The organism is Variovorax sp. RA8, assembly GCF_901827175.1.
Lineage (GTDB): Bacteria > Pseudomonadota > Gammaproteobacteria > Burkholderiales > Burkholderiaceae_C > Variovorax.
Genome location: NZ_LR594662.1, coordinates 6,208,013 through 6,262,901 on the forward strand (window position 1 = coordinate 6,208,013; position 54,889 = coordinate 6,262,901).

Consider the following 54,889-nt stretch of genomic DNA (forward strand, 5'->3'; position numbering starts at 1 on the left):
GCGCGGCGGATTTGTTCGAGACCGGCTTCAATCACTTCTTCCATGCGCGCACCGAGCCGCGAAGGGCCGCCCCGAGCGGCGAGAGCCCCTCTCGGGGGGGCAGCGACCCACACGAAGTGGGGGAGCGTGGGGGGCAAGATGGGCATCGCGGCGACCTCGTGTTCTTCCAGCCGCACAGCGCGCCGGGCGTCTATGCGCGCGCCTACCTCGAGGGCCGGCTCACCGAGGAAGACCTCCAGCACTACCGCCAGGAGCTGAGCGCGCCGGCTTTCGCAGGCGGCAGCGGCGCGCGCGGCCTCAGCAGCTACCCGCACCCCTACCTCATGCCGGACTTCTGGCAGTTCCCCACCGGCTCGATGGGCATCGGGCCCATCAGCTCCATCTACCACGCGCGCTTCATGCGCTATCTCACCCATCGCCATCTCCTGGACTGCGAAGGCCGCAAGGTCTGGGGCGTGTTCGGCGACGGCGAGATGGACGAGCCCGAATCGATGAGCGCGCTCACGCTGGCCGCGCGCGAGAAGCTCGACAACCTCGTGTGGGTGGTCAACTGCAACCTGCAGCGCCTCGACGGTCCGGTGCGCGGCAACGGCCGCATCATCGACGAGCTGGAGAAGCTCTTCGCCGGCGCCGGCTGGAACGTGATCAAGCTGGTCTGGGGCAGCGACTGGGACGGCCTGTTCGCGCGCGATACCGGCGGCGCGCTGGTGCGCGCCTTCGCCAACACGGTCGACGGCCAGATGCAGACCTTCGCCGCCAAGGACGGCCGCTACAACCGCGACACCTTCTTCGGCCAGAACGAGCAGCTGGCGCGCCTGGTCGAGGGCCTGACCGACGAGCAGATCGACCGCCTCAAGCGCGGCGGCCACGACCTGGTGAAGATCCACGCCGCCTACGCGGCCGCCGCCGCGCACCGCGGCCAGCCCACCGTGATCCTGGCCCACACCAAGAAGGGCTACGGCATGGGCACCGCGGGCCAGGGCAAGATGACCACGCATTCGCAGAAGAAGCTGGGCGAGACCGACCTCATCGAATTCCGCAACCGCTTCAGCTTGCCGCTCACCGACGAGCAGGCCGCGCAGGCCGCCTTCTACAAGCCGGCCGAGGACAGCCCCGAGATGCGTTACCTGAAGGACAGGCGCGCCGCGCTCGGCGGCAGCATGCCGCGGCGCGAGACGGCGTGCGACCCGGTCGCCAAGCCCGACATCGCGGCCTATGCGCAGTTCGCGGTGGCCGCCGCCGGCAAGGAGATGAGCACCACCATGGCCTTCGTGCGCATGCTGGGCAACCTGATGAAGGACGCGGCGCTCGGACCGCGCATCGTGCCCATCGTGGCCGACGAGGCACGCACCTTCGGCATGGCCAACCTCTTCAAGCAGGTCGGCATCTATTCGAGCGTGGGACAGCGCTATGCGCCGGAGGACATCGGCTCGGTGCTCTCGTACCGCGAGGCGACCGATGGCCAGATCCTCGAGGAGGGCATCAGCGAGGCCGGTGCCATCGCCAGCTGGACGGCCGCCGCCACCAGCTACAGCGTGCACGGGCTGGCGATGCTGCCCTTCTACATCTACTACTCGATGTTCGGCTTCCAGCGCGTGGGCGACCAGATCTGGGCCGCCGCCGACCAGCGGCCGCGCGGCTTCCTGCTGGGCGCCACCTCGGGGCGCACCACGCTGGGCGGCGAAGGGCTGCAGCACCAGGACGGCACCAGCCACCTGATCGCCGCCACCATCCCCAACTGCAAGGCCTACGACCCGGCCTTCGCGGGCGAGATGGCGGTGATCGTCGATGCCGGCATCCGCGAGATGATGGTCGAGCAGAAGGACGCCTTCTACTACGTCACGCTGATGAACGAGAACTATGCCCAGCCGGACCTGCCGCCGGGTGTGGAAGCCGACGTGCTGCGCGGGTGCTATCGCTTCCGGGCCGCCGCGGGAGAGGGCCGCAGGATCGCGCTGCTGGGGTCGGGCGCGATCCTGACCGAGGTGCTCAAGGCCGCGCAGCAGCTGGCCGGGGAAGGCATCGATGCCGAGGTCTTCAGCATCACCAGCTGGAGCGAACTTGCGCGCGACGGCCACGCCTGCGAGGCGCGCGCGCTGGCGGGCGAGGCCGAGCCGGGCCAGCCCTTCATCGCGCAGCAGCTCGCCGGCGGCAGCGGGCCGGTGATCGCCGCCACGGACTACGTGCGCGCCGTGCCCGAAAGCATCCGCGCCTTCCTTCCGGCGAATCGGCGCTATGTCACGCTGGGCACCGATGGCTTCGGGCGCAGCGACACGCGTGCGCAGCTGCGGCGCTTCTTCGGTGTCGATGCAGCGAGCATCGTGCGTGCGGCGCGGTACGCGCTCGGGTCATAGCGCTCTCGTCCAGACGGCCGCACTCCAGCCTCTCTGCTTGCGCTAGGTGGGCTTCGTCCTGGCCTGCACTTTCGTACGGGCGACGGGCGCTGCCGCGATCGGCGGAAAAGGCGGCAGCGGGCGGTACGCCACCTCCTTGGCCGCCGCGGCCTCCATCCCCAGCCCGCGCAGCACGCAGGTTGCCACCTCGCGGCCATGGTTCGGAGGCGCCAGTCCCAGGGCCACGCTGCGCATGGCTTGCGCGATGGTGCCGTTGATCAGGTCCATGGCCGCCGCCTCGCTGGGAATGCGGAAGGCCTTCTGCTTCACACCCAGGCGCAGGTCGGCCAGCACGTAGTCGCGGATCTCCAGCAGCAGCTCGGGCGCGGCGGCCGCCACGTCCAGCGTCATCAGCGCCCATTGCGGGCTCTGCTCGGCCAGCCAGATGTAGCGCTGATTGCCGATCGCCATGCGCTGCGCGCCCTCGGCAATGCCTTGCTGGCTGTCGTCGATGCGGCGGCACAGCGTGTCGGCCAGCAGCAGCGCCACCGCGCGCGCCACCTCTTCCTTCGTCTTGAAATGGTTGTAGACCGTGCCGGTGGTCATGCCGGCGACGGCCGCCAGCTCCTGCATGGTCGCGGCAGCGAAGCCGCGCGCGGTGAACACGCGGATCGCCGCCTGCACCAGCTGGACCCGCGTCCGCTCCCGTTTGGCCAGCCCGGGCTGCGGCCGCCACACGCTTTCGGCCAGGGCATCTGGCAAAAGTGGTATTGACGGGACTCCAAAACTCAAAGCATCATCCATTTTTATACACAGAGACCATTTTTACTCTAACCATCCACGAAAGCGAGTTTGCCATGTCCCCCGATCTACGTCTCGGCTACCTGGTCTTCGAAGCACGACGGCCCGCGCGATGGGCGAGCTTCTGCCAGCACATGCTCGGCCTGTCCGCGCCTCTGGCCAATGCCGACGGCAGCCGCGGCTGGCAGCTCGACGATGCCTCGCAGCGGCTGATCGTGCGGGAGGGCCCGGCCGACGACCTGGCGGCGCTGGGCCTCGAATGTGCCGACGAGGCCGCACTGGAGCGGGTGCTCGCGCGCCTGCGGCGAGGCGGCATCGCGGTCGAGGCGGCGGGCGCCGCATTGCGCGATGCCCGCCGCGTACAGCGCCTGCATCGCTGCATCGATCCCGCCGGCAACGCCGTCGAGCTGTTCACCGGGCTCGCCCGCGCCGCCGGACCCTTCTCCTCGGAGGCCTTCCCAGCGGGCTTCCGCACCGGCGACCTGGGCCTGGGCCATGCGGTGCTCGTGTCGCACGAGCTGGAGGCGATGGAATCCTTCTACGCCCTGCTGGGCTTCGGCGTGACCGAGCGGCTCGCCACGCGGGTCGGCCCGATCGACGTCCGCGGCGTGTTCCTGCACTGCAACCGCCGCCATCACTCCATTGCGCTGTTCGACATGCCGCTCGCCAAGCGCATCCACCATTTCATGCTGCAGGCCGAGCGCCTGAGCGACATCGGCGTCGCCTTCGAGCGGGCGCAGCGACACAGGGTGCCGCTGTCGCTGGCGCTGGGCCAGCATCCCGACCCGGACGGCACCTTCTCCTTCTACGGCGCCACGCCCTCGGGCTTCGACTTCGAGATCGGCGCCGGCACGCAGACCATCGACCCCGCGGGCTGGCAGACCCACCACACCGGCGTCACCAGCGCCTGGGGCCACAAGCCCAGCCTGCGCCTGCAGCTGAAGATGGCCGCCGGCCTGATCGTGCGCAAGGTCTCCGGTGCGCCGCGCCGCGCGAAGGAGCTGGCATGACGACGACAACCCGACGCTGGTTGAAACGCGGCGCGCTGGCGCTGTTCGTGGTGGTCGCGATCGCCGCCGCCCTGCTCTTCGCGGGTAACCAGCTTGCGCGCCACAAGATGCAGCGCAAACTGGACATCGCAGTCACGGCCGTGCCCTATCGCGAGGATGCGGCGGCTGTCGAGCGCGGCCGTTATCTCTTTGCCTCGCGCGGCTGTGTCGATTGCCATGGCGCCCAGGGCAACGGCCGCATGTTCCTCGACGACGGCAAGGGCATGCGCATCGCCGGCCCCAACATCAGCCCCGGCCCCGGCAGCGTGGTGGCCGGCTATGCACCCGAGGACTGGGTGCGCGCCATCCGCCACGGCGTCGCCCCAGGCGGCCGGCCGCTGATGGTGATGCCCAGCGAGGACTACAACCGCTTCACCGACGAGGACCTGGCCTCGCTGGTCGCCTACATCCGCCAGCTTCCGCCCGCGACCGGCGGCGCTGCTGTGGTCGACCTGCCGCTGCCCGTGCGCGCCTTCTACGGCTTCGGCCTCATGCACGATGCCGCCGCCAAGATCGACCACGCGTTGCCGCCTGCGCAGCCCGTCCCCGACGGCGTGAGCGTGGCGCACGGCGCGTATGTCGCAAACATGTGCCTGGGCTGCCACGGCGCCAGGCTCGCCGGCGGCAAGATCCCCGGCGCGCCGCCCGACTGGCCGCCTGCGGCCCGGCTCGTGCCGGGCGAAGACAACGCGATGACGCGCTACGCCGATGCCGACGCCTTCGCGCGCATGTTCAAGACCGGCAAGCGGCCCGACGGCACGCCGATCAAGGTCATGCCTTTCGGGTCGCTCGGGCAGATGAACGACACCGACGTTCGGGCGCTCTTCCTCTACCTGAAGGGCCTGCCGGCGGGTTGAGGCAGATTTCCTGCGACTTGTCGCCAAACGGCAAAGCGGCCCCCGCCCTTTCCTGTGCCGGGCGGGCACGTCCCGCCGGTTTCGATTCGATGATCGGCCCGCCGGCCCATCGCGGCCCGGCTGCGTAGCAATTTAAGAAAGCGCCCCGCTCCCCTGTCCCACCGAATCTGACAAATTGTCTCACCGCAAAAAGGATCGCTCAATAGCTCCATAAGATCAGCGGCCCCGAAATCCTCAAGAGAAATAATGAGAGCCCTGATCTTGTTCGCCGCCTTCATGTTGGGGATGGCAGGCTTTGCACATTCTGCAAATCTTTATCCCGATCAAGCTATTTACAAAGGCCAGACACTGTCTTCGGATGACGGCCGATACCGGCTGGTCATGCAAGGCGACGGTAATCTCGTGTATTACAGAACGTCCGACTGGTCTGCCAGATGGTGGACCTCCACGCACGCCAACGGCGGCCACTTGGCCGTCATGCAAGGAGACGGCAATTTTGTCGTCTACGACGCTGCCTGGAGGGCGGTGTGGCAAACGCGCACCAATGGTCATCCAGGGGCCTTCATTGCCGCACAAGATGACGGCAACCTGGTGGTCTATCAGAATGGGCAGGCGCTCTGGGATATTGGAGCTGACATTCAGGTGGAAGATCCGAAATATCAAGGCGATGCAGTGGGCCGCAGTATAGAAAGCAACATGCCGTACTCAGCGCTGGGACACATTGGACTTTATGACGGTGCGGGTGGCGTTTATGAAGTTCTGAATGACGGGAAAACGAACGCCGTCGCATTCAACACACTCGAAAATTTCAAGCAAAGATCCTACAACGGATACTGGGGCGGCGCCTCCCCCAAGATTCCGGAATTCTTTGGTCGCGGATGCTTCAATGACTACTGTGGCACCAATAGCTACCAAACCGTACATGCAAGATGGGCGATGGTGTTACGCGCCTTTCAAATTCTGGCAATCGGTGCAGAATATACATATTTTGCCGGCTCAACCAAGACAGCGTACCCCAAGACGCCAAATTCTCCCTCTGAGCAAGGGCGCTATCGCTGCGACACCTATCTGCTGGATATTTACAAAGCTCTGTATCTCAATCCAACAAATGCCCAGGGTTATTACATCAATGTGCTGGCGCCGGAAAACGCATCCATATGGCGCTGGCTTACGTTCACGGGGGGAGATCTGCAGTCCCTGGTCACTCCCTTGACCATTTTCGAAAAATTGAAGAACTACAAGGGCTGAAGCAGCATGGCAAGAACATTCTGGGTCCTGGTTCCAGTCGCCATCCTGACGGCTGCATTTACGCTTTATCGCGCTGAAGTGCCGTCTGGCGCGTCCTCTCTATCTCCTACGGAAGAAAATGGCAAGCCAGATGCCTCGCAAAGGAGCGACGGCGCTGCCGGGTACAAGGCCAAAGTCGCCATTGCCTCCGCGAGGACGAACGAACAAAATCCGCTGCTTCACTACAGACCACACCCAGGACTGGAAGGCCGGAGGGCACTGGAGGAAATTGACGTCAAAGGCGTTCCCGCTACTGCTCAATCCGTGAGCCTCGCCCGCGCGCTCTTGCAGAGCGGAACTTTGAGCTCAGACGAAAAAATTCCGATGATCAGGATATTGGCCAGCCTCTATAACCGGGAAAATACAACAGGCGCCAACGATGACATCGCTCTCGATTTGAAAACCTTGGCAGCAGACCCCGACAAGAAGGTAGCTGGACAGGCAGCTGTCAAATATGCTCGAAGAGTCGAGTATCAGCCCGGAACTGAGCTTGTATTGAAAAACGCGCTCGAAAATGGGGCCCTCGATACCGATGCATATTTTCAGGAGTTGGCCCATCTGATCCCCAGTGCGCCCCTGGGGAAGAAAAAAGAATATCTCGCTGAAATCCGCTCGGCCGGCAGCTTGATCGGCCGCGATGTGCTGGTCATGGCCCTCAACAGCGGCGAGGAATTCAACGCCGTGTCGTTCCTCAAGTCATCAGAAGACATGGCTGAGTTGCTGCGCACAACGGAGCCGGAGTTTGGTCCCCGGGTCGGCTTCGGCCTCGGGGGTTCGGTTCGCTACACAGAATGGCCGCGCGCGAGCGCCGCGATCGAAAGCCACAAGACCGGGCGCGGCATGGACGAAGTCATCGTTGCGAGACTAAGCCAACCGAACACCGATGAACGCAAGATCATGAGCTTCCTGCTTTCACCGCAGGCGGGCCCCATGCTGGCGGCTGCCACGCCTGATTCGCCCGTTCAGAAGCTCGTCGCCATTTCGCAGGTCTACGCCTCACAACTCCCTGGCAATGCGGACATGGCCGCCATGGTCCAGGCGATCAGGGCGCAGATGAAGAACCCGCCACCTCTACCTCCGCCCGGGGTTGCCATGACGCACACGGGCCCAATAATCGGACCGAGCCCCGCCCCTCCGGGGTATCCCGTGTACGTCCCTCCACCGCGGCGATAGCCCCATCCTCTGGAAGCGCAATGCCCAGATTCACTGCTTGGCGGAGCGCCTCGTGCCCCTACGATCTCTCATCCGATTGATCGCCAATAGAGGAACATGATGAGCAACGAACTGCGCAGGAAGCTGCACGAGCTGCAGGAACTCTCGAACACGGCGCCCGACCCGGCTACGCGCGCCATCATCGAAGCGGTACGGCTTCAGACCGCGGTGCTCAACGAGCGCCTGTTCGCCGTCGAGCTGCATTTGGCGGAGCTGCTCAAGCGCGCCGGGGCCCAGCCCCTGCCCTGAGCATCCGCCTCGATCAATGGGCGGCGGCGTTTCGCTTGCGCGTGGCAGCCGCCTTCTTGGCCGAGGCCGAGCGCTGCGCGGCGGTGCGGCCCGCGGAGGCGGCGCCACCCTTGTGGCCGCCCTTGCGCGAGGGCGCATGGTTCTCCGCCTTGCCGCGGCCGGAGCCGCTCTTCTTGCCGCCGCCGGTCTCCGCGTTCACCGTGGCCCACGCGCGGCGTTCGGCTTCCTTCTCGCCAAGGCCGCGCTTCTCATAGCCTTCCTCGATGTGCTCGGCCTGACGTTTCTGCTTGTCCGTATAGGACGATTTGTCACCTCTGGGCATGGTCACTCCTTGAAGATGCGTTGAGGCCCCGCATGCTGCGCCGGCGCGCAGGCACTCGGGTAGGAACGCCGATGCACTGCGCGTCAGCGCCCTCCGTCGTGTGCACGTGCCGATGCAATTTCCGGATCGCGCAGCTCACCGCTTGCTGTCGCGCGCCATGCGCTTCGCTTCCTCGAGCTGGGCCGCGTCGGTGCCGATATCCGGGATGCCCGGCTGGCCGGTCCCGTCGTACAGCCGACGTCCCATGCGGCTGCCGTGCAAGGGGTCGTCCTGGCCCAGCGCACGGTTCTGTTCGATGTTGCGGCCCGAGGCATCGCCGCGATCGCCGAGCCGGGCTTCGTGCTCGCCCAGTGGGCCGGGCGGGGCGGGTTGTTCGGTCTTGGTGTCGGTCATGGAGTCTCCTTTCAATTCGATGCGATGAAGCAGCCGATGCGATGAAGCTCAAGCTGTAATTCAGGCTGCCGCCTGCGAATCGCGCCTGACGCAGTCCGGCACTCCCCGGCGGCGTAGGCCAATTCGCGCGCGCGGCCGCGGGACGAATGTCGGCAGGGCCTTGGCGCCGCTTCCTACAGCACCGTGCAGCCCAGGGTCCTAGCTTGGATTTCCACGATCACGAGGAGGCCTCATGGGCACGACATCGACCGAACCCTTCCCCTTCCCGACCTCGGAGAAGCACGACGCGCCACCCGAGCAGCACAAGCCGGTGGCCGAGGAGCCCAGCGAAGAGGCGCTGGACAACGGCGTCGAGGAATCCTTCCCGGCCAGCGACCCGGTGTCCGTCACCGTGGACAAGGTCATCACGCCGAAGCAGGAAGGCGCAAAGGACGACGCGAAGCGCTGAAGAGCGGCTGCACCCGCCACCAGGCGGGCAGCAGCGCGCGGATGTCCTCGCGCGCAAAGCGATCGTCCAGCAGGTAGAGCACGCCCGAGTCCTGTTCGGTGCGTATGACTCGCCCGGCTGCCTGCACCACCTTCTGCAGCCCCGGGTAGACATAGGTGTAGGCGTAGCCCTCGCCGAACAGCGCCTGCATGCGTTCACGCATGCGCTCGTTGGCCGGGTTGTGCTGCGGCAGGCCCAGGCTGGCCACGAAGGCGCCGACCAGCCGGTCGCCTGGCAGGTCGATGCCCTCGCCGAAGGCCCCGCCCAACACTGCGAAACCGACCCCCCGCCCGCCTGGCGCGAAGCGCGCCAGGAACGCCTCGCGCTCGGCCTCGCGCATGCCCCGGGCCTGGGCCCAGGCGGGCACCTCGGGATGGCGCGCGGCCAGGGCCTCGAAGGCGCTGGACAGGTAGTCGAAGCTGCTGAAGAACGCGAGATAGTTGCCGGGTTGCTGCGTGTACTGCGCGGCGATGAGGCCGACCAGGCGTTGCAGCGAACCGGCGCGGTCGCGAAAGCGGGTCGAGACATCCATCGCGATGCGCACCGTCAGCTGCTCGCTGCGAAAGGGCGAGCCCACGTCCAGCGTGGCGGTGTCGTCGGGCAGGCCGAGCATGTCGCGGTAGAAGGAAAAGGGCGCCAACGTCCCGGAGAAGCAGGCGCTGCTGAGGCTGCCGGCGAAGCGGCCGCGCAGGAAGGGCGCGGGCACCAGGTTGCGGATCGCCAGCGCCTCGCCGCCGCCGTCTTCTTCCAGCGTGGACTCGAAGACGGAGTGCTCGCCGAAGGAATCCGCCAGCCGCGCGAACTGCACCAGGTCGAAGAAGCACTGCTGCAGCGCGCCTTGTGCCTCCTGGGGCTGCGCGGCAAAGTGGTCGCCCATCGTGACCACCGTTTCCTGCAGCGCACGTGCCAAGGCGGGCGGAATGGTGTCCGAGGCGCGGTAGGGCTCCACTTGCGTCTGCTGGTGCCGCCGCCACTCGCGCTGCAGCTTGCCCAGCGCCTTCTTGACGAGCGGGGGCGCCTGGCGGCGAACCGCGCCCAGGGCCGCCGCATGGAGACGAGCGCTGTACATGCCGCGCGCCCGGTCCAGCAGGTTGTGCGCCTCGTCCACCAGGAGCGCGGCGCGCCAGCCTTCCTCCTGGCCCAGCGCCCACAGGAAGGCGCTGCCGTCGAAATAGTAGTTGTAGTCGCCGACGATGGCGTCGCACCAGCGCGCCAGTTCCTGCGCGAGGAAATAGGGGCAGACCGCATGCGCCAGCGCGATGCGCCGCAGCTCGGCGCGATCCAGCCAGCCCGCACCCACGGCCTCCGCGCGCGCGGCCGGCAGGCGGTCGTAGAAGCCGCGCGCCAGCGGGCAGGAGTCGCCGTGGCAGCTCTTGTCCGGGTGCTCGCAGACCTTCTCGCGCGCAGCCAGCTCCAGCACGCGCAGCGGGCGGCCGGCCTCGCCGCCCAGCAGGCGCAGGCCCTCCAGCGCAATCGCCCGGCCCGAGGTCTTGGCCGTGAGGAAGATGAACTTGTCGATGCGCTGCCTGGCCCCCGCCTTGAGCAGCGGGAAGAGGGTGGCAACCGTCTTGCCGATGCCGGTGGGCGCCTGTGCCAGCAGGCAGCGTTCGGCGACGGCGGTGCGGTAGACCGCCTGCGCCAATTCGCGCTGGCCGGGCCGGAAGCCCGCATGCGGGAAGGCCAGTGCGTCCATGGCCACATCGCGCGCGGCGCGATGCGCGGCTTCCTGCTCGGCCCAGGCGAGGTAGCGACGGCACAGCGCCTCGAAGTGCTCGCGCAGGGCCTGGCGCGTCATGGCCTCGGCGATCGCGTGCTCTTCGTCCGAGCCCAGGTCCAGGTAGACCAGCGCCACCTCGAGGCTTTCCAGGCCGCGCGCCTCGCACAGCATCCATGCGTAGCAGCGTGCCTGGGCCCAGTGCAGCGCGCGGTGGTTCGCGCGGATGGCCTCGAAGTCGCCGCGGAAGGTCTTGATCTCCTCCAGCCGGCGGCCCTGCGGATCGTAGCCATCGGCCCGGCCGCGCACCCGCAGGCGCCCGAAGCGCGCCGCGAGGCCCAGCTCGCTTTCGTATGCCGCGCCACGCCGCCCCTGCACCAGCCGATGGCCTGCCACGCCCTCCTGCGCGCTGGGCACCGGCACGAAGCGCAGGTCCAGGTCACCGGCCCGCGCGGCGAAGGCGCACAGGGCCTTGACCGAGACCACGAGCTCGGCGTCGGGCACCGGCTCGACGGCTGGCGGGGAGGAAGGAACGGTCGTCATGCGGCAATCTGGATGAATATACAGTGGCCCGCGCGCCAAGCCCCTACAGCCGTCCTCGCGCAGCACGGACACGCCATGCCCCCGCGGGTTCCTAGCCTGAAAGTCGCTTGGACCTTCCTGAAGGAGCTTCCCCATGGAGAACACCGACGGCAACGGCGCGGGCAACGCCGCGGCGCACTACCTGCAGGCGCACGGGCTGGTGCTGGTGACGGCCGAATCCTGCACCGCGGGACTGATCGCCTCGCGCCTGGCCTCGGCACCGGGCGCGGGCCAGGTGCTGGAGTCGGCCTTCGTGGTCTACGACCCCAAGGCGAAGCACCGCTGCCTGGGCGTGAAGAAGGCGACGCTGGAACGCTTCAACCTCACCAGCGAACCCGTGGCGGTGGAGATGGCGCGCGGCGCCCTCTCGCACAGCGACGCCAACCTGGCGATCGCCAACACCGGCGTGGCCGACGACACCGACGCCGCCGTTCCGGCCGGCACGCAGTGTTTCGCCTGGGCGTTCCGCGACGGCAGCCGCACGCAGATCTTCACCGAGACGAAGCGCTTTCCCGGCGAACGCAACGAGATCCGCGAAGCCGCGGCAGACTACGCGCTGCAGCGCATTGCCCACTACCACCGGCGCTTCAAGGCGTGACGCCGCAGCGGTCGGCTCAGCTTACCGAGACGAAGAGCAGCGCCAGCGAGGCCGCCGTCATCGCGGCGGTGGCGAGCCAACCCAGCACCTTCCACTTGAGAGGCAGCACCATCGGCCCCATCACCTTGGGGCTGCTGGCCGCGACCATCACGGCCACCATCACGGGCACCGCGATCACGCCGTTGATCACCGCCGACCAGTACAACGCCGAGATCGGGTTGATGCCCGAGAGCCCGATGGCCAGGCCGAGGATCATCGCTGCAGCCAGGATGCCGTAAAAGCTGCGGCCCTCGGCCAGCGACAGGTCCAGGCCCCTGCGCACTCGGAAGTAGCAGGCCACCGCGTCCGCGGCCGAGCCCGCGAGCACGGGCAGGGCCAACAGGCCCGTGCCGATGATGCCGAGTGCAAACAGCAGGAAGGCTGCCTCGCCCGCGATGGGGCGCAATGCCTGGGCGGCCTGTTCGGTGGTCTCGATGTCGGTGATGCCGTTGGCGTGCAGCGTGGCCGCGGTGGCGACGATCATGAAGAAGGCCACCAGGTTGGAGAAGCCCATGCCCACCGCGGTGTCGATGCGCAGCCTTCGCAGCTCGCGACGCGCCTGCTCGGGCGCCACGCGCAGGGGCTGGTCGCGCGGCACGCGCTTGATCTCCTCGACCTCCTGCGCCGCCTGCCAGAAGAAGAGGTAGGGGCTGATGGTGGTGCCCAGGATCGCGACCACGGTGGTCACATACGCCTTGTTCCATTCGAAGGAAGGCAAGAAGGTGCCCTTCAGCGCGGCGGGCCAGTCCACGTCCACCGCGAAGACCACCGCCACGTAGGCGAAGAGCGAGAGCGTGAGCCACTTGAGCACGCGCACATAGCGCCGGTAGGGCAGGAAGACCTGCAGCAGCAGCGACACCAGCCCGAAGCCCACCACATACCAGGCGGCGCGGCCCGGCAGCACCAGCGCGGCGGCAGCCCCCATCGCATTGAGGTCGGCACCGAGGTTGATGACATTGGCGGCCAGCAGCAGCAGCACCAGCGCGGCCACCAGCCAGCGCGGGCAGAAGTGTGCGAAGTTCGCGGTCAGGCTCCTGCCGGTGACGCGCCCGATGCGCGCGCTGGCGAGCTGGATGCCCACCATCAGCGGGTAGGTGAAGAGCAGCATCCAGCCCGCGCCGTAGCCCAGCTGCGCGCCGGCCTGCGAATAGGTGGCGATGCCGCTCGGGTCGTCATCGGCGGCGCCGGTGATGAGCCCTGGTCCCAGCCGCGTCCACCAACGTTGCCGGCTTTCGCTTGCACTGGGAGCGGCGCTGAGGGGAGGGGTGCTCATGGCGGGGGGCGAAACTGCTGAGTTCAGCTGACGGCGCAAGGTCGCCGGACGGAGGGCCAGGCCGGATAGGCGCCGGCCGCATCCCGCTGTGGGACGTCATCGAGTCTGCGCGGGCGATGCGGCATCGGACGACATGAGGCCTCCGGGGGGCTGTCTACGGTGGTTGCATTCCCTTCATCCAGCAGGAGCCTTTCCATGCCTTCCACCCAGGACACTTCGTCGGACACCAGCGAGACCGCCGAGCAGCAGCGCAAGGTGCAGCGCGAACAGGACGCCAAGGACCGCAAGTCCGGCGAAGCCAAGCCCAGCAAGAAGGCGGTGCAGGCCGGCCACCGACCCGAGCCCGAGAACCCGATGCCCGCCCAGCACCTCGAGAAGCCCGGCATCGAGGCCGAGATGGACCTGCAACCGCGCTTCCAGGCCTCCGGCTACCTCGGCAGCGGCAAGCTCGACGGCATGGTGGCGCTGGTGACCGGCGGCGACTCCGGAATCGGACGCGCAGTGGCGTTGCTCTACGCGCGCGAAGGCGCGGACGTGGCCATCGTCTACCTCGAGGACGAGCAGGTCGATGCCGAGGAAACAAGGCGGTGCATCCATGAAGAGGGCCGCCACTGCGTGCTGATCCCCGGCGACGTGCGCGATCCGGAGTTCTGCCGACGCGCGGTGAAGGAAACGCTCGAGGCCTTCGGCAAGCTCGACATCCTGGTCAACAACGCCGCCTTCCAGCTGCACGCGGCCAACATCGAGGACATCAGCGACGAGCGGCTGGACCTCACCTTCAAGACCAACATCTACGGCTATTTCCAGATGGCACGCGCCGCCGTGCCGCACCTGCCCCGCGGCGGCTCGATCATCAACACCGGGTCCGTCACCGGGCTGGAGGGCAGCGCGCACCTGCTCGACTATTCGACCACCAAGGGCGCAATCCACGCCTTCACGAAGTCGCTGGCCAGCAACCTGCTCGACAAGGGCATCCGCGTGAACGCGGTGGCGCCGGGCCCGGTGTGGACGCCGCTCAATCCCGCGGACCGTTCGGCCGACGAGGTGCAGAACTTCGGCAAGCAGACCGACATGAAGCGGCCGGCCCAGCCGGAAGAGCTGTCGCCGGCCTACGTGTTCCTGGCGGCGCCCGCGTGCGCGAGCTACATCACGGGCATCGTGCTGCCGATCACCGGGAGCGTCGGGGCGGTATAACGGCGCGGCGGCGTCCGGCCTTGCGCTGGCGCCGCGCCCAGTGCTCGGCCAGCACGTTGCCGAGGGTGAGCGCCCCCAGCAGCAGCACCTGTCGCAGCAGCGTGGCGCTCGCGCGGTCCACCCGGCGATCGATCTCCTCCTGCGTGCGCGCCGTGCGGCCGATGGCCGAGTAGTCCGGCGCTGCCTGGGCGAGCGCCGGCCGCAGTTCCGCGCCATCCACGCGGTCCGTCCCCGCCTCCGCTTCAGCCGCCGCGACCTTCGTGGCCTGGACCGCCTTCGTGCCCGACGTCGAGCCCTGCGAGTTGGCGTAGACCTTGGTGAACTCGGCCCCCAGCAGGAAGATCTGCACCGCGTAGTACACCCACGCCACCAGCAGCACCAGCGAGCCCGCCGCGGCAAAGGACTCGTTGACGCCGCTCTTGCCCAGGTACAGCCCGATGCCCAGCTTGCCGAGCTCGAAGAGGACCGCCGTCACCAGGGCACCGATCCAGACGTCCCGCCACGCAATACGCGCCGTCGGCATCAGCTTGTAGATCATCGCGAACAGCAGCGTGACGATGCCCAGCGAGATCAGCATGTTGAGTGCGTGCAGCAGCACTTCCCAGCCTGGCAGCAGCCCGCCGAACCAGTTGCCGAAGGCCGACAGTCCGGCGCTCACCACCAGCGACACCATCAGCAGGAAAGCCAGGCCCAGGATCAGCCCGAAGGACAGCAGCCGCGCGCGCAGTACCGCCCATAGGCCGGAGGGCTTCTCGCGCTCGGGGACGTGCCAGATGCGGTCGAGCGCGCTCTGCAGCTCTGCGAACACGGTCGTGGCGCCGACCAGCAGCACCACAGCGCTGATCAGGCCCGCGATCAGGCCCTTGTCGGGCTCGCTCACGCTGCGCAGCATCGCCTCGACCGCGGTCGCGCCCTCGCGCCCCACCAGGCCGGAAATCTGCTCGACGATGCGGCCCTGCGCTGCCTCGCGTCCGAACAGCGCACCCGCGATCGCGATCACGATCACCAGCAGCGGAGTGAGCGAGAAGATCGTGTAGTACGAGATCGCGGCGCCCATGCTCGGCGCGTAGTCGTCGACCCAGGCAGAGACGGACTGTCGGCAAAGGGCGTACAGGTGCTTGAGGTTCATGGCGGCGGGCCTCGCGGTTGGTGGGCTCAATGTCTTCCATGCCGCTGCCGGCGCCATGCGGCAAGCTTGCAAGATCGAGTAGGCGCCCGCCCATCCGCGCGTCAGCGCGTCGGCTTCGCGCCGCCAGCCCATGCGCGCACCAGCGTGTCGTACACCAGCCGCACGCGCGCGGGCACGGGCGCGCGCTGCGCGCGCCACACGTGCACGGGCCACGGCTCGGGCGCCTCGGCATCGAGCACCGAGACCAGCTGCCCGGTCTGCAGCCAGGGCTGCGCCAGCGGCGCCACCAGCTGCCCGAAGCCCAGGCCGGCCAGCACGGCGGTGCATTCGGCATCGGTGTCGTCGGTGACGAAGGCCGGCGCGGATACCGGCATCTGGCGCTTGCGGCTGAAGGCCCAGTACCAGGGCCGGCCCGACCTGGGATCGATCAAGGCCGTGAGGGGCAGGCGCTGGAGGTCCTCGATGCTGCGCGGTACGCCAGTGCGGGCTATGAGCGCCGGCGCCGCCACCACCATCAGCGCCATGCGCTCCACCGTGCGGGCCACGAAGCGGCTGTCGGGCTGGCGGCCCACGCGCACGCCGATGTCGATGTGCTGGTCGACCACGTCGGCCATCTCCTCCGACAGCCGAAGGTCCAGCAGCAGGCCGGGATGGCCGGCCAGCACCGGTGCCAGCAGCTGCGGAATCCAGCGGCGGCCGAACACGCTGGGCACCGTCACCCGCACCGTGCCCGCGTGCTGCGAGAGCGCGCGCCGGTCGGTGCGATGGAAGAGCGCATCCACGCCGCCCACCGCGGTGCGCGCCCGCTCGACCAGGGCGCGCCCGAAATCGGTGAGCTGCACCCCGCGGGTGCTGCGGTGGAACAGCGGCTCGCCCAGCTCCTCCTCCAGCTCGCGCACCGCGCGCGTCACCACCTGCGGCGAGACCGACAGGCGGATCGCCGCTTCGCGGAAGTTGGCCGCGTCCGCGGCGGTGCAGAAGATGCGCAGGGCTTCGAGGCGGTTGGACATGGCGGACGACTTTCACGGAATGGCCGTTCCGAAATCAGGAATTCAGAACGCGCCGAAGTTTCATTTACGGGAACGTTTGGATTTTCCACACTGACGTCACTCCTCCTCAACCCTTCGAAAGGAAGCTTCCATGACATCCGTTCAAGACAACATTCGCGGCAAGGTCGCCATCGTCACCGGCGCCAGCAGCGGGCTCGGCGAATCGACCGCGCGCCACCTGGCCGCGCGCGGCGCCAAGGTGGTGCTGGCGGCGCGGCGCACCGACCGGCTCGAGCAGCTGGTCGCCGAGATCCGCGAAGCCGGCGGCGAGGCCATCGCGGTCGCCACCGACGTGGCGAAACGCGCCGACCTCGAGAAGCTGGCGGAGGCCGCCGTCGAAGCCTTCGGCCGCATCGACGTGCTGGTCAACAACGCCGGCGTGATGCCGCTGTCGCCGCTGGGGAAGCTCAAGGTCGACGAGTGGGACCGCACCATCGACGTCAACATCAAGGGCGTGCTCTACGGCATCGCCGCCGTGCTGCCGCGCATGCAGGCGCAGGGCAGCGGCCACATCGTCAACGTCGCATCGATCGCGGGACTGAAGGTATTCACGCCCATCGGCACCGTGTACAGCGCCACCAAGTTTGCGGTGCGGGCGATCTCCGAGGGTTTGCGCGTGGAGGTGGGCAACAGCGGCGTGCGCGTGACCATCGTGTCGCCCGGCGCGGTGGAGTCCGAGCTGAAGTTCGGCACCACCGATGCGGAGACGGCCGCCGGCGTGCAGGCCTTCTACGAAGCGAGCCAGATCCCCGCCGATTCCGTGGCACGCGCGGTGGTGTATGCGGTCGAGCAGCCCGCGGACGTCGACATCAACGAAGTGGTGCTGCGGCCGGTGTCTCAGGACTTCTGAGCGCCTGCAGGCGGCACCGGGGCAGCGCGGGCGCTCAGTAGCTTGCCGGCCTGCGCCGCCGCACCGCCCACCAACCCGCGAGCGCCGCCGCGCCGAGCGCGGTGGCCGCGATGCCCCAGGTCGCGGCGGTGCGATGGCTCGGCCGCGAGGCCATGAAGCCGCCATCGATCGCGTGTCCGCGCGAGGGCGCGAACAGGTTGCCCTCGGTCTGCGGCCGAGGTTCGGCGCGTTCCAGCGCGCGCTCGGTCACCCACCGCATCAGCCGCCCCATCAGGTTCGGCGCCAGCGCATGGGCCCAGATGCCAGGCCGCGCCCCGAGGCCGATGTAGGTCGAGGCGCGCGGCCTCCGGCTCAGCGACAGCAGGACGTCGGCCACGCGCCGCGGATCGACCAGGCCCGGCGGTGGGCTCAGCCGGTGGCCGCTGTAGTTCGCGCCGTGCGTAACGCCGGGCGTATCGACGAAGGTGGGGTAGACATCACACACATGCACCTGCGGCAGCTGCGCCACTTCGGCGCGCAGCGCCTCGGAGAAGCCGCGCAGCCCGAACTTGCTGGCGCTGTACGCCGCGGCATAGGGCGACGACACCCAGCCGCCGAGCGAGATCATGTTGATCAGCGTTCCGCAGCCGCGGGCCCGGAAGTGGGGCAGCACGGCATGGGCGCCGTTCATGTGGCCCAGCAGGTTGGCCTCGACCACGCGCCGGTGCGCGTCGATGGGCGTCTGGTGGAACAGGCCGATGGCGCCCACCCCGACATTGTTGATCCACACGTCGATCTGGCCGAAGCGCTCCAGGGCCGCGTCGGCCAGCCGCTTGACCGCCGCCGCGTCGGTGACGTCGGTGGGCTGCACCAGCACGCGCGCGCCGGCCTCGCTGCATTCGGCGGCGACGACCTCGAGCGCTTCGCGCTCGCGCGCCGCAAGCACCAGGTCGGCGCCTTCGCCGGCAAAGGCGATTGCGGCCGCGCGCCCGATGCCGCTGGAGGCGCCGGTGAGGACGACGACCGGAGACAGCTTGTACGAGGCGCTCGGTGATGGGAAAGCAGGGGAAGAGGACGAGGAAGACATTGGGAGGCTCCGCTGTACGAGACGCGAGTTGCTTCCCTTATCCGGTCGTGTCGGCGCACGCGTCGTGGGAGCCGGCTCCGTCGCCGTGTGGGCGATCGATGACAAGCCCGACCTGACCGAGAATCCCGCTTCCGACAGTCAAGCCCCACTTCCGACCATGAAAATCCAGAAAGACACCGTCGTGACCCTGCGCTACAAGGTCGCCGACGCCACCACGAGCAAGCTGATCGAGGAAAGCCGCGACCCGATGGTCTACCTCCATGGCGGCTACAACAACACCTTCCCCAAGATCGAGGCCGCGCTGGAGGGCAAGGAAGCGGGCTTCCAGGCCACGCTGCACCTGGCGCCCAGCGATGCCTTCGGCGAGCGCGACGAGTCGCTGCTGCGCACCATCCCGAAGGCGGACTTTCCGCCCGGCGTCAAGGTCGGCGGCCAGCTCGAGGGCCGCAACGACCAAGGCGAACCGCAGGTGTTCAACGTGGTGAAGATCAAGGGCCCGCAGGTGATCCTCGACGCCAATCATCCGCTCGCGGGCAAGTCACTCAAGTTCAGCCTGAGCGTGACCGGCGTGCGCGCGGCGACGCAGGAAGAGATTGCGCATCGCCATGTGCATGGCGAGCACGGCCATCATCACTGAGCGCGGACCCGACTGTCCGTGCACTGGAGCCACAAATAGCGCACCGCAAGGATCGCAGCCATCACGCCGCATCCTCCCCCTCGACCTGCGGCCGGCCCAGTGCCAAGAAGGCCTTCGACCTGTCCTGCGGCCAGAGCTTGACAAGGTCTGTCAGGCGCTTGGCGTCGCCTGCAGGCGCGTCGGCCTTCGCGGGGAGGTCGGTCGCGATGCCGGTTTCCCACGCTTCCGCCTGGGTGGGCTGCTTGGTTGAAGGCGGCACGATGGTCGGATCGGAATCCGGGGGCGGGGTGGCGATGGGCATTTCGGGTGACTCCTTGCGTCACTGCAAGGTAGCCCCCGGTTGCGCGGCCCCTGTGTAGGAAGGCGCCCTGGGCCAGGCGGGGCGCCGTCCCGGCTTCGTGTCAGACCCACCAGCACCCGGCGGCCAGCGCGGCGGCCAGGGCGATCAGGCTGGTGTTCTCGACGGCACGCCAGATGACCTGCGGCACGTCGCCGCCACCCGGCACATTGGCCGCGGCCATGACCGAGAAGGTGCAGACGCCCAGTGCGTAATAACCCATCACGGCCAGGAAGGGGATGGCGAAGCGCCTCACCGGGCCTGGCGTCTGGCGCGGCGCCCGGACCGACGTGGGCAGCTGCAGCGGCAGCGGCAAGGGCTGGGTGCACATGGTTCGGGTGGGGACGCCGCCCTTTCCGTGACGGCGGTCCTGGTGGCGCTGCTGAAATGGCTGCTGGTCCATGTTGTTCTGCTCGTGGAGGCGAGGCTCGCGACGGTCTCTCTCGCCGCGGCCTGCGATGTCGAAGGGCTTGCAAGCCCGTGGCCGGAATTGTGGGCCCGCCCGGCCGCCGCCCATTGAGCGAACAGGACGGCAATCGCCATGCAGATCGTTGCGTTGGCGAGGCGACAGCGTCCTGCGCCCGGCACTTCACCCCGCCGGGACTGCCCCCACCTGCGGTGAACCATGCCCGGTCGCTTCGATCGGATCAGAATGAATGTCTGTCGCACAGGAAAGAACATCATGAGCGCCGCCGGCCCCATCGTCCGCCTCGAAGCCCTCGGCTTCCCCTGGAAGACCATCGATCCCTTCCTGTTCTGCGCCTACCACGACGACGCCTACCCGCGCGCCAACGCGCAGATGGGGCCCGAAGCCTCGCTGGCCGGGCGCGATCTCGGCCAGGACTTCAGCCGCAAGGACGGCTGGAGCATGTACCACGGTAACGCGGTGCCGGGGTTCCCGGGCCATCCGCATCGCGGCTTCGAGACGGTGACCATCGTGCGCAAGGGCCTCATCGACCATTCCGATTCGCTGGGCGCGACCGCGCGCTTCGGCGGCGGCGACGTGCAATGGCTCACCGCCGGCCGCGGCATCGTGCACGCGGAGATGTTCCCGCTGCTGGACCGGGCCGGGCCCAATCCGCTGGAGCTGTTCCAGATCTGGCTCAACCTGCCGGCGCGCAGCAAGATGGCGCAGCCGCACTTCACCATGTTCTGGGCCGAGGACATCCCGCGCTTCACCGCGATGGATGGCGAGGGCCGCTCGACCGAGGTGGCCAGCGTCGCCGGGCGCATCCCGCCGATCGATGGTGCGCCGGGCGCCGGGGGGCCGCTGACGCCGCCGCCCGATTCGTGGGCCGCGCAGCCCGATGCCGACGTGGCCATCTGGACCCTGAAGATGGAGCCCCATGCCTGCTGGGTGCTGCCCGCCGCGACGGGCCAGGGCACGCGGCGCAGCCTGTACTTCTTCAAGGGCCGCTCGGTCAGCGTGGCGGGCCAGAAGGTCGACCACCATGCCGCGATCGAGCTGCGCGCGGATGCCCGGGTGGAGCTCATCAATGGCGACGAGGAAAGCGAGTTCCTGGTGCTGCAGGGCCGGCCGATCGGCGAACCGGTGGCGCAGTACGGTCCCTTCGTGATGAACACGCAGGCCGAGATTGCGCAAGCCATGGCCGACTACCGCCGCACCCAGTTCGGCGGCTGGCCCTGGGCCGACATGGCGCCGGTGCATGGGCACGATCCGGCGCGCTTTGCACGGCATCCGGATGGGAGCGAGGAACGGCCCGAGCTGCCGGCGGGCGCGCTCGCCCGCGGCTAGGGCAACTCAGCCGCAGCCGGCGGGCGGCTGTACGAACCAGCGGCCACCCGCGCCCTGGTGCAGCGCCACCCTCGTGAAGAAGTAGTCCCAGGCGAAGCCGATGTCGCGCATGTCGCCGGTGCTGATGGCGCGCATGCCGAACAACCCGCCGTAGGTGGCGCGGCCGGCGCCGACGTGGGCGCCCGGCGCGGCGACCACGCTGGTGCAGCTAGGTGGCGGAGGCGGAGGCGGAGGCGGTGGTGGCGGGCTGGTGGTGTCGGCCGCATGACGCGAGAAGAAGTCCCACACGATGTCCGGATAGCTCGGCCCGCGCTGCAGCGCCCACTTGCCATCGCGGCCCGCCTGCCCGCCGATCCAGTAGTGGCCGTGGTCGGTGTCGGCGGGATCGGGCGTGGCGGCCGGCCCGTTGTAGAACACCGTCTCCACCAGCGAGCGGCTGCCGGGCTGCGCATCGACGGTGTAGAAACTCTGCTGGCAGCCGTAGTCCGGCCCGTTGACAGGCGTGCAGGGTCGCTGCTGTGCCAGCGCCTCGGCCGGCGTGTCGCGCGCCGCGCCGCCGTTGAGCTGCAGCTGCGCATCGCGCAGGTTGCGGCCGGCAGGCTGGATCACGGTGCAGTCCTGGTTGTTCTGCAACACCAGCAGCGGGATCGGGTCGCTCGCATTGCGCTCGCGCCGCATGTCCGCCACCACCTGGTTCACCGCGTGGAAGCTCGCGTTGCCGGGGCAGCCCGAGAAGGACACCGAGGCCGCGTCCTCGCCATAGGGCAGGCCCGAGGCGCTGGCCGCCGCGGCGAAATACTCGTTGTGCGTGACCGAGAGCACCACCGCCATCGCCGCGCCCGAGGACAGCCCGGTCACGTAGCGCCGCCGCGGGTCGATGCCGAAGCGCGCCTCCACCTGCCGCCCGATCTGGTGCAGGTCCTCGGGCTCGCCGCGGCCCTGGTGGCGGTGCTGGTCGAGCCAGAAGCCCCAGCAGTTGGTGTTGCGCAGGCCGTCGTAGCTGGTGATGAAGGGGGCGACCAGGATGAAGCCGAAACGATCGGCTGCGGCGGTGAGGCCCCAGTCGCGCAGCACGTCGTCGTGCGTCTGCTGGCAGCCATGCAGCGCCATCACCATCGGCGCCGGGGTGACGAGGCCATCCGGCACGTAGACCTTGTACTGGCGCTCGCGCGAGCCGGAATAGCTTTGCGGGGACAGGGTGAAGGCGCTGGTGGTGCCGGCCTGGGCGGGCCATGCGCTCGCCAGCACGAGCAGCCCGAGCAGGGCGATGGCGACGCAGCGCGTCAGCGTAGAGGCCATGGTGCACCGTCCTTTGGGCATGGGGGGCACCGATCTTGGCGTGAGCCCGCAACGCTCGCAATCCTACCCAAGGGGGAGCGTCCGCAGGCCCAGGGGCCCGGCTGCATGGCGCGCGAGCGCCGCGAGGTCCAGCCGCGCGCCGCACAGCGCGATATGGCCGTCGGGCCGCAGCAAATAGAACGAAAGCTGCGGCAGCTTCTGGCGCGCCAGTTCCGCTGCGTTGCCGGGGTCCGGCGGGAAGGCATGGACGCGCACCCGCTCGCCGGGCAGGAGCAGGGGCGCCTGCGGCGCCGGCTGGCCGAACACGAGCAGGTGGAAATGCAGGTCATCGAGCTTGTCGAACACGTCCTGCGGCGGCCCGTCCGCCGAGAAGCGCAGCCGAAGCCACGGAAAACGATCGCCAGCGCGCGGCGCGCCCTGGGGCGGGTCGTCCAGCGAGAGCGACAGGGCGCTGGCTCGATAGTGGATGCCGATCTGCGACACCACCCGAAAGGCCATGCGTTGAATGCGCGGCCGGCTCATGGCCAGCGCGCCGACGCGTGCCAGCACCTCGGTGCGCAGCAGGCCGGCGAACCAGTTGTCGGACACCACCAGCTTGAAGCCGCGGTCGGTGGTGTCGAGCAGGCGTCGCGCGACCGGCAGGCGCTCGGCCTCGTACGAGTCCAGCAGCGCCTCATCGGCCTGCCCCTGCACGACCAGGGCCAGCTTCCACCCCAGGTTGTAGGCGTCCTGCAGGCCCGTGTTCATGCCCTGCGCGCCGACCGGGCTGTGGATGTGGGCCGCATCGCCGAGCACGAAGGCGCGGCCCTCGCGAAAGCGCGAGGCGCTGCGGTGATGGATGCGGTAGGTGGAGAACCAGCTGCAGCCCTCGAAGGCGAGGCCGGCGCCGGCCTCCTTGCGCACAGAGGGAATCACGTCATCGAAGCGCACACCCTCCCTGTCGCGCAGCGCCGCCGGCAGGATGCCGACCAGGCGCCAGTGGTCCTGCCCGCGCATCGGGAACAGCAGGTGGAAGCCGTCCTTGTACAGGTAGACGTTGACCTCGTCCGGCACCATGCTGCCGGTCGCCTGCACGTCGGCGACGAAGAACACATGCTCGTAGGACGCGCCCGGAAAGCCGATTCCGCTCTGCTCGCGCACCGCGCTGCGGGCGCCGTCGCAGCCGGCGACCCAGGCGGTCTCGATCTCCTGCATCTCGCCGCTCGCCAGCTTCAGCGTCGCCGTCGCGCACTCGGGCGTCTGGGTGAGGGCCAGCAGCTCGGTGTTCCAGCGGACCGAGAGGCCGAAGTCGTGCAGCCGCTCGCCCAGGATCTTCTCGTTGTCGTCCTGTCCGAGCACGAGAATGTAGGGATAGGGGCTCAGCTGCGCGCCCGCATCGCCGAGCGGAACGCGTGCCATGCGCCGCCCTTCGGCCCACAGGTTGGCGCCCGAGCCGCGCTTGCCGAGCGCCAGTGCGCGGTCCACCACGCCCAGCTTCGCGTAGATCTCCAGCGTGCGCGCCTGCACGCCCAGGGCCCGGGTCTCGCGCGCCGGTCCCGCGTGGCGATCGATGATCAGCGTGCGCACGCCACGACGCGCTAGCTGGTTGGCCAGCATGAGGCCGGTGGGACCGGCACCGACGACAAGGACATCGCAATCCATGGCCACTCCTTTCAGGCGCTTTCACCCGTTCGTCATTGGGCGCCTGCAGATCGTCCTCGCGCAACTCCCGGCGACCGAGGCCAGCCGGAGCCGGCGCGCGCGCATGGCGCACGATGCGGCACACGGCTACCATGCGCGTGGCGCGCGGTGCGCCTGGCAGGAGGACGTATGGCGACAGCGGGGGAAGGCGGCGCGGCGGACTTCGGCGCCGCCCGAAACGCATGGTGGAACTGGGACGTGCCGCCCTGGCCGTGGTCGTCGGTCGCACCGCAGCGGCTCGATCAGCAGATCAACCCGGGCTGGTCGCTGTTCAACGTCACCTACAACAACTCTTCAGCGCCCGCCATCGAGCGCGATGTGCTGCAGCAGCACAGCTACGGGCGCCAGATCGGCCGGCTGATGGACGCGATCTCGGTCCTGGTCGAGCGCCTTCCGGCCAGCGCCAGGGACGATCCGCGCATCGACGACTTCAAGGCGCTTGCGGATGACATTGCGCGCATCAAGAAGAATGCGCGCCTGCCCCGGCTGGAACGCCTGCAGCAGGACATCGAGGCGCTGCGGGAGGAGGACCCGAAGGCCTATGCGCAGCTCAAGGCCATGCTCGCGCGCTGACGCGCCACCCTCAACCCCGCACCGCCGCTACCACCGCCTCGCCCATCTCGCGCGTGCCCACGCGCCGCATGCCGGGCTGGAAGATGTCGCCGGTGCGCAGGCCCTCGGCCAGCACCTTGCGGACCGCGGCCTCGACGCGGTCCGCGTGCTCGGCCAGCCCGAAGGAATAGCGCAGCATCATCGCCATCGAGAGGATGGCGGCGAGCGGGTTCGCCAGGTCCTTGCCGGCGATGTCGGGCGCCGTGCCGTGCACCGGCTCGTACAGCCCCTTGGTGCCCGCAGCCATCGAGGCCGAAGGCAACATGCCGATCGACCCGGTCAGCATCGCGGCCGCATCCGAGAGGATGTCGCCGAAGATGTTGCCGGTGACGATCACGTCGAACTGCTTCGGCGCGCGCATCAGCTGCATCGCGGCGGCGTCGACGAAGAGATGCGTGAGCTCCACGTCCGGGTACTCGGCGCCGACGCGCGTGACCACCTCTCGCCACAGCTGCATCACCTCCAGCACGTTGGCCTTGTCCACCGAGCAGAGCTTGCGCCGGCGCGCCCGCGCGGTGCGGAAGGCGACGTGCGCGATGCGCTCCACTTCGGGCTCGGAGTAGCGCATCGTGTTGAAGGCCTCGCGCTCGCCGCGCGCGTTGGTGCCGCTGCCGCGCGGCTCGCCGAAGTAGACATCGCCGGTGAGCTCGCGCAGGATCATCAGGTCCAGGCCCTCGATCACCTCGGGCTTGAGGGTGGAGGCGCCGATCAGCTCGGGAAAGAGGAAGGCCGGCCGGAAGTTGGCGAACAAGCCCAGGTCCTGGCGCAGCCGCAGCAGGCTGGCGCCGGGCCGCATGGCAAAGGCGATGGCCTCGTCGCCGGGCATCCCGGCAGAGCCGAACAGGATGGCGTCCGCGGCGCGCGCGATGGCGAGCGTGGCCTGCGGCAGCGGGTCGCCGGCACTGTCGATGCCGGCCTGGCCGATCGGCGCCTCGACCAGCTCCACGGCCTGGCCGGAACCCAGCACGGCCTTCAGCACGCGCACGGCTTCGGCCGTGACTTCGGGGCCGATGCCGTCACCGGGCAACACTGCGATCTTCATGGGGAACAACTCTTTCTTCAGGCAGGAGGAACAGACGGAAGGGGTGAAAGAAGCCAGGCGCGCTCGCGCTCGAAGGCCTCGATGCGCGCGGTCTGGCCGAGGGTGTAGTCCAGCTCGTCCAGGCCCTCGAGCAGGCACTGGCGCGCGAAGGGATCGATCTCGAAGGCATCGCAGCCACCGTCGCTCGCGTGCACGCGCTGGGCCGCCAGGTCGATGCGCAGGTGCGCACCGGGCTCGCGCTGCAGCAGGGCCAGCAGCGCCTCGACGCGCGGCTCGGGCAGGCGCACGGGCAGCAGGCCGTTCTTCAGCGCGTTGGAGAAGAAGATGTCGCCGAAGCTGGGCGCGATCACGGCGCGGAAGCCGCCGTCGACCAGCGCCCACACGGCGTGCTCGCGCGAGGAGCCGCAGCCGAAGTTGCGGCCCGCCACGAGGATGCGGGCCTGCGCATAGGCCGTGTCGTTGAGCGGGAAATCGGCGCGCCGCGCGCCCTGCGCATCGTGCCGCACGTCGCGGAACAGGAACTCGCCGAAGTCGGCGGCGCGCGGCTTCTGCAGGTAGAGCGCCGGCACGATCTGGTCGGTGTCGACGTTGATGCGCGCCAGCGGCGCGGCCACGGCATCGAGCTGGGTGAAGGCTTGCATGGTGTGCGTCCTCAGTGCGCCTGCAGCAGCGCGCGCACGTCGGTCAGCCGCCCCGTCACCGCCGCGGCGGCGGCCATGGCGGGGCTCATCAGGTGTGTGCGCGCGCCCGGCCCTTGCCGGCCCACGAAGTTGCGGTTGGAGGTGGAGGCGCAGCGCTGCCCCGGCGCGACCTGGTCGCCGTTGGTGCCCAGGCACATCGAGCAGCCCGCATGCCGCCACTGGAAGCCGGCCGCGCGGAACACCGCGTCCAGGCCCTCGTCCTCGGCCTGCTGCTTGACCAGGCCGGAGCCGGGCACCACCCAGGCCTCCACGCCCTCGGCCACGCGGCGGCCGCGCGCCACCGCGGCGGCGCTGCGCAGGTCCTCGATGCGGCCATTGGTGCAGGAGCCGATGAAGACGCGCTGCACCGCGATGTCTTCCAGCCGCTGGCCGGGGGCGAGGCCCATGTAGGCCAGGACACCCTGCATCGCAGCGCGCCGGTCGGCATCGCCGGCTTCCGCCGGATCGGGCACGCGGCCCGAGATGGGCAGCACGTCCTCGGGGCTGGTGCCCCAGGTGACCATGGGCGCGATTTCGTTGGCATGCAGCGCGATCTCGCGGTCGAAGGCGGCCTCGGCATCGCCGGGCAGCTGGCGCCAGCGGGCGAGCGCGGCCTCCCAGTCGGCGCCCGTCGGCGCCTGCGGGCGGCCGGCCAGCCACGCGAAGGTGGTGTCGTCCGGCGCGATCATCCCGGCGCGCGCGCCAGCCTCGATGGACATGTTGCACACGGTCATGCGTGCTTCCATCGACAACGCGCGGATCGCCTCGCCCGCGTACTCGATCACATGGCCGGTCGCGCCCGCGGCGCCGATGCGGCCGATGATGGCCAGGATGATGTCCTTGGCGGTCACGCCCGCACCCAGCCGGCCGTCGACGCTGACGCGCAGCGTGCGCGGCTTGCGCTGCCACAGGGCCTGCGTGGCCAGCACATGCGCCACTTCCGAAGCCCCGATGCCGAAGGCCAGCGCGCCCAATGCGCCATGCGTGGAGGTGTGGCTGTCGCCGCAAACGATCAGCATGCCCGGCAGGCTCAGGCCCTGCTCGGGGCCGACCACGTGCACGATGCCTTGGCGCAGGTCGTCCAGGCCGAAGAAGCGGATGCCGGAGGCAGCGCAGTCGTCGGCCAGCGCCTGGGCCATGGCGCGCTTCTCCGGATCGGCGATGCGGCCGAGGTCACGCGAGGCGGTGGGCACGTAGTGGTCCGGCGTGGCGAAGGCCAGGTCCGGGCGTCGCACCGGCAGGCCGCGCTCGCGCAGCATCTGGAAGGCCGGGGCGGAGCCGTCCTGCACCAGGTGCCGATCGACATGGAGCAGGCTCTGCCCGTCGTCGCGCTGCATCACGACATGCTGCGACCAGATCTTGTCGAACAAGGTGCGGGGAGCGGGAGAAGCAGGCATCGGCATCAGTCCAGCTTGGCCCCCGACAGGCGCACGATCGATTCGTAGCGCTTGATCTCGGAAACGATGAACTGCCCGAATTCCTCCGGCGTGCCACCGCCCACCTCGGCGCCGAACTCGGCCATGCGCCGCTTCATGTCGGGGGACTGCAGCACCTCGTTGGCCTGCGCGTTGAGCTTGTCGATGATCGGCCGCGGCGTGCCCGCGGGCGCCATCAGTCCGTACCAGGACGAGGCATAGATGCCGGGCAGCCCGGCCTCGTCGAAGGTGGGCACATTGGGCAGCGCCGGGTTGCGCTGCTTCGAGGCCACGGCCAGCGCGCGCATCCGGCCGCTCGCCACGAAGGGCAGGCAGGTGGTGGTGTCGAGCATCAGCGAGATGTGGCCGGCCGCCAGGTCCGCCTCGGCCGGCGCGGTGCCCTTGTAGGGCACGTGCACGATGTCGATCTTCGCGGCCGACATGAACTGCACCGCCGCCAGGTGCTGCGAGGAGCCGACGCCGCCCGAGCCGTAGTTGAGCTTGCCGGGGTTGGCCTTGGCCGCGTCGATCACGTCCTTGACTGTCTTGAAGGGCGAGGAGGCCGGCACCACCAGGATGTTCGGCACGGCCGAGACGTAGACGATGGGCGCGAAGTCCTTGATCGGGTCGAAGCCCAGCTTGTTGTAGAGGTGGACGTTGACCGCGTTCGGGCTGATCGAGCCCATCAGCAGGTTGTAGCCGTCGGGCCTGGCGCGCGCTGCGAGCTCGGTGCCGATGTTGCCGCCCGCGCCGCCGCGGTTGTCGATGACGATGGGCTGGCCCAGCTTCTGCGCCAGCGGCTCGGAGATCATGCGCGCCGTGGTGTCGACGCCGCCGCCGGCGGGCCAGGGCACCATGAGCTTGATGGGCTGGTTGGGGTAGCCGCCGCTGGCGGTCTGCGCGCCCGCCCCAGCGGCCGCGGCGAACAGCACGGCCATCAGGCAGGCATGCGCTTTCTTCATCGTCATGACTTCGTCTCCTGTCTTTGTAGTGGGGACGATGCTAAGAACGTAGGGCCTGCGCGGCAATCACAATTAAGGCATGGGTGGCATGATAAAAACTCATGCCCAAGGAGCCACGCCCATGCCACGCCGACTGCCTCCCCTCAATGCCCTGCGCGCCTTCGAAGCCGCGGCGCGCTGCGGCAACTTCACGCGCGCCGCCCAGGAGCTGTGCGTCACGCAGGGCGCGGTGAGCCGGCACATCGCAACGCTCGAAGGCTGGCTGCAGGTGGCGCTGTTCGAGCGCGGGCGCCACGGCATCTCGCTCACGCCGGCCGGCCAGAACTACTTCGGCACGGTGCGGGCGGCGCTGGACCAGATCGAGTACGGCACGCGCCAGTTGCAGGCCAACCCCGACGAGCGGCGCCTGCGGATCAAGCTGCCGCCGACCTTCGCGATCCGCTGGCTGGTGCCGCGCCTGGCGCGCTTCCATGCGCTGCATCCGCGCATCGACGTGCAGATCACCACCTCGCACGAGCGCGCCGACTTCGCCCGCGAGGACGTGGACGTGAGCATCCATTCCGAGCCGGTGGCGCCCATGGGCCCGGGTTTCCGTCGCCTCTTCGGAGAGACGCTGGTGCCGGTCTGTGCGCCGGGCCTGCTGGAGCGTGGTCCGCCGCTGCGCGAGCCGGGCGAGCTCGCAGCGCATGTGCTGCTGTGCTCGATGAACCGTCCCAAGGACTGGCCGGCCTGGCTCGCGGCAGCGGGCGCACCGCAGATCGACGGCAACAACGGCCTGAAGTTCGAGAACGCCGCGCTGGCCTACCAGGCAGCAGCGGACCGGCTGGGCGTGATGGTCGCGCTCGACGCCTTCGTGCGCGACGACCTGGCCTCGGGCCGGCTGGTGGCGCCCTTCGCGCTGCGGGTGCCGACGCGCGGCGCCTACTACCTCGCGTGGCGCGACGACGCGCCGCAACCCGAGCGCGTGAAGGCCTTCGAGGCCTGGATCGTGCAGGAGGCCGAAGCGATGGAGGCGACTTCGGCCGCCGTGCCGCCCGAAGCGGCCTGACTCGGCTTCTCAGTCGCTGGCCCGGCTCATGGCCGCCAGCAGGCACTGGCTGAAGGCCGCGAGCGCGCTGCCGCGCGGGCGGCCCTTGCGGGTGATCTCGTAGAACTCGAGCGCCACCCGCGGGCGCGTCAGCGGCACCATCTGCAAGCGGTAGCGAAGCGACGCCGAGGCCACGAACGAGGGCAGGACCGCATGGCCGGCGCCGGCTTCGACCATGGCCAGCACGGTGTGCAGGTGGTTGAAGGTGCGCTGCGAGGGCTGGCTGCGGCCGATGCTCGCGAGCTGGGCATCGACCTGCTGCTGGATCGGGTTGTCCGCCGGCAGCGACAGCAGCGCCAGGTCGCGCAGCTCGCTCCAGCGCAGCCGTTCGCCGGTGCCCGGGAGCGCTGCGCCCTGCGGCGCGACCAGCACCAGCTCGCTCATCTGCAAGAGCATCCGGCGCAGGTCGCCGGCCGCCTCCAGGAACACGCCGTAGCCGGCATCCAGCTCGCCGGCCTGGACCTTCTGGCGGATCTGCGCGCGGTCCAGGTCCTGCACGACGACGCTCGTCTGCGGGCGTTGCGCGGCAAAGGCCGCGCAGGCGAGCGGCAGCACGCAGGACGCGACCAGCGGGGTGGCGCCGATCACCAGGGTCTGGCTCTCGGCCGCCGAAAGCCGCCCCAGCGAGGCCGCGGCGCCTTCGAGCTCCGCCAGCACGCGCGTGGCGACCGGCAGGAAGGCACGGCCGGCATCGGTGAGCGACACGGCGCGCGTGGTGCGGTCGAAGAGGCGGCAATCGAGCTGCGTCTCGATGTCGCGCAGCATGCCACTCAGGCCTGCCTGCGAGATGTGCAGCTGCTCGGCGGCGCGCGTGATGCTCTGGAGCCGGGCGATCAGGGTGAAGGCGCGGATCTGGCGCAAGGAGAGGTTCATGCGCGTTGCTCAGGGGCTCGGCGATTCATCGCTGCAGCTTATCAAATCATCGCAGACTGCTGATTTACTGATGACCGTGCCTGCGGTGCAATACGCATTCATCGGCGCCGCGCGAGCGGCGCTGTCCTGATTCGAACGGAGACTTTCAATTGCGACGCCAGACTGAAGGCCGCCTCGCGCGGCGCCTGCTCCTCGTTGCGGCCGCGGCCGCCCTGATCTCGCCCGGCCCCGCCCTCGCCCAGGGCGACTACCCCAGCCGCCCCGTCACGATCGTGGTGCCGTTCCCGGCGGGCGGACCGACGGACGCCAGTGCGCGCCTCTTCGCCAAGGCCATGACCGATGCCCTCGGCCAGCCGATCGTGATCGACAACCGCGGCGGCGCGGGCGGCACGCTGGGCAGCAACTTCGTCGCGCAATCGACGGCCGACGGCTACACGCTCCTGTGGGGCGGGACCAGCACGCTGGCAGTCGCGCCCGGGCTCTACAAGAACCTGAAGTACGACGTGAAGTCCTTCGTGCCCATCGGCATGGCCCTGCGCGGCCCGCTGATGCTGGCGGGCCGACCTTCGCTGGAGGCGACCGACCTCGCGGCCCTGCTGCGCAAGGCGAAGCAGCAGCCGCTGACGGTCGCGACGGCGGGCAACGGCTCGATCGGGCACCTGGCGACGGAGTACCTGCGCGAGACCGCGAAGGTCCAGCTGACGCACGTGCCGTACCGCGGCGGCGCGCCGGCGCTGAACGACGCGCTCGGCGGGCAGGTCGACCTGATCTTCGACAACGCGTCGGCGCTCTACCCGCACGTGAAGGCCGGCAAGCTGCGCGCCTATGCGGTGGGCGGTGCGCAGCCCTACGCGCCGGCGCCCGAGGTGCCCACCGCGAGGTCGGTGCTCGGCACCGACTTCCAGGCCTACTCGTGGTTCGGCCTGGTGGCGCCGGCCGCGACGCCGGCGCCGGTGGTGCAGAAGCTGGTCGCCGCCTTCGAGAAGTCCGCGCAGTCGCCCGAGGTGAAGCGCGAGCTGTCCAGCACGGGCCTGGAGCCCGGCGTGCCGGGCGCCAAGGCCTTTGCCGAGGTGATCCACGCCGACTACCGGAAGTGGTCCGGGATCATCACCCGCGCCGACGTGCGCGCGGATTGACGCAACCAGGACGCCGCCCCGCGCGGCCCAGGACATGAAAGCAAAGATTCTGATTGCAGGCGCCGGGCTCGGCGGCCTGACGGCGGCGCTCGCCCTGCTGCGCCAGGGCCACGAGGTCCAGGTGCTCGAACAGGCGGCGCAGCTCAGCGAGGTGGGCGCGGGCCTGCAGCTGAGCGCCAACGCCACCCGCGTCCTCGAGGGCATGGAACTGGCCGCGCCGCTGCGCGCCGTGGCCAGCGAGCCCGCCGGCAAGGAGGTGCGGCTCTGGAGCACGGGGCAGACGTGGAAGCTGTTCGATCTCGGCGCGGAGTCCATCGCGCAGTACGGCCATCCCTACTACACGATCTACCGGCCTGACCTGCACCGGCTGTTGGTGGAGGCGGTGGAGGCAGCACGGCCCGGCGCCATCGTGCTGGGCGCGCGCTGCACCGGCTTCGAGGAGGCGGGCGACAGCGTGACCGTCTCGACCGAGGACGCACGACGATTCGCCGGCGATGTGCTGGTCGGCGCCGACGGCGTGCATTCGCGCATCCGCCGCCAGCTCTTCGGCGGCGACGAACCGGTGTTCTCGGGCTGCCTGGCCTGGCGCGGCGTGATCCCGAGCGAGCGCCTGCCCGAGCGCCTGCGCCGCCCGGTGGGCACCAACTGGATCGGCCCCGGGGGGCATGTCATCCATTACCCGCTGCGCCGCGGCGAGCTGGTGAACTTCGTCGGGATCGTCGAGCGCAGCGACTGGACGGTGGAATCGTGGACCGCCGCCGGCACCGTGGAGGAATGCGTGCGCGACTTCGCCGGCTGGCACGAGGACGTCCACACGCTGATCCGCAGCCTGGAAGTGCCGTACAAGTGGGCGTTGATGCAGCGCGAGCCCATGGCCCGGTGGTCGCGCGGCCGCGTGACGCTGCTCGGCGATGCCTGCCACCCCACCCTGCCCTTCCTGGCGCAGGGCGCGGCGATGGCGATCGAGGACGGCGCGATGCTCGCGCGCTGCCTGGCCGCCCCGGACGCCGGCGATCTGCCCGCCGCGTTGCGCCGATACCAGGACGCCCGGATGGAACGCACCCGTGCCATCGTGCTGCGCTCCGCCGAGAACGCCAGGCGCTTCCACAACCCGGCGCTGGCCTCGGCCGAAGGCGCGGTGCAGTACGTGGACCGCGAGTGGGCCGAGGCCAAGGTGCGAGAGCGCTACCACTGGCTGTTCGACTACAAGGTCGACCAGGTGCCACTTCCGGCGTGAGGGGCGCGCCCGTCTCGCCGTGCGTTCGATCAGCGCCCGCTCCCGCAGGCCGCGCCTTGCCAGCGGCCCTTCAATCGAGCTTGACCTTCGCCTGCCGGATCACCCGGCCCCACATCGCGCGGTCGGCCTCGATGAAGGCGCTGAATTCGGCCGGCGTGTTGCAGCGCAGTTCGCCGCCGTAGGAGCGCCACTTGTCGGCAAGCTCCTTCGACTCGCAGGCCTTCTTCATCGCGGCGCTGAGCTTGTCGAGGACCGGCTGGGGCGTGCCGGCGGGCGCGAGCAGCCCCTGCCAGGCGATGGGCGCGTAGTCGGGCAGGCCGCTCTCGGCAAAGGTCGGCACCTCCGGGAAGCTCGGATGCCGCGCCTTGCCGGTGATGGCCAGCAGCCTGAGCTTGCCCGCCCGGATGTTGCCGGCCGCCGCGGGCAGGCCGTCGAACATCAGTTGCACCTGTCCGCCGAGCAGGTCGGTGTAGGGACTGTTGCTGTTGTAGGGCACGAGGCTGGTCTTGACGCCCGCGGCCTCGTTGAACCAGACGCCCGAGAGGTGCGAATAGCTGCCGATGCCGGCGGTCGCGACGGTCACCGAGTCGGGCCTGGCCTTGAGCTCGGCGATGAGCGCGCGCGCATCCCTGGCCGGCAGCGCCGGCGTGGCGATCAGGCCGGTGTTGAGCACGCCCATCAGGCTGATGGGCGCGAAGTCGCGCTCGGCGTTGAAGGGCAGCTTCGCGTAGAGATGCGGCACCACCGACAGCGAGCTCGTGGTGCCGATGTAGAGCGAGTAGCCGTCGGCCGGCGCCTTGGCCGCCGCTTCCGTTCCGATGATGTTCGAGGCGCCCGGGCGGTTCTCGACGAAGAAGGACTGCCCCAGCACCTTGGTGAGCTCGGCCGCGATCTCGCGTGCATTCGCATCGGGTCCGCTGCCGGCCGGGAAGGGGGCAATGATGCGGACCGGCTTGGCTGGGTAGTCCTGTGCGTGGACGGCGAGCGTGGCCAGTGCGAAGGTGGCGCCGGCGAGCAGGCGCCGGGCGAGCGGGGCAATGGGCTTCATGGAATGTCTCCTGATGAGGGTGGGGTCGCCTGCATCCTACGAAAACATTGCCGTATTGTCAAAATACGATAATTCAGTTGTCTTTTCTCATTTTGTTGCCGACAATCTACTCACCGCTATCGTTTTGAGATATCAGACATGAGTCAACACCCGGACGCTGCCTCCACGACCCTGTCCTTGCAGTTCAGCCACATCGGCTTCTACGTGCGCGACCTGCCCGGCATGGCGCGCTTCTACAAGGAAGCCCTGCGCTTCACCCAGACCGACGCCGGCGACCTCGGGGCGGTGCAGCTCGTGTTCCTGAGCCGCGACCCGGCCGAGCACCACCAGATCGTGCTGGCGACGGGGCGGCCTGCCGAGCTGCCCTTCAACCCGATCAACCAGATCTCGTTCCGCGTACCCGACATCGCGACGCTGCGGCGCTTTCATGCCCGCCTGGTCGAGCATGGCGCGCAGGACGTGCAGCCGGTGACGCACGGCAACGCGATCTCCATCTACTGCCGCGACCCCGAAGGCAACCGGCTCGAGCTCTTCGTCGACACGCCGTGGTACTGCGAGCAGCCGCTGCGCCAGCCCATCGACCTGGCCGAATCGGACGAGCAGATCCTCGCGCGCGCAGAGGCCATCGCGAAGCGCCTGCCGAAGTTCATGAGCCGCGCCGAATGGCAGGCCCAGGTCGCCCGGCAAATGGAGCAAGACCAGCGTGGATGACCCCACCGTCTTCGACGTCGCGATCGTCGGCCTCGGTCCGACCGGCGCCACGCTGGCCAACCTGCTCGGCAGCGCGGGCCTGTCGGTGCTGGTGATCGAGAAGGAAGGCGCCATCTACCCGCTGCCGCGCGCGATCCACTTCGACGGCGAGGTCATGCGCGTGTTCCAGACCATCGGCCTGCGCGAGGCGGTGCTGGCGATATCGAGGCCGGGCACGCAGGGCATGCATTTCGTCAATGCAGCCGGCGAGACCCTGCTGATCCGCGGCGGCACCGCGGCGCTGGGGCCGCATGGCTGCGCCAACAACTACTACTTTCACCAGCCCGAGCTGGAGGCGCTGCTGCGCCGGGGGCTGGATCGCTTCGACAACGTCTCGGTGCTGCTGCGCCACGAGCTCGCCGGCATTGCCGAGGATGACGAAGCCGCGACGCTCTCGGTGCGCGCCCTCGAGGACGGCCGCGCGCGCACTTTCACGGCTCGGTACGTGGTCGGCGCCGACGGTGCGCGCTCTCCGGTGCGCGCGCACATGGGCAGCCCGATGCACGACCTCGGCCTGCGTCAGCCCTGGCTGGTGTTCGACGTGATGCTCCGCAAGGACGTGGACCTGCCCGACCACACGGTCCAGCACTGCGACCCGGCCCGGCCCATGACCTACTGCAACGTGACCGGCGCACGCCGGCGCTGGGAAATCATGGTCCTGCCCGAAGACGATCGCGAGGCGCTGCTCGCGCCCGAGACGCTGTGGGGGCTGGTCGGCCGCTGGATCGCGCCGGCCGATGCGACGCTCGAGCGCGCCGCGATCTACACCTTCCACTCGGTCATCGCCGAGGGATGGCGCCGTGGCCGGCTGCTGCTGGCCGGCGACGCCTGCCACCAGACACCGCCCTTCCTCGGCCAGGGCATGTGCGCCGGCATCCGCGATGCGGCCAACCTGGCCTGGAAGCTGGAGGCAGTGCTGCGCAGACGCGCGCCGCCGGCGCTGCTCGACAGCTACGAGAGCGAGCGTGCGCCGCACGTGCGCGCACTCATCGAGCTGGCAGTGCGGCTGGGCAACATCATCCAGACCACCGACGCGCGGGCAGCAGCCGAGCGCGACGCGAAGTTCCGCGCCGGCGAGCCCGAGGTCTTCGAGCTGCCGCCGCAGGCGCTGGGCACCGGCGCCTTCGACACCCGGCAGGGCGCGCCGGCCGGCCGCCCCTTCCCGCAGCCGCGGCTGGCCGATGGCCGACTGCTCGACGAACTGCTGGGCCGGCGCATCGCGGTGATCGGTCGCAACGGCTCGATCGCGGGCGTCTCGCGCGCCAGCGCCGAGCGCTGGCGGCGCGCCGGTGCGATCGTGATCGACCGGCCCGATCCCTGCCTTGTGCAGTGGCTGGACGCGCATGAAGCCGACGCCGTGGTGCTGCGCCCCGACCGATATATCGTCGGGGTCGCGCGCACCGCTGGCGAGTTGGATGACCTCACGCACCTGCTGCCGGTCGCGCCATGACTGCAAGACCGACTGCAAGGACCCCGCGTGAGCGAAGAAAAATCCAACTCCAGCCTCGAACGCATGCTCGGCGTGCTCGATCTCTTCGACGACCGGCGCCTCTCGCTGACCGCGGAGGACATCGCGGCTGCGCTGGAGGTCTCGCTGCCCACCGGCTACCGCTACGTTCGCACGCTGCTGGAAGCCGGCCTGCTGCAGCGGGTGGAGAATTCGCACTACACGCTGGGCCCGCGCATCATCCTGCTGGACCACTACATCCGCCGGGCCGACCCGGTGCTGCGCGAGGGCATCCCGGTCATGCGCGAGCTGGTGCAGCAGACCGGCTTCGACTGCGTGACTTCCGGCCTCTTCGGCACGCAGGTGCTCGACACCCATCGCGAGATGGGCAGCATGCCCGCCACCCTGGCCTACGGGCGCGGCCGCCCCCGGCCGCTGTTCCAGGGCGGTGCGCCCAAGGTGCTGCTCGCCACCTTCACGCCGACCCAGTTGCGCAAGGTCTTCGAGGCGCGTCGCGAGGAGGCGGTGCGCTGCGGCCTGCCTGGCGAGTGGAGCGAATTCCGCAAGTACTACGCGGCGATCCGCCGGGCCGGCCACTACCTCTCGATGGGCGAGCTCGAGCCGCAGCTGGCGGCGGTGGCCGCACCGATCCTCAAGAGCGACGGCAGCGCCTGGGGCGCGCTGTCGCTGGTGCTGGAGACCTCGCGGCTGGCGATCGTCGACACGCGCAAGCTGGTCCAGCTGGTGAGCGAAGGCGCCGGGCGCATCGCGGCGCGGCTGGCCTGAACGCTTCCTTCCCTTTCCCGTTCTTCTTATCTTCTCCGGATTCCACTTCATCATGAAACTCATCAGCTACCGCTACCAGGACCAGGACAGCTACGGCGCCGTGCAGGGCGACCGCGTCATCGACCTGCGTGCCGTGTTCGGCACGCGTGCGGCGGACCTCAAGGCCCTGATCGCAGCCGACCTGCTGGCCGAGGCCGCGCAGGCCGCGGCCCAGGCGAAGGAATCGCTGCCGCTGGCCGAAGTGCAACGGCTCCCCGTGATCCCCAATCCCGGCAAGATCGTCTGCGTGGGCCTCAACTACGGCGAGCACGTGCGCGAGACGGGCCGCACCATCACCGAGCAGCCCACGCTGTTCCTGCGCGTGGCCGAGTCGCAGCTTGCGCACGGCGAGGACATCGTGCTGCCGCCCGAATCGAGCAAGCTGGACTACGAGGGCGAGATCGCGATCGTGATCGGCCGCGGCGGCCGCCGCATCCCCGAGGCCGAGGCCTGGCAGCACATCGCCGGCTATGCCTGCTACAACGACGCGACCCTGCGGGACTGGCAGAGCGCCACGCCGCAGTGGACCGCCGGCAAGAACTTCTTTTGCACCGGCGGCTTCGGCCCCTGGCTCGTCACGCGCGACGAGATCGCCGACGACCAGGTGATGACGCTGGTCACGCGCCTCAATGGCCAGGAGATGCAGCGCACCACCACCGACAAGCTGATCCACAGCATCCCGCGCCAGATCGCGCACATCTCGGCCTTCACCCCGCTCGCCCCGGGCGACGTGATCGTGACCGGCACGCCCGGCGGCGTCGGTGCCAAGCGAACCCCGCCGGTGTGGATGAAGGCGGGCGACGTGGTGGAGGTGGAGGTCGACGCCATCGGCGTGCTGCGCAACGGCGTGCGGGCGGAATAGCGCCGGCAAGCGCGCGCGCCACGCCGCAATACGTGAGCGCGCGCAGCGCACTGTCGTGCGCCGCTTGTTCCCTCGGGTTCGCCGCGCATTTGCGGCCTTATCCGACAGCGCAAGCGCCGGGAATTGGGCAGTCTTGGCGGGTTTTGCTTCGCCGATTGCTCCATGAAACCCCCTAGCTCGATCGACCCCGAGGACTTCCAGCGCCTGCTCGGCCGTAACCTCAAGCTGCCGCTGGCCGGGGGTGTTCTCGGCGCCATGGTCTTCGTGGCACTGATCGTCTACCTGCTGTCGACGATCGCCTGGGTCGAGCACACCGACCGTGTCACACGCAACGCGGCGGAAGTGCAGCGCCGCAGCATCGACATGGAAACCGGCATGCGCGGCTTCCTGATCACGGGCGACGACTCATTCCTGGAGCGCTACGACAGCGCGCAGGCGCGCATCAAGACCGACCTGGGGGCGCTGCGATCGCTGGTGTCGGACAACCGGCAGCAGGTCGACCGCATCGACCGGATCGCCTCGCTGCAGAACGCCTGGAACGAGTTCTCGCGCGAGATGATCGCGCTGCGCCGCGCCGGCGGCGACTACCAGGCCCCGATCCGCCTTGGCCGAGGCAAGCGCATGAGCGACGACATGCGCGCCGAGTTCACGGCTTTCACCGACACCGAGCAGGCCCTGCGCTTCCAGCGCAACAACGACGCCAACCGCACCGCCTGGGGCGTCATCGGCCTGTTCGTCTTCTTCACCCTGCTGACCACCGGACTGCTTGCCTACTTCGGCCGGCGCCAGCTGCTGCGCCTGTCGCAGAGCTACGACGGGGTGCTGAAGGAGCAGGCGGCCCACGCCGACACGCTGCAGCAGCAGGCCTGGCTGCGCGGCGCGCAGACCGAGCTGACGGCCGAGCTGGTCGGCGAACTCGGCGCGCAGGAAATGGGCCGCAAGGTACTGGGCTTCTTCGCCCGGAAGGTGGGCAGCACGGTCGGTGCGGTGTACCTGCGCGAGCGCCACGGTGCACTGCGGCGGGTGGCCAGCTACGGCTTCTCGAGCGAGGCCGAGGCCACGCCGCAGGTCTTCTCTGCCGCCGAAAGCCTGGTCGGACAGGTAGCGTCGGAAAATCGGCTGCAGGTGCTCGAGCCCGTCGGGGCCAGCTACCTCAAGGTCAACTCCGGCCTGGGCGAGACGACGCCGGCCGCCGTGGTGATGCTGCCCGTGGCGAGCGACGGCATCGTGAACGGGGTGGTCGAACTCGGCCTGCTGCGCCCGCCCGGCGAACGGGCGGCGCAGCTGCTCGACCTGGTGGCCGGCAACATCGGCAGCGCGGTGGCCGCTGCACGCTACCGCGAACAGCTGCAGGACGCGCTTGCCGAAACCCAGCAGCTCAACGAGGAGCTGCAGGTCCAGCAGGAGGAACTGCGCACCGCCAACGAGGAACTCGAGGAGCAGTCGCGCGCGCTGCGGGCCTCCCAGGCCACGCTGGAGAACCAGCAGGCGGAGCTCGAGCAGACCAACAGCCAGCTGTCCGAGCGCACCGAGGCCCTGGACCTTCGCAACGCCGCGCTGCGCCGCGCGCAACGCGAGCTCGAGGAACGTGCCGAGGAGCTGCAGCGCGCGAGCCGCTACAAGTCGGAATTCCTCGCCAACATGTCGCACGAATTGCGAACGCCGCTCAACAGCGCCCTGATCCTCGCCAAGCTCCTCGGCGACAACGCCCAGGGCAACCTGAACGCCGAGCAGGTGAAGTTCGCCGAGTCGATCTACGCCTCCGGCAACGACCTCCTGCTGCTGATCAACGACATCCTGGACATCTCCAAGGTCGAGGCAGGCAAGCTGGAGGTGGTGCCCGAGCGATTCGAGATCGCGAAGCTGGCCGAGAGCCTGAAGATGAGCTTCGTGCCGCAGGCGGCGCAGAAGGGGCTGGCCTTCCGCCTCGACGTACGGCCCGACGCGCCAGCCGCGCTGGTCAACGACCGCCAGCGGGTCGAGCAGATCCTGAAGAACCTGCTGTCGAACGCGCTCAAGTTCACCGAGCGCGGCGAGGTGGCGTTGACCATGACCGGCGCGCCCGACGGCGGCGCGAGCTTCGCGGTCTCCGACTCCGGCATCGGCATTCCCGCCGACCAGCAGCAGGTGATCTTCGAGGCCTTCCGCCAGGCGGACGGCACCACCAGCCGCCGCTATGGCGGCACCGGGCTCGGCCTTTCGATCTCGCGCGACCTCACGCGGCTGCTCGGGGGAACGCTGACCGTCCACAGCGTGCCGGGCACGGGCAGCACCTTCACGCTGCACCTGCCGGCCGAGGCGCCACAGCTCCGCCAGCCGAATGGCACCGGTGCCGCGCCTGTTCCAACGCACGCGCCCGCCCCTGCCGAACCCCGGCCGCCGGCTGCGACGCCTGCGCCGGCCTTCCCCGACGACCGTGCGCTGCCACGCGACCAGACCCGGTGCGTGCTCGTGATCGAGGACGAACCGCAGTTCGCCCACATCCTCTTCGACCTTGCCCACGAGCTCGGCTACCGCTGCCTGGTCGCGCACGGCGCGGCGGAGGGCTACGCGCTTGCAACCCAGCACCTGCCCGATGCCATCCTGCTCGACATGCGCCTGCCCGACGATCCGGGCCTCGGCGTGCTGCAGCGCCTGAAGGACGACCCCCGCACGCGGCACATCCCGGTGCATGTGGTGTCGGCCCTCGACAGCTCGGAAGCGGCCCTTCACATGGGCGCCATCGGCTACGCGCGCAAACCCACTTCGCGCGAGGAGCTCAAGGAGGTGTTCCGTCGCTTCGAGCACAAGCTCTCGCAGAAGGTCAAGGCCGTGCTCCTGGTCGAGGACGACCCGCTGCAGCGCGAGGCCGTGACGGAGCTGATCGCCGACGACGACGTCGCCATCACCGCGGTCGAGCGCGGCGAGGAGGCGCTGGCACTGCTGCGCAGCCGCGTCTTCGACTGCATGGTCATCGACCTGCGGCTGCCGGACATGCAGGGCAGCGAGCTGCTCAAGCGCATGGCGAGCGAGGAGATCGTGTCCTTCCCGCCCGTGATCGTCTACACCGGCCGCAACCTCACGCGCGACGAGGAAGCCGAGCTTCTTCGCTATTCGCGCTCGATCATCATCAAGGGCGCCCGCTCGCCGGAGCGGCTGCTCGACGAGGTCACGTTGTTCCTGCACAAGGTGGAGTCGGACCTGTCGAGCGAACGGCAGAGCATGCTGCGCAGCGCCCGCGGACGCGACCGCGTCTTCGAGGGCCGCCGCATCCTGCTGGTGGACGACGACGTGCGCAACATCTTCGCGCTCACGAGCGCGCTGGAGCAGCGCGGCGCCGCGGTCGAGATCGCCCGCAACGGGCGCGAGGCGCTCGACAAGCTCGACCAGGTGGACGACATCGACCTCGTGCTGATGGATGTCATGATGCCGGAGATGGACGGCCTCGAGGCCACGCGCCGCCTGCGCCAGGACCCGCGCTTCGAGAAGCTGCCGGTGATCGCCGTGACGGCCAAGGCCATGAAGGACGACCAGGAGCAATGCCTTGCGGCCGGCGCCAGCGACTACCTCGCCAAGCCGGTGGACCTGGACCGGCTGTTCTCGCTGCTGCGCGTGTGGATGCCCAAGCTGGAGCGCCTGTGAATCCCGTCCCGCCGCCCCCGAGCGACAGCGACATCGAGCTGCGGCTCCTGATGGAGGCCATCTACCTGAAGTACAGCTACGACTTCCGCGACTACACCGGGGCGTCGCAGAAACGGCGCGTGCAGTACGCGCTGGGCCAGTTCGGCCTGCCCACGATCTCGGCGCTGCAGGAGCGGGTACTGCGCGACCGCGACGTGTTCGGCCGGCTGCTGCAGTACCTGACGATCCCGGTGAGCGAGATGTTCCGCGACCCCGCGTACTTCCTCGCCCTGCGCCGCCTGGTGGTGCCCATGCTGCACACCTATCCCTCCGTCAAGATCTGGGTCGCGGGCTGCAGCACCGGCGAGGAGGTGTTCTCGCTGGCCATCCTGCTGCGCGAGGAAGGGCTGCTCGCGCGCACCCGGATCTACGCCACCGACATCAATCCGGCTTCCCTCGACAAGGCGCGCCAGGGCATCTTCCCGCTCGAATCGGTGCGCCAGTACACGGCCAACTACCAGCAGGCCGGCGGCATGCGCGCCTTCTCCGATTACTACACGGCGGCTTACGACGCCGCGCGCTTCGACCCCTCCCTCTGCGCGGACGTGATCTTCGCGGACCACAGCCTGGCCACCGACAGCGTGTTCGCGGAGACGCAGCTGGTCTCGTGCCGCAACGTGCTGATCTACTTCAACCGCCAGCTGCAGGACCGCGCGCTCGGCCTGTTCCACGAGTCGCTGTCCCATCGGGGCTTCCTCGGCCTCGGCGCCAAGGAAAGCATCGATTTCTCCGGCTATGCCGATCGCTTCGAGGTGCTCTCGCGCGCCGAACGCATCTACCGGAAGCGCACATGAAGCGAAGCGCGCCCTCCCGCCGTCTCCCGCGCATCGACGCTGCGGTGATCGGCGCGTCTGCGGGCGGCGTCGATGCGCTGGTGGCGCTCTTCAACGGGCTGCCTGCACACTGGCGGCTGCCGCTGGTGGTGGTGATCCATCTGCCCGGCAACCACGACAGTCGGCTGGCCGAGGTCTTCAGGCCGAGAGTGCCGCTGGCGGTACGCGAAGCCGAGGACAAGGCGCCGGTCGCGGCCGCCACGCTCTACTTCGCACCGCCCGGCTACCACCTGTCGATCGAGCACGACCGCAGTTTCTCGCTGAGCTGCGAGCCGCCCGTGCACTTCTCGCGGCCTTCGATCGACGTGCTGATGGCCTCGGCGGCCGACGCCTACGGGCCGGCATTGGCCGGGCTGCTCCTGACCGGCGCCAACGAAGACGGCGCCGAGGGCCTGCTGTGCATCCATCGCGCGGGTGGGCTCACGGCGGTCCAGGACCCCGCCGAGGCGCAGGTCCCGACCATGCCGCTGGCGGCGATCAAGGCTCACCAACCCGATTTCGTGCAACCCTTGCGCGAGCTGCGCAACCTGCTTCTCCAACTGGATTCAGCCCATGGCCGCCCTTGACGTCGAAAGCAAGCTTCTGATCGTCGACGATCTGCCCGAGAACCTGCTCGCCCTCGATGCGCTGGTGCGCGGGCCGGCGAAGAAGGTGTACCAGGCAGCGTCCGCGGAGCAGGCGCTCGCGCTCCTGCTGGAGCACGAGTTCGCGCTTGCGATCCTGGACGTGCAGATGCCGGGCATGAACGGCTTCGACCTGGCCGAAATGATGCGCGGCACCGAGCGCACGCGCCACATTCCCATCATCTTCGTGAGCGCGGCGGGACGCGAGATGAACTACGCCTTCAAGGGCTACGAGAGCGGTGCCGTCGACTTCCTGCAGAAGCCCCTCGATGCCCACGCCGTCACCAGCAAGGTCAACGTTTTCGTCGACCTGTACAGGCACCGCAAGGCACTCAGGCGCGAGATGGACGCGCTGGCGGCGTCGCACCGCCAGCAGGAGGAACTGGTGCAGCAGCTGCAGTGCGCGCAGCGCGAACTGGAGCGGTCGGTGCGCATGCGCGACGACTTCATGTCGATGGTCTCGCACGAGCTGCGCACACCGCTCAACACCCTCTACCTCGAGACCCAGGTGCGCAAGCTGCACCTCGGCAAAGGCAATATGACGCTCTTCACGCCCGAGCGGCTGGCGGCCATGATCGAACGCGACCAGCGCCAGATCCAGAACATGGTGCGGCTCATCGACGACATGCTGGACGTGACGCGCATGCGCAGCGGCGCGCTGTCGATCCAGCCCAAGCCCATGGACCTCGCGGCCCTGGCCCGCCACGTCGCCGAGAGCTTCGCGCAGCAGGCCGAGGCTGTCGGCTCGACCATCGAAGTGCATGCGCCGCGGCAGCTGGAAGGCGTGTGGGACGAGTTCCGGATCGAGCAGGTGCTCAGCAACCTGATGACCAACGCGCTGCGCTATGGCTGCGGAGGGCTGGTCGAGATGCAGGTGCAGCAGGAAGACGGCATGGCGCGCCTATCCGTTCGCGACCACGGCATGGGCATCGCGCCGGCCGACCACGCGCGCATCTTCGAGCAGTTCGAGCGCACCGACGCCAGCCGCAAGCACGCCGCAGGACTGGGCCTGGGGCTGTACATCACGCGCCAGATCGTCCTCGCGCACGGAGGCGAGATCGGCGTCGACAGCGTCCAGGGGGAGGGCGCGCTGTTCACGGTCCGCCTGCCGCTGGCGGCCCGCACATGAGGACCGCCCCCGCGCGCGGTGCCGCCGCGGCAGCGAGTCCTGCGGTCAGTTCGCGATCTGCTGCCGCCTCGCACCACCCTGCCGCTCGAGCATCCACCCCGGATACTCCGCCGGCAGCGCGCTCACCTTGTCCAGCTGCGCCAGCTCCTCGCCGCTCAGCTTCACCGCGGTCGCCGCGATGTTGTCGTCCAGCTGGTCCACGCGCTTCGCGCCGATGATCACGCTGGTGACCACCGGCTGGTGCAGCAGCCAGGCCAGCGCGACCTGCGCCACCGAAACCTTCTTCGCCTCGGCGATGGCGCGCATCGCGTCGATGGCGTCCCAGGCGCGGTCGAGCTGCACCGGCGGGAAGTCGAAGGTGGTGCGGCGGCTGCCCTGTTCGGCCTGGGTGGCTTGGGTGTTGCGGCCATATTTGCCGCTGAGCAGGCCGCCCGCGAGCGGGCTCCAGACCATCAGGCCGACCTGCTCGCTCAGCAGCATCGGCACCAGCTCGCGCTCAAGGTCGCGGCCGGCGACGGTGTAGTAGGCCTGCAGCGACTCGAAGCGCGCCAGGCCCAGGCGCTCGGAGATGCCCTGCGCCTTCGCGATCTGCCAGGCCGCCCAGTTCGACACGCCCACGTAGCGCACCAGGCCCTGCTGCACCAGGGCGTCCAGGGCACGCAGGGTTTCCTCCATCGGCGTCGCCGGATCGAAGCCGTGCACCTGGTAGAGGTCGATGTGGTCCAGCTGCAGCCGCTTCAGGCTGGCCTGCACGCTCTCGAGGATGTGATAGCGCGAGAGGCCGCGCGAGTTGGGGCCCTTGGTGCCGGTCTCGCCCAGCACCTTGGTCGCGACCACCACGTTCTCGCGCGGGACCTGGAGATTCCTGAGTGCCTGGCCGGTCATGATCTCCGAGCGGCCGTCGGCGTACACGTTCGCGGTGTCGATGAAGTTGATGCCGGCATCCAGGGCGCGGCCGACCAGCGCATCCACGTCGCCCTGCTGCAGGTTGCCGATCTGGCTCCATATCCCGCTCTCGCCACCGAAGGTCATGGTGCCGAGGCACAGTTCCGAAACGAAAAGGCCGGTGCGGCCGAATTTCCTGTATCGCATTGAAAAGCTCCTTCTGCTGAGGCGCGACAGTATCCGCCTCCAAGGGCTTGCGCCGCATGCCGGATCGTGGCGCGAACTTGCCCGATCCTGCAAAGCGAAGAGCGTTCAGCTCCCGGCCAGCGAGCGGGCAAGGTCCATGAAGTGGGCCAGCGGCGGCGTCGTCTTGCCGGGGACCTTGGCCGCGTCGTCGTAGCGCCGCAGCCGCACGGCCTCGGCCGCGAAGGGCTGGGCCCGGAAGCGCTCGGCCTCCTGCGGCGTATAGATGCCGCCCTGCAACTCCAGGCTGCGCTGGGAGGCGGGCGAGAGCGTGTCCCGGTAGCCGGGCTCGGCCGCGCACAGGTAGCGCTTGGCATCCACGTGCAGGCGCACCGGCTCCAGCACCGCCGGGGTGAACAGGCCGCGCAGGAAGGGCAGCGCGATGTACTGGTGCAGGTCGTCGCGCTGCTGCTGCGCCTGCACGGCCTCCTCGGCGCGCTCCGGCGCGAGCAGGTGGCCCAGGTCGTGCAGCAGGGCCGCGACGATGGTCTCGGGCGTTTCGCCGGCCTCCTCGGCGAGCTCGGCGCACTGCAGCGCATGCGCGAGCTGGCTCACGGCTTCGCGGCCGTACTGGCGCTGGCCCTTGGCCTCGAGCAGGCGGGCGATCTCTTCCAGGTTCAGGGCCATCGGTTCCTCGGCTTCTCAGACCAGCACTTTCCGGATCCGTGCGGACACCAGGTCGAGCAGGCTCACGCTGACCACGATGATGATCATCACGGCGCAGGTCTGGTCGTACTTGAAGCCGCGGATGATCTCCCACAGCACCACGCCGATGCCGCCCGCGCCCACCATGCCGACCACCGAGGCGGAGCGCACGTTGGACTCGAAGCGGTAGAGCGCGAAGGAGATCCACAGCGGCATCACCTGCGGGATCACGCCATAGACGATCTCGTGCAGCGCGCTCGCGCCGGTGGAGCGGATGCCTTCCACCGGCTGCGGGTCGATCGCCTCCACCGCCTCAGCGAAGAGCTTGGCGAGCACGCCGGTGGTGTGGACCCACAGCGCCAGCACGCCGGCGAAGGGGCCGAGGCCCACCGCCACCACGAAGAGCATGGCGAACACCATCTCGTTGATGGCGCGGCAGGCGTCCATCAAGCGGCGCATCGGCTGGTAGACCCACCAGGGCACGATGTTGGCCGAGGCCAGCAGCGCCATCGGCACGGCCGAGACCACTGCCAGCGCCGTGCCCCACAGCGCGATCTGCAGCGTGATCACCATCTCCTGCGCGTACATGCGCCAGTCGGTGAAGTCCGGCGGGAAGAACTCGGCCGCGTAAGTGGCCATGTTGCCGGAGTCGCGCAAGAGCTCCAGGGGCCGCATGTCGGCGCCGTTCCAGGAGGCGGCCAGCAGCAACAGCAGCAGGGCCCAGGAGAAGTGCCACGCGAGGTTGCGCTTCGGGGGCGCAGCCGCCGGCAACGGCGGGTGGGAGGTCAAGACCGTCGGATGCATGAGTGCATGGGTGGCGTGCGGGCGGGCGGCGCGAGCGCCGCCTGCGCCGTGGTCAGTTCAGGGCCGCGAGCTTCTTGTCGATGTCGGCCAGGCGGGTCTTCTTGTCCGTATCGGCGAGCGCGCTGTCGGACTCGATCTTGTTGCGCTGGCCGAACAGGTCGAGCTGGCGGATCGGGAGCAGTTGCTTGTCGCTCGACGCCTTGAAGCCCGAGAGCTTGGAGATCTTCATGACGATCTCCTTCTCGCGCGCGTCGGTCTTGGCGTAGTTGTAGAAGAAGTTCTTGAGCTTCGTCTTGGTCGCCTCGGGCAGGTCCTTGCGCATGACCAGCGGGTCGAGCGGGATCAGCGGCGAGGTCCAGATGACCTTGATCTCCTTGAACTTCTCGGGCGCGCGCTCCTTGATCTTGTCCAGGTTCTCGCTGTTGTTGGTCGCCACGTCCACCTGCTTGTTGGCCACCGCGAGCGCGTTGGTCTCGTGGTTGGCGCTGCGGGTGAGCTTGAACAGCGACTTGGCGTCCACCTTGTTCTGCGCGAAGGCGTAGTAGCCGGGCACCAGGAAGCCGGAGGTGGAGTTCGGGTCGCCGTTGCCGAAGCTCAGCGACTTGCCGTTCTTGAGCACGTCGTCCAGCGTGTTGAGCGGGCTGTCCTTGTGCACGATCAGGTGCGAGTAGTAGCCCTGGGTGCCGTCCGCGTTGACCATCTGCGCGAACACCTCGCCGCTCGCGCGGTCCACCGCCTCCATCGCCGACTTGTTGCCGAACCAGCCGAGCTGCACCTTGTTGAAGCGCATGCCTTCGATGATGCCGGCGTAGTCGGGCGCGAAGAAGGCCGTGACCTTGAGCCCTGTCTGGAGGCTCATGTCGTCGATCAGCGGCTGCCAGTCCTGCTTGAGGTTCTGCGTCGCCTCGGTCGAGATGATGCCGAAGGCGATGTCCTGCGCGAGCACCGCCGTCATGCCCAGGCCCAGGGCCAGGGCCGCACACAGTTTCTTGATCATGGAGTCACTCCAGGTTTGGAAGATGGAAGGAAGAGGAAGAGAAAAAGAGGGATCAGGCCGCCGCCGCCAGCGGCATCCGCACCGGCTGCGGCAGCACGTGCACCTGGGCCTCGCCCGGGGGCGGAGCCAGCAGCTCGTCGGCCTGCACGCCGTAGAGCTCGCGCAGCAGCGGCGCGTTCAGGGCCGACGAGGGACCGTCGTAGACGATCTCGCCCTGCTTGAGCGCGACCACGCGCGGGCAGTACTTCATCGCGATGTCGACCTGGTGCAGCGAGACGATCACCGTGCAGCGGTCCTCGCGGTTGATGCGCGCCAGGATCTCCATCACCTTGCGAGAGGACTCCGGGTCCAGCGAGGCGATGGGCTCGTCGGCCAGCACCACCTTCGCGCCCTGCACCAGCGTGCGCGCGATGGCGGCGCGTTGCTGCTGCCCGCCGGAGAGGGTGGAGGCACGCTGCGCCTGGCAATCGGCGATGCCCACGCGGGCCAGCGCCTCGAGCGCCAGCGTGCGCTCCTCGCAGGTGAAGGCGCGCGTCCAGCTGCGCCACCAGGGCATGCGATGCAGCGAGCCCACCAGCACGTTGACCAGCACCGGCAGCCGCGCCACCAGGTTGAACTGCTGGAACACGAAGCCGATCTGCGCGCGCACCCGGCGGATGTCGCGGTCGACGCGCCCGCGCTGCTGCACGCGACGGCCGTCGATCTCGATCAGCGAATCGGTGTCGCCGTCGGCCGCCACCAGGCCCGCCACGTGTCGCAGCAGGGTGGACTTGCCGGAGCCGGAGGCGCCGATCAGCGCCACCATCTCGCCGCGTCGAACGTCGAGGTCGATGTTGCGCAGGGCGTGCCTGCCGCTGGCGAAATGCTTGTTGAGCTGGCGGATGCGCAGGGCTGTTTCCATCGTCGGCTTCGAAGTCGTCTAGACAACCGAAGTCTGATCACGCCTTGTGACGTGCGCTTGACGCTTTCGCGACGGGGACGTGTCAGCGACCGGCCAGGAACACGCGGGCCAGTTCGTAGGGCGGCGTGACTTCCAGCTGGTCGTAGCGGCAGGCGTCGGGTGACTTGTCCCACCGCCACCGCAGGAACAGGGCCGCATGCCGGAAGCGGTCGCCCTGCAGGTGGTCGTAGCGGACCTCGCACACCCGATCGATGCGCAAGGGCTGCCACGAGAGATCCTTGCCGCCGCTCCACCGGCTCCGCGCCCCGGGCATTCGCTGCTGCGGCCCGCCGCCGGCAGCCGCGGCGGCCCATCCGGACCAGGGGTGCCCCGACGACGCGCCCTTGCGCAGCGGCTCCAGCTCGGCAGCGAGCTTTCTGCGGGTTTCCATGTCGAAGGACGCTGTCACGCCCACGTGCTGCAGCACATCGTGATCGTCGTAGAGGCCCAGGAGCAGCGAGCCCACGACGCCGGGCCCGCTCTTGTGCCACCGCAAGCCCGCCACCACGCAATCCGCTGTTCGCTGGTGCTTGACCTTCAGCATGGCGCGCTTGCCGGGAAGATAGGGCTGGTCCGCCCACTTGGCGATCACGCCGTCGAGCCCCGCGCCCTCGAAATGCTGCAGCCACTGGAGCGCCAGGGCGTGGTCGGTGGTCATGGGCGTGAGCCGGATGTGCGGTGCCGACTCCGCCAGCAGCGCCTCGAGCAGAAGCCGCCGTTCGCCTTGCGGCCTGGCCATCAGGTCCTGGCCATCCAACGCCAGCAGATCGAAGGCGACGAACGAAGCCGGCGTCTCGGCCGCCAGGCGCGCCACCCGCGACGCCGCGGGATGCACGCGTTGCTGGAGCGCATCGAAGTCGAGCCCGCGCGGCGTGGCGACGACGATCTCGCCGTCGAGCACGCAGCCCTCCGGCAGCGCTGCCGCAAAGGCTGCGTGCAGGTCGGGAAAGTAGCGGTCGAGCGGCTTGCCCTCGCGGCTCTGGACAAGGACCTCGCCGTCAATGCAAAAGACGATTGCGCGGAAGCCGTCCCACTTCGGCTCGAACAGGAACTCATCGCCCTGCGGCAGGCTCTCGGCCGTCCTGGCCAGCATCGGCAGTACCGGCGGACGCGGTGCGCTTCCGGAATTCATCGGCGCAATGGATCACCGCGCCTACGTGCTTCGTGCAGGAACTCCGGCCATGATCGCGACATCCTTTTTCCCAGGATTGCACCCGCCATGAAGATCGCCAGTTTCAACGTCAACGGGATCAACAGCCGGCTTCCGCGGCTGCTCGAGTGGCTCGAAGAGTCGAGGCCCGACGTGGCCTGCCTGCAGGAGCTGAAGTCCCCCGACCCCACCTTTCCTGAGGCCGCGCTGCGCGAGGCCGGCTACGGCGCCGTCTTCCACGGCCAGCGCTCGTGGAACGGCGTGGCCATCCTGGCACGCGGCAAGGAGCCGATCGAGACCGGGCGCGGCCTCGACGGCAACAGCCAGGACGACCAGAGCCGGTACATCGAAGCCGTGGTCGACGGCGTGATCATCGGCTGCCTCTACCTGCCCAACGGCAATCCATGGCCCGGCCCCAAGTTCGACTACAAGCTGGAGTGGTTCGAGCGGCTCTGCGCCCACGCGCGCAAGCTCTTCGACTGCGGTCTCCCCGCGATGCTGGCGGGTGACTTCAACGTCGTGCCCACCGACGCCGACATCTACAACCCGGCATCGTGGCGCAAGGATGCACTGCTGCAGCCCGAGAGCCGCGCCGCGTTCGCCCGGCTGCTCGACCAGGGCTGGACCGACGCGATCCGCGCGCTGCATCCGCACGAGGCGATCTATACCTATTGGGACTACTGGCGCAATCGCTGGCCGCGCAACGCCGGCCTGCGCATCGATCACCTGCTGCTCAATGACGAACTCGCTCCGTTGCTCAAGGCTGCCAATGTGGACCGCGAGGTGCGCGGCCGTCCGGGCGCCAGCGATCACGCGCCCGTGTGGGTGGAGATCGCCCTGCCCGGATAGGCCGCCTGCACGCGGCCAGCGGGGCCCCATGGGCCACCCAAGCTCACAACAGCTCGTGGAACAGGTAGGCCGCGTTGTCCTTCAGCTTGTGCCATGCCCCTCGCCGCCGCCAGGCCTCCAGCTCCACTTCTTCCGCCCGCGCCACATACCGCTCGAAGATGGCGTCGAGCTGGCCCGCAAAGCCCGCATCCAGTATGCCGAGCGTGAGTTCGTCGTTGGACTCGAACGAACGGTCGTCGAAATTGCTCGAGCCCACGGCGCTCCAGATGCCATCGACCGTCATCACCTTCTGGTGCAACAGGGTATGCGGATACTCGAACAGCCGCACGCCGCAGCGCAGCAGCTTCTCGAAGTTGCGATGCCCGGCGTGCTGAACCATGGGGTTGTCGGAGCCGCTGGTCGACGGCATGAGGACACGGACGTCGACACCGCGCTGCACGGCCTCGCCCAGGGCGTCGATGGCGGCAGGCTGCGGTATGAAATAGGGGTTCTGGATCCAGATGCGCTGGCGGGCCAGGCAGATCGCCGTGTGGTGCAGGATCTTGACCGCCGAGGGTGAACCTTCGGGCTTCAGATAGGCCACATGCATCGCGATCGCTCCCGCATCGGCCAGGTGGGGAAAGCATTCTTCACCACCGAACAGCTCACTGCCCTCGCCGATCCAGTTCTCGCTGAAGACGCCTTGCAGGAGGGTCACGATCGGACCTTGCACCCGCACGCTGATGTCGGCGTTGTGCTGGTGGTCCTCGGCATCACCGAGCCACGTGTCGACGATGCAATGGCCGCCCAGCAGGGCCTCGCGGCCGTCGATGACGACCAGCTTGCGGTGGTCGCGATCATTGAACAATCCGATGTTGCGCCACGAATTGTCGTGGAACATCAGCACGCTGCAGCCGGCCTCGCGCATCTGGACGAGGGTCTTGGGGGCAAGGCTCTTTGCGCCATTGGCATCGAGCAGCACCCGCACCCGCACGCCGGCGCGCGCCCGCTGCGAAAGCGCCTCGGCCAACTGGCTGCCGACGGTGCCGTCCTTCCAGAGGAAAGTCTCGAAGTGCACCGAGTACCGCGCCGCCCCGATGCGCTCGAGCAGCACGTCGAAATACCTCCCGTTCTCCAGCAGTTCCACGGCGTTTCCGTGCACCACGCCTCCCAGCGCGAGCCCGGCCAGGGAAGGCAGCAACTGTTCGATGCCGGCCGTGCTGCGCACCCGCAGGACGACGTCGCGCCGCCGCCGGATCGACCAGATCACGGACACGAGCAACGCGATGAGGGCCGTGGAGGCCACGCCCCAGAGCGACCAGTAAAGCAAGGTGTTTCCTCCTGCGAGCCGCCATTGTGGCGTGCGGCGGCGGGTCGATGAGGCCGGCTGTGCCGACGAAGTTCAGGTCGCTCCAGGAACATTCCCGCAATCCTGATGCAACCTGAAGGACGCTTGATCCAGCGCAAGGCCTTCTTGTTGCTTCGGCTGCAATCTCAGCGTTGACCCATCAACCTTGGATTCACGACCTGATGCTGCTGCCTGCGACCCGAAGCATCGCGCTTGCGATCCTCGTCCTCGCCGGGCAGCCGGCGTGGGCTGGCGACGATTGCGATGCACCGCCCGAGACCTGGCAGCCGCGCAGTGCGGTGCGCGCACTGGCCGAACGCAAGGGCTGGCACATCGACAAGCTCAAGATCGACGACGGCTGCTACGAGATCAAGGGCCGCGATGCCGACGACCGCCGCTTCAAGGCCAAGCTCGACCCGGCAACGCTCGAGGTCGTCCGCATGAAGCACGAGCATCGCGAACGCGAACGCGAACGCAGGCACGAGAGGATTTCAGCGAAGCCAGGAGACCACGAATGAAGCATGCATGGACCGTTGCCGCAGTCGCGGGCGCCATCGCCGCACCGTCGATCGCGTCGGCGCGCCAGGTCGCGATCGAAACCCAGCTGTCCGACTACGGCGGCGACGGCGCCTACGTCGCCATCTATATCACCGACCGCAATGGCCGCTACCAAGGCACGCTGTGGGTCGCAGGGACCAAGGCCAAGTACTGGCGTCACCTGGGTGACTGGTACCGCGCGACGGGCGGCAAGGCGAAGGTGGACGGCATCAGCGGGGCGAGCGTCGGCGCGGGCAAGACCTTGCGCGTGACTGTCGATGTGGCCGACACGCTGCTCGATGCCGGCTACGAGATCCACGTCGACACCGCGGTCGAGAAGATGAAGGAGAACCCTTCGGAGGTCGTCGTCCCGCTCACCAAGGCGGGCGCAGGCAAGCCGGCCGCCGGACGCGGCTACGTCAGGTCGTTCCGCTATACCCTTTGACAGGGTGCTCGATGCTGCGGACGCTCCATTCGATCCCGGCATTGATCGCATCGCTGCTGCTGGTGCTCGTCGCCCTGACGGGATCGGCGCTGTCGGTGTTCCCGGCCCTGGAGCGGGCGCGTGCGGCCGACACGAGCGGCATCGATGTGGCGACGCTCGCCGACCGCGTGAGCGCGCGCCTGCCCGGCGTCGAGACGCTGGTGCGCCAGCCTTCGGGCACGATCGTGGCCTACCACATGGCCGGCAGCGGGCAACGTGCGTCGGTCATCGACCCTGGGAGCGGGGAGGCGGTTGCCGACTATCGGCCTTCGGCCACACAGCGCTGGCTGAAGAACCTGCACCGCAAGCTCCTGCTCGACGACCCCGGCCGTGTCGCGACAGGCGTGGCGGCCGCCTGCATGCTGTTCATCGTGATCTCCGGCCTGACGCTGCTCGCGCGTCGAATGGGAGGTTGGAAGCAGTTGCTGGGCCCGGTGCGCGGCAACACGCCGCAACGGTTCCACAACGAGAGCGCGCGCCCGGCGTTCGCCGGGCTCGCATTGTCGGCAGCGACGGGTCTTCTCATGTCGCTCGCCACATTCGGATTCATCCCCGAAGGCGGGGGGGCGGACCCTTCCTTCGAGCTGCGCCCGAGCGGAACGGCCCGGATGGCGCTCGCGCAGATGGAGGCGCTGCGATCGGTGGACGTGTCGCGGCTCGCGCAGCTGAAGCTCGCGAGTCCGGACGATCCGAATGACGTCATCGAACTCGAGACCGCGGATGGCGCGGGCGTCGTCGATCCAGCCACGGGCACCTGGCTCGCCTACCGGGCGCCTGACGCTTGGCAGCGCCTGCACGCGACCGTGCGCATGCTGCACACCGGCGAAGGCCTGTGGTGGCTCGGGCTGGTGGTTGGCGCCTCGTCGCTGGCGGTACCGCTGCTCGCCGCGACCGGGTTCCTGCTCTGGCTTCGTCGCCGCCAAAGCCTGCCTCGCGTGCCAGACAATGTGCCGAGGCGCGACGCCGACACCTTGTTGCTGGTCGGCAGCGAAACCCGCACGACGTGGGGATTCGCCGCGGCGCTGCACGCCGCGCTGACGCGGGCGCACCTGCGGGTGCATACGGCACCGATGAACGACATCGAGGCTCACCTCCACGACGTCCGCCGCGTGCTCGTCCTCACCGCGACCTACGGCGACGGTGCGGCGCCGGAAAGCGCGCGCCAGTTTCTTCCCAGGCTTGCCCGCATGCCCGCGCGGGCCGGCGTCGCGTTCGCCGTGCTCGGCTTCGGCGACCGGCAGTTCCCGCATTTCTGCGGCTATGCACGGCAGGTCCACGATGCGCTCGCCGCCCGCGGGTTCGACGCCTTGGGAGAGCCGGGCATGGTGGACCGGCAGTCGGAGCCGGAGTTCCGCCAATGGTGCAAGTGGCTCGGCGACACGCTCGGAGTGACGCTCGACATCCGGTACGAGCCACTGCTGCCGCGCACGACTGCGCTCGAACTCGTCTCGCGAACCGGCTACGGTACCGATCCGCAGACCCTGACCGCTGTCCTGCGCTTCGCGCCACCAGCGGTGCCCGAGCGAGGATGGCGCAGCCGGCTCCGCTCGCCGCGGCTGCCGAAGTTCCAGACCGGCGACCTGCTCGGCGTGGTTCCGCCGGGCGGCGCTTCAC

Annotated in this window: 54 protein-coding genes (2 of these 54 cut by a window edge); 29 read left to right on the forward strand and 25 right to left on the reverse strand. The window is 69.1% G+C overall.

Annotation, left to right across the window (positions count from 1 at the left end; genetic code table 11):
- A protein-coding gene (gene aceE, locus E5P3_RS29550; protein WP_162589210.1) for a pyruvate dehydrogenase (acetyl-transferring), homodimeric type crosses the window boundary here: on the forward strand, positions 1-2,354 show its 3' portion. Its footprint begins 370 nt before the window's first position; only the last 2,354 of its 2,724 coding nucleotides appear in the window; the start codon falls outside the window, past its left edge; its stop codon occupies positions 2,352-2,354.
- Between the two features lie 42 nt (positions 2,355-2,396).
- Here aceE and E5P3_RS29555 read toward each other — a convergent pair whose 3' ends face one another.
- Complete coding sequence (locus E5P3_RS29555; RefSeq protein WP_162589211.1) at positions 2,397-3,095, reverse strand: TetR/AcrR family transcriptional regulator; 699 nt, start codon at positions 3,093-3,095, stop codon at positions 2,397-2,399.
- A gap of 95 nt (positions 3,096-3,190) precedes the next feature.
- On the opposite strand from E5P3_RS29555, the gene E5P3_RS29560 reads away from it, so the two are divergent.
- The 5 genes from E5P3_RS29560 (at position 3,191) to E5P3_RS29580 (ending at position 7,788) form a co-directional block, all read left to right on the forward strand.
- Entirely contained in the window at positions 3,191-4,144 is a 954-nt protein-coding gene (locus E5P3_RS29560) for a VOC family protein (RefSeq protein WP_162589212.1), read from the forward strand.
- Positions 4,141-5,040 (forward strand): c-type cytochrome, encoded by a 900-nt coding sequence (locus E5P3_RS29565; RefSeq protein WP_162589213.1) that lies wholly within the window; start codon positions 4,141-4,143, stop codon positions 5,038-5,040. Before E5P3_RS29560 ends, E5P3_RS29565 begins: the two co-directional genes overlap by 4 nt.
- A gap of 246 nt (positions 5,041-5,286) precedes the next feature.
- Positions 5,287-6,288: a hypothetical protein gene (locus tag E5P3_RS29570; RefSeq protein WP_162589214.1), complete on the forward strand. Its 1,002-nt coding sequence runs from the start codon at positions 5,287-5,289 to the stop codon at positions 6,286-6,288.
- 6 nt (positions 6,289-6,294) lie between these two features.
- Complete coding sequence (locus tag E5P3_RS29575) at positions 6,295-7,500, forward strand: hypothetical protein (RefSeq protein WP_162589215.1); 1,206 nt, start codon at positions 6,295-6,297, stop codon at positions 7,498-7,500.
- 99 nt (positions 7,501-7,599) lie between these two features.
- The gene (locus E5P3_RS29580) at positions 7,600-7,788 is read left to right on the forward strand and encodes a hypothetical protein (RefSeq protein ID WP_162589216.1); all 189 of its coding nucleotides are present in this window, start codon (positions 7,600-7,602) and stop codon (positions 7,786-7,788) included.
- Between the two features lie 13 nt (positions 7,789-7,801).
- On the opposite strand, the gene E5P3_RS29585 is transcribed toward E5P3_RS29580, so the two are convergent.
- Together E5P3_RS29585 and E5P3_RS29590 are read right to left on the reverse strand one after the other, a co-directional pair.
- Complete coding sequence (locus E5P3_RS29585) at positions 7,802-8,110, reverse strand: plasmid stabilization protein (RefSeq protein WP_162589217.1); 309 nt, start codon at positions 8,108-8,110, stop codon at positions 7,802-7,804.
- Positions 8,111-8,245: 135 nt separating this feature from the next.
- The gene (locus tag E5P3_RS29590; protein ID WP_162589218.1) at positions 8,246-8,503 is read right to left on the reverse strand and encodes a hypothetical protein; all 258 of its coding nucleotides are present in this window, start codon (positions 8,501-8,503) and stop codon (positions 8,246-8,248) included.
- 232 nt (positions 8,504-8,735) lie between these two features.
- Here E5P3_RS29590 and E5P3_RS29595 point away from each other — a divergent pair, with 232 nt between their 5' ends.
- Positions 8,736-8,951, forward strand: coding sequence for a hypothetical protein (locus E5P3_RS29595; protein ID WP_162589219.1), 216 nt, complete (start codon positions 8,736-8,738; stop codon positions 8,949-8,951).
- Here the strand turns inward: E5P3_RS29595 and E5P3_RS29600 are convergent.
- Positions 8,908-11,247 (reverse strand): ATP-dependent DNA helicase, encoded by a 2,340-nt coding sequence (locus tag E5P3_RS29600; protein WP_162589220.1) that lies wholly within the window; start codon positions 11,245-11,247, stop codon positions 8,908-8,910. The two genes, E5P3_RS29595 and E5P3_RS29600, sit on opposite strands and share 44 nt — an antisense overlap.
- Positions 11,248-11,380: 133 nt before the next feature.
- Between E5P3_RS29600 and E5P3_RS29605 the strand changes: the two genes are divergently transcribed.
- Positions 11,381-11,884: a CinA family protein gene (locus tag E5P3_RS29605; protein ID WP_162589221.1), complete on the forward strand. Its 504-nt coding sequence runs from the start codon at positions 11,381-11,383 to the stop codon at positions 11,882-11,884.
- A 16-nt stretch (positions 11,885-11,900) separates the two neighbouring features.
- On the opposite strand, the gene E5P3_RS29610 is transcribed toward E5P3_RS29605, so the two are convergent.
- The gene (locus E5P3_RS29610; protein ID WP_162589222.1) at positions 11,901-13,196 is read right to left on the reverse strand and encodes an Nramp family divalent metal transporter; all 1,296 of its coding nucleotides are present in this window, start codon (positions 13,194-13,196) and stop codon (positions 11,901-11,903) included.
- 195 nt (positions 13,197-13,391) lie between these two features.
- On the opposite strand from E5P3_RS29610, the gene E5P3_RS29615 reads away from it, so the two are divergent.
- On the forward strand, positions 13,392-14,390 hold the full coding sequence (locus E5P3_RS29615; protein ID WP_162589223.1) for an SDR family oxidoreductase: 999 nt from the start codon (positions 13,392-13,394) through the stop codon (positions 14,388-14,390).
- On the opposite strand, the gene E5P3_RS29620 is transcribed toward E5P3_RS29615, so the two are convergent.
- Positions 14,365-15,519 carry a YihY/virulence factor BrkB family protein gene (locus tag E5P3_RS29620; RefSeq protein ID WP_162589224.1) on the reverse strand — a complete coding sequence of 385 codons (1,155 nt, stop codon included), beginning with the start codon at positions 15,517-15,519 and terminating at the stop codon, positions 14,365-14,367. The two genes, E5P3_RS29615 and E5P3_RS29620, sit on opposite strands and share 26 nt — an antisense overlap.
- A gap of 101 nt (positions 15,520-15,620) precedes the next feature.
- Positions 15,621-16,529 carry a LysR family transcriptional regulator gene (locus E5P3_RS29625; protein WP_162589225.1) on the reverse strand — a complete coding sequence of 303 codons (909 nt, stop codon included), beginning with the start codon at positions 16,527-16,529 and terminating at the stop codon, positions 15,621-15,623.
- 130 nt (positions 16,530-16,659) lie between these two features.
- Between E5P3_RS29625 and E5P3_RS29630 the strand changes: the two genes are divergently transcribed.
- Positions 16,660-17,418, forward strand: coding sequence for an SDR family oxidoreductase (locus tag E5P3_RS29630; RefSeq protein WP_162589226.1), 759 nt, complete (start codon positions 16,660-16,662; stop codon positions 17,416-17,418).
- A 34-nt stretch (positions 17,419-17,452) separates the two neighbouring features.
- On the opposite strand, the gene E5P3_RS29635 is transcribed toward E5P3_RS29630, so the two are convergent.
- Positions 17,453-18,484, reverse strand: coding sequence for an SDR family oxidoreductase (locus E5P3_RS29635; RefSeq protein ID WP_162589227.1), 1,032 nt, complete (start codon positions 18,482-18,484; stop codon positions 17,453-17,455).
- 157 nt (positions 18,485-18,641) lie between these two features.
- Between E5P3_RS29635 and E5P3_RS29640 the strand changes: the two genes are divergently transcribed.
- Positions 18,642-19,121 (forward strand): FKBP-type peptidyl-prolyl cis-trans isomerase, encoded by a 480-nt coding sequence (locus tag E5P3_RS29640; protein WP_162589228.1) that lies wholly within the window; start codon positions 18,642-18,644, stop codon positions 19,119-19,121.
- Between the two features lie 61 nt (positions 19,122-19,182).
- On the opposite strand, the gene E5P3_RS29645 is transcribed toward E5P3_RS29640, so the two are convergent.
- On the reverse strand, positions 19,183-19,422 hold the full coding sequence (locus E5P3_RS29645) for a hypothetical protein (protein ID WP_162589229.1): 240 nt from the start codon (positions 19,420-19,422) through the stop codon (positions 19,183-19,185).
- 100 nt (positions 19,423-19,522) lie between these two features.
- Positions 19,523-19,861: a hypothetical protein gene (locus E5P3_RS29650; RefSeq protein ID WP_162589230.1), complete on the reverse strand. Its 339-nt coding sequence runs from the start codon at positions 19,859-19,861 to the stop codon at positions 19,523-19,525.
- Positions 19,862-20,140: 279 nt separating this feature from the next.
- Here E5P3_RS29650 and E5P3_RS29655 point away from each other — a divergent pair, with 279 nt between their 5' ends.
- Positions 20,141-21,214 (forward strand): pirin family protein, encoded by a 1,074-nt coding sequence (locus tag E5P3_RS29655; protein ID WP_162589231.1) that lies wholly within the window; start codon positions 20,141-20,143, stop codon positions 21,212-21,214.
- A 6-nt stretch (positions 21,215-21,220) separates the two neighbouring features.
- Here E5P3_RS29655 and E5P3_RS29660 read toward each other — a convergent pair whose 3' ends face one another.
- Complete coding sequence (locus E5P3_RS29660; protein WP_197893995.1) at positions 21,221-22,513, reverse strand: extracellular catalytic domain type 1 short-chain-length polyhydroxyalkanoate depolymerase; 1,293 nt, start codon at positions 22,511-22,513, stop codon at positions 21,221-21,223.
- A gap of 63 nt (positions 22,514-22,576) precedes the next feature.
- Positions 22,577-24,154 (reverse strand): FAD-dependent monooxygenase, encoded by a 1,578-nt coding sequence (locus tag E5P3_RS29665; protein ID WP_162589233.1) that lies wholly within the window; start codon positions 24,152-24,154, stop codon positions 22,577-22,579.
- A 168-nt stretch (positions 24,155-24,322) separates the two neighbouring features.
- On the opposite strand from E5P3_RS29665, the gene E5P3_RS29670 reads away from it, so the two are divergent.
- Positions 24,323-24,766 carry a hypothetical protein gene (locus tag E5P3_RS29670; protein ID WP_162589234.1) on the forward strand — a complete coding sequence of 148 codons (444 nt, stop codon included), beginning with the start codon at positions 24,323-24,325 and terminating at the stop codon, positions 24,764-24,766.
- A gap of 10 nt (positions 24,767-24,776) precedes the next feature.
- Here the strand turns inward: E5P3_RS29670 and leuB are convergent, their stop codons facing one another.
- From leuB to E5P3_RS29690, 4 genes are read right to left on the reverse strand one after another with little or no spacing between them, the layout of a single operon-like run.
- Positions 24,777-25,847, reverse strand: a complete 1,071-nt coding sequence (gene leuB, locus E5P3_RS29675; RefSeq protein ID WP_162589235.1) for a 3-isopropylmalate dehydrogenase — start codon at positions 25,845-25,847, stop codon at positions 24,777-24,779.
- A 17-nt stretch (positions 25,848-25,864) separates the two neighbouring features.
- A complete protein-coding gene (gene leuD, locus E5P3_RS29680; protein ID WP_162589236.1) occupies positions 25,865-26,488 on the reverse strand; it encodes a 3-isopropylmalate dehydratase small subunit in 624 nt (207 codons plus the stop codon).
- An 11-nt stretch (positions 26,489-26,499) separates the two neighbouring features.
- On the reverse strand, positions 26,500-27,924 hold the full coding sequence (leuC, locus tag E5P3_RS29685; protein WP_162589237.1) for a 3-isopropylmalate dehydratase large subunit: 1,425 nt from the start codon (positions 27,922-27,924) through the stop codon (positions 26,500-26,502).
- A gap of 5 nt (positions 27,925-27,929) precedes the next feature.
- Complete coding sequence (locus E5P3_RS29690; RefSeq protein WP_162589238.1) at positions 27,930-28,910, reverse strand: Bug family tripartite tricarboxylate transporter substrate binding protein; 981 nt, start codon at positions 28,908-28,910, stop codon at positions 27,930-27,932.
- Positions 28,911-29,025: 115 nt separating this feature from the next.
- Here E5P3_RS29690 and gcvA point away from each other — a divergent pair, with 115 nt between their 5' ends.
- Positions 29,026-29,952: a transcriptional regulator GcvA gene (gcvA, locus tag E5P3_RS29695; protein WP_162589239.1), complete on the forward strand. Its 927-nt coding sequence runs from the start codon at positions 29,026-29,028 to the stop codon at positions 29,950-29,952.
- A 9-nt stretch (positions 29,953-29,961) separates the two neighbouring features.
- On the opposite strand, the gene E5P3_RS29700 is transcribed toward gcvA, so the two are convergent.
- A complete protein-coding gene (locus E5P3_RS29700; protein ID WP_162589240.1) occupies positions 29,962-30,864 on the reverse strand; it encodes a LysR family transcriptional regulator in 903 nt (300 codons plus the stop codon).
- Here E5P3_RS29700 and E5P3_RS36215 point away from each other — a divergent pair.
- Genes E5P3_RS36215 through E5P3_RS29710 form a run of 3 tightly spaced genes read left to right on the forward strand, consistent with a single transcriptional unit; the run spans position 30,863 to position 33,237 of the window.
- A complete protein-coding gene (locus tag E5P3_RS36215; RefSeq protein ID WP_269473999.1) occupies positions 30,863-30,994 on the forward strand; it encodes a hypothetical protein in 132 nt (43 codons plus the stop codon). The two genes, E5P3_RS29700 and E5P3_RS36215, sit on opposite strands and share 2 nt — an antisense overlap.
- A gap of 19 nt (positions 30,995-31,013) precedes the next feature.
- The gene (locus E5P3_RS29705) at positions 31,014-32,000 is read left to right on the forward strand and encodes a Bug family tripartite tricarboxylate transporter substrate binding protein (protein WP_162589241.1); all 987 of its coding nucleotides are present in this window, start codon (positions 31,014-31,016) and stop codon (positions 31,998-32,000) included.
- Between the two features lie 34 nt (positions 32,001-32,034).
- Positions 32,035-33,237, forward strand: coding sequence for an FAD-dependent monooxygenase (locus E5P3_RS29710; protein WP_162589242.1), 1,203 nt, complete (start codon positions 32,035-32,037; stop codon positions 33,235-33,237).
- Positions 33,238-33,307: 70 nt separating this feature from the next.
- On the opposite strand, the gene E5P3_RS29715 is transcribed toward E5P3_RS29710, so the two are convergent.
- On the reverse strand, positions 33,308-34,285 hold the full coding sequence (locus E5P3_RS29715; protein WP_162589243.1) for a Bug family tripartite tricarboxylate transporter substrate binding protein: 978 nt from the start codon (positions 34,283-34,285) through the stop codon (positions 33,308-33,310).
- Between the two features lie 138 nt (positions 34,286-34,423).
- Here E5P3_RS29715 and E5P3_RS29720 point away from each other — a divergent pair, with 138 nt between their 5' ends.
- From E5P3_RS29720 to E5P3_RS29755, 8 genes are all read left to right on the forward strand, one after another.
- Positions 34,424-34,996, forward strand: a complete 573-nt coding sequence (locus E5P3_RS29720; RefSeq protein WP_162589244.1) for a VOC family protein — start codon at positions 34,424-34,426, stop codon at positions 34,994-34,996.
- Positions 34,989-36,485 carry a bifunctional 3-(3-hydroxy-phenyl)propionate/3-hydroxycinnamic acid hydroxylase MhpA gene (gene mhpA / locus E5P3_RS29725; protein WP_162589245.1) on the forward strand — a complete coding sequence of 499 codons (1,497 nt, stop codon included), beginning with the start codon at positions 34,989-34,991 and terminating at the stop codon, positions 36,483-36,485. Before E5P3_RS29720 ends, mhpA begins: the two co-directional genes overlap by 8 nt.
- Positions 36,486-36,512: 27 nt before the next feature.
- Positions 36,513-37,268 carry an IclR family transcriptional regulator gene (locus E5P3_RS29730; protein ID WP_232073370.1) on the forward strand — a complete coding sequence of 252 codons (756 nt, stop codon included), beginning with the start codon at positions 36,513-36,515 and terminating at the stop codon, positions 37,266-37,268.
- Between the two features lie 52 nt (positions 37,269-37,320).
- On the forward strand, positions 37,321-38,169 hold the full coding sequence (locus E5P3_RS29735; RefSeq protein ID WP_162589246.1) for a fumarylacetoacetate hydrolase family protein: 849 nt from the start codon (positions 37,321-37,323) through the stop codon (positions 38,167-38,169).
- Between the two features lie 162 nt (positions 38,170-38,331).
- A complete protein-coding gene (locus tag E5P3_RS29740; protein WP_162589247.1) occupies positions 38,332-41,790 on the forward strand; it encodes a response regulator in 3,459 nt (1,152 codons plus the stop codon).
- A gap of 50 nt (positions 41,791-41,840) precedes the next feature.
- Positions 41,841-42,623, forward strand: a complete 783-nt coding sequence (locus tag E5P3_RS29745) for a CheR family methyltransferase (protein WP_232073507.1) — start codon at positions 41,841-41,843, stop codon at positions 42,621-42,623.
- A complete protein-coding gene (locus E5P3_RS29750; protein WP_162589249.1) occupies positions 42,620-43,228 on the forward strand; it encodes a chemotaxis protein CheB in 609 nt (202 codons plus the stop codon). Before E5P3_RS29745 ends, E5P3_RS29750 begins: the two co-directional genes overlap by 4 nt.
- Positions 43,215-44,414, forward strand: a complete 1,200-nt coding sequence (locus E5P3_RS29755) for a hybrid sensor histidine kinase/response regulator (RefSeq protein WP_162589250.1) — start codon at positions 43,215-43,217, stop codon at positions 44,412-44,414. The genes E5P3_RS29750 and E5P3_RS29755 overlap by 14 nt, the downstream gene beginning before the upstream one ends.
- Positions 44,415-44,459: 45 nt before the next feature.
- On the opposite strand, the gene E5P3_RS29760 is transcribed toward E5P3_RS29755, so the two are convergent.
- The 6 genes from E5P3_RS29760 to E5P3_RS29785 all read right to left on the reverse strand — a co-directional run bounded on the left by E5P3_RS29760 (position 44,460) and on the right by E5P3_RS29785 (position 50,060).
- Positions 44,460-45,506: an aldo/keto reductase gene (locus E5P3_RS29760; protein ID WP_162589251.1), complete on the reverse strand. Its 1,047-nt coding sequence runs from the start codon at positions 45,504-45,506 to the stop codon at positions 44,460-44,462.
- 105 nt (positions 45,507-45,611) lie between these two features.
- Positions 45,612-46,169 carry a phosphonate degradation HD-domain oxygenase gene (locus E5P3_RS29765; RefSeq protein ID WP_162589252.1) on the reverse strand — a complete coding sequence of 186 codons (558 nt, stop codon included), beginning with the start codon at positions 46,167-46,169 and terminating at the stop codon, positions 45,612-45,614.
- 15 nt (positions 46,170-46,184) lie between these two features.
- A complete protein-coding gene (phnE, locus tag E5P3_RS29770) occupies positions 46,185-46,991 on the reverse strand; it encodes a phosphonate ABC transporter, permease protein PhnE (RefSeq protein WP_162589253.1) in 807 nt (268 codons plus the stop codon).
- A gap of 52 nt (positions 46,992-47,043) precedes the next feature.
- A complete protein-coding gene (phnD, locus tag E5P3_RS29775; protein WP_162589254.1) occupies positions 47,044-47,988 on the reverse strand; it encodes a phosphonate ABC transporter substrate-binding protein in 945 nt (314 codons plus the stop codon).
- 52 nt (positions 47,989-48,040) lie between these two features.
- Positions 48,041-48,889 carry a phosphonate ABC transporter ATP-binding protein gene (gene phnC / locus E5P3_RS29780; RefSeq protein ID WP_162589255.1) on the reverse strand — a complete coding sequence of 283 codons (849 nt, stop codon included), beginning with the start codon at positions 48,887-48,889 and terminating at the stop codon, positions 48,041-48,043.
- A gap of 82 nt (positions 48,890-48,971) precedes the next feature.
- Positions 48,972-50,060, reverse strand: coding sequence for an ATP-dependent DNA ligase (locus E5P3_RS29785; RefSeq protein WP_162589256.1), 1,089 nt, complete (start codon positions 50,058-50,060; stop codon positions 48,972-48,974).
- 87 nt (positions 50,061-50,147) lie between these two features.
- On the opposite strand from E5P3_RS29785, the gene E5P3_RS29790 reads away from it, so the two are divergent.
- Complete coding sequence (locus E5P3_RS29790) at positions 50,148-50,927, forward strand: exodeoxyribonuclease III (protein WP_162589257.1); 780 nt, start codon at positions 50,148-50,150, stop codon at positions 50,925-50,927.
- Positions 50,928-50,970: 43 nt separating this feature from the next.
- Here E5P3_RS29790 and E5P3_RS29795 read toward each other — a convergent pair whose 3' ends face one another.
- Positions 50,971-52,236, reverse strand: a complete 1,266-nt coding sequence (locus E5P3_RS29795; protein WP_162589258.1) for a phospholipase D-like domain-containing protein — start codon at positions 52,234-52,236, stop codon at positions 50,971-50,973.
- Between the two features lie 170 nt (positions 52,237-52,406).
- Here E5P3_RS29795 and E5P3_RS29800 point away from each other — a divergent pair, with 170 nt between their 5' ends.
- The 3 genes in view from E5P3_RS29800 to E5P3_RS29810 are tightly spaced (at most 11 nt apart) and all read left to right on the forward strand, a layout consistent with a single transcriptional unit that may run on beyond the window.
- On the forward strand, positions 52,407-52,772 hold the full coding sequence (locus E5P3_RS29800; protein WP_232073371.1) for a PepSY domain-containing protein: 366 nt from the start codon (positions 52,407-52,409) through the stop codon (positions 52,770-52,772).
- Positions 52,769-53,236 carry a DUF2271 domain-containing protein gene (locus E5P3_RS29805; RefSeq protein ID WP_162589259.1) on the forward strand — a complete coding sequence of 156 codons (468 nt, stop codon included), beginning with the start codon at positions 52,769-52,771 and terminating at the stop codon, positions 53,234-53,236. Before E5P3_RS29800 ends, E5P3_RS29805 begins: the two co-directional genes overlap by 4 nt.
- Before the next feature lie 11 nt (positions 53,237-53,247).
- Positions 53,248-54,889 carry the 5' portion of a PepSY domain-containing protein gene (locus tag E5P3_RS29810; protein ID WP_162589260.1) on the forward strand. Its footprint extends 575 nt past the window's final position, so only the first 1,642 of its 2,217 coding nucleotides appear in the window; its start codon is at positions 53,248-53,250; the stop codon falls past the right edge of the window.

What these genes read in the sequence shown, in the direction of transcription:
- E5P3_RS29630 (WP_162589226.1), top strand. Translation starts at nt 16,660, where the DNA reads ATGACATCCGTTCAAGACAACATTCGCGGCAAGGTCGCCATCGTCACC.
- E5P3_RS29660 (WP_197893995.1), bottom strand. Translation starts at nt 22,513, where the DNA reads ATGGCCTCTACGCTGACGCGCTGCGTCGCCATCGCCCTGCTCGGGCTG.
- E5P3_RS29690 (WP_162589238.1), bottom strand. Translation starts at nt 28,910, where the DNA reads ATGACGATGAAGAAAGCGCATGCCTGCCTGATGGCCGTGCTGTTCGCC.
- leuB (WP_162589235.1), bottom strand. Translation starts at nt 25,847, where the DNA reads ATGAAGATCGCAGTGTTGCCCGGTGACGGCATCGGCCCCGAAGTCACG.
- E5P3_RS29605 (WP_162589221.1), top strand. Translation starts at nt 11,381, where the DNA reads ATGGAGAACACCGACGGCAACGGCGCGGGCAACGCCGCGGCGCACTAC.
- E5P3_RS29615 (WP_162589223.1), top strand. Translation starts at nt 13,392, where the DNA reads ATGCCTTCCACCCAGGACACTTCGTCGGACACCAGCGAGACCGCCGAG.
- E5P3_RS29610 (WP_162589222.1), bottom strand. Translation starts at nt 13,196, where the DNA reads ATGAGCACCCCTCCCCTCAGCGCCGCTCCCAGTGCAAGCGAAAGCCGG.
- E5P3_RS29565 (WP_162589213.1), top strand. Translation starts at nt 4,141, where the DNA reads ATGACGACGACAACCCGACGCTGGTTGAAACGCGGCGCGCTGGCGCTG.
- E5P3_RS29750 (WP_162589249.1), top strand. Translation starts at nt 42,620, where the DNA reads ATGAAGCGAAGCGCGCCCTCCCGCCGTCTCCCGCGCATCGACGCTGCG.
- E5P3_RS29735 (WP_162589246.1), top strand. Translation starts at nt 37,321, where the DNA reads ATGAAACTCATCAGCTACCGCTACCAGGACCAGGACAGCTACGGCGCC.
- E5P3_RS29655 (WP_162589231.1), top strand. Translation starts at nt 20,141, where the DNA reads ATGAGCGCCGCCGGCCCCATCGTCCGCCTCGAAGCCCTCGGCTTCCCC.
- E5P3_RS29645 (WP_162589229.1), bottom strand. Translation starts at nt 19,422, where the DNA reads ATGCCCATCGCCACCCCGCCCCCGGATTCCGATCCGACCATCGTGCCG.
- E5P3_RS29760 (WP_162589251.1), bottom strand. Translation starts at nt 45,506, where the DNA reads ATGCGATACAGGAAATTCGGCCGCACCGGCCTTTTCGTTTCGGAACTG.
- phnD (WP_162589254.1), bottom strand. Translation starts at nt 47,988, where the DNA reads ATGATCAAGAAACTGTGTGCGGCCCTGGCCCTGGGCCTGGGCATGACG.
- leuC (WP_162589237.1), bottom strand. Translation starts at nt 27,924, where the DNA reads ATGCCTGCTTCTCCCGCTCCCCGCACCTTGTTCGACAAGATCTGGTCG.
- E5P3_RS29790 (WP_162589257.1), top strand. Translation starts at nt 50,148, where the DNA reads ATGAAGATCGCCAGTTTCAACGTCAACGGGATCAACAGCCGGCTTCCG.
- leuD (WP_162589236.1), bottom strand. Translation starts at nt 26,488, where the DNA reads ATGCAAGCCTTCACCCAGCTCGATGCCGTGGCCGCGCCGCTGGCGCGC.
- E5P3_RS29755 (WP_162589250.1), top strand. Translation starts at nt 43,215, where the DNA reads ATGGCCGCCCTTGACGTCGAAAGCAAGCTTCTGATCGTCGACGATCTG.
- E5P3_RS29650 (WP_162589230.1), bottom strand. Translation starts at nt 19,861, where the DNA reads ATGGACCAGCAGCCATTTCAGCAGCGCCACCAGGACCGCCGTCACGGA.
- E5P3_RS29620 (WP_162589224.1), bottom strand. Translation starts at nt 15,519, where the DNA reads ATGAACCTCAAGCACCTGTACGCCCTTTGCCGACAGTCCGTCTCTGCC.
- E5P3_RS29785 (WP_162589256.1), bottom strand. Translation starts at nt 50,060, where the DNA reads ATGAATTCCGGAAGCGCACCGCGTCCGCCGGTACTGCCGATGCTGGCC.
- E5P3_RS29745 (WP_232073507.1), top strand. Translation starts at nt 41,841, where the DNA reads ATGGAGGCCATCTACCTGAAGTACAGCTACGACTTCCGCGACTACACC.
- E5P3_RS29635 (WP_162589227.1), bottom strand. Translation starts at nt 18,484, where the DNA reads ATGTCTTCCTCGTCCTCTTCCCCTGCTTTCCCATCACCGAGCGCCTCG.
- gcvA (WP_162589239.1), top strand. Translation starts at nt 29,026, where the DNA reads ATGCCACGCCGACTGCCTCCCCTCAATGCCCTGCGCGCCTTCGAAGCC.
- E5P3_RS29575 (WP_162589215.1), top strand. Translation starts at nt 6,295, where the DNA reads ATGGCAAGAACATTCTGGGTCCTGGTTCCAGTCGCCATCCTGACGGCT.
- E5P3_RS29740 (WP_162589247.1), top strand. Translation starts at nt 38,332, where the DNA reads ATGAAACCCCCTAGCTCGATCGACCCCGAGGACTTCCAGCGCCTGCTC.
- E5P3_RS29570 (WP_162589214.1), top strand. Translation starts at nt 5,287, where the DNA reads ATGAGAGCCCTGATCTTGTTCGCCGCCTTCATGTTGGGGATGGCAGGC.
- E5P3_RS29765 (WP_162589252.1), bottom strand. Translation starts at nt 46,169, where the DNA reads ATGGCCCTGAACCTGGAAGAGATCGCCCGCCTGCTCGAGGCCAAGGGC.
- E5P3_RS29580 (WP_162589216.1), top strand. Translation starts at nt 7,600, where the DNA reads ATGAGCAACGAACTGCGCAGGAAGCTGCACGAGCTGCAGGAACTCTCG.
- E5P3_RS29595 (WP_162589219.1), top strand. Translation starts at nt 8,736, where the DNA reads ATGGGCACGACATCGACCGAACCCTTCCCCTTCCCGACCTCGGAGAAG.
- E5P3_RS29700 (WP_162589240.1), bottom strand. Translation starts at nt 30,864, where the DNA reads ATGAACCTCTCCTTGCGCCAGATCCGCGCCTTCACCCTGATCGCCCGG.
- E5P3_RS29710 (WP_162589242.1), top strand. Translation starts at nt 32,035, where the DNA reads ATGAAAGCAAAGATTCTGATTGCAGGCGCCGGGCTCGGCGGCCTGACG.
- E5P3_RS29670 (WP_162589234.1), top strand. Translation starts at nt 24,323, where the DNA reads ATGGCGACAGCGGGGGAAGGCGGCGCGGCGGACTTCGGCGCCGCCCGA.
- E5P3_RS36215 (WP_269473999.1), top strand. Translation starts at nt 30,863, where the DNA reads ATGCGCGTTGCTCAGGGGCTCGGCGATTCATCGCTGCAGCTTATCAAA.
- E5P3_RS29665 (WP_162589233.1), bottom strand. Translation starts at nt 24,154, where the DNA reads ATGGATTGCGATGTCCTTGTCGTCGGTGCCGGTCCCACCGGCCTCATG.
- E5P3_RS29600 (WP_162589220.1), bottom strand. Translation starts at nt 11,247, where the DNA reads ATGACGACCGTTCCTTCCTCCCCGCCAGCCGTCGAGCCGGTGCCCGAC.
- E5P3_RS29720 (WP_162589244.1), top strand. Translation starts at nt 34,424, where the DNA reads ATGAGTCAACACCCGGACGCTGCCTCCACGACCCTGTCCTTGCAGTTC.
- E5P3_RS29590 (WP_162589218.1), bottom strand. Translation starts at nt 8,503, where the DNA reads ATGACCGACACCAAGACCGAACAACCCGCCCCGCCCGGCCCACTGGGC.
- E5P3_RS29585 (WP_162589217.1), bottom strand. Translation starts at nt 8,110, where the DNA reads ATGCCCAGAGGTGACAAATCGTCCTATACGGACAAGCAGAAACGTCAG.
- E5P3_RS29560 (WP_162589212.1), top strand. Translation starts at nt 3,191, where the DNA reads ATGTCCCCCGATCTACGTCTCGGCTACCTGGTCTTCGAAGCACGACGG.
- E5P3_RS29625 (WP_162589225.1), bottom strand. Translation starts at nt 16,529, where the DNA reads ATGTCCAACCGCCTCGAAGCCCTGCGCATCTTCTGCACCGCCGCGGAC.
- E5P3_RS29640 (WP_162589228.1), top strand. Translation starts at nt 18,642, where the DNA reads ATGAAAATCCAGAAAGACACCGTCGTGACCCTGCGCTACAAGGTCGCC.
- phnC (WP_162589255.1), bottom strand. Translation starts at nt 48,889, where the DNA reads ATGGAAACAGCCCTGCGCATCCGCCAGCTCAACAAGCATTTCGCCAGC.
- E5P3_RS29715 (WP_162589243.1), bottom strand. Translation starts at nt 34,285, where the DNA reads ATGAAGCCCATTGCCCCGCTCGCCCGGCGCCTGCTCGCCGGCGCCACC.
- phnE (WP_162589253.1), bottom strand. Translation starts at nt 46,991, where the DNA reads ATGCATCCGACGGTCTTGACCTCCCACCCGCCGTTGCCGGCGGCTGCG.
- E5P3_RS29805 (WP_162589259.1), top strand. Translation starts at nt 52,769, where the DNA reads ATGAAGCATGCATGGACCGTTGCCGCAGTCGCGGGCGCCATCGCCGCA.